General features: G+C 58.6%; 67 protein-coding genes (2 of these 67 running past the window's edge). 32 read left to right on the top strand and 35 right to left on the bottom strand.

The window, feature by feature from the left end:
- The 3 genes from GOV53_RS19415 to GOV53_RS19405 all read left to right on the top strand — a co-directional run.
- Positions 1-553: the 3' portion of a M48 family metallopeptidase gene (locus tag GOV53_RS19415; RefSeq protein WP_170469622.1), read on the top strand. The gene continues 143 nt to the left of window position 1, outside the view; the window shows 553 of its 696 coding nt (coding positions 144-696); the start codon falls outside the window, past its left edge; its stop codon occupies positions 551-553.
- 30 nt (positions 554-583) lie between these two features.
- Positions 584-1231: a GntR family transcriptional regulator gene (locus GOV53_RS19410; RefSeq protein WP_170429057.1), complete on the top strand. Its 648-nt coding sequence runs from the start codon at positions 584-586 to the stop codon at positions 1229-1231.
- 111 nt (positions 1232-1342) lie between these two features.
- Entirely contained in the window at positions 1343-2470 is a 1128-nt protein-coding gene (locus GOV53_RS19405) for a lytic murein transglycosylase (protein WP_170469619.1), read from the top strand.
- 4 nt (positions 2471-2474) lie between these two features.
- Here the strand turns inward: GOV53_RS19405 and GOV53_RS19400 are convergent, their stop codons facing one another.
- Together GOV53_RS19400 and GOV53_RS19395 are read right to left on the bottom strand one after the other, a co-directional pair.
- Positions 2475-3437: an acetyl-CoA carboxylase carboxyltransferase subunit alpha gene (locus GOV53_RS19400; protein ID WP_170469616.1), complete on the bottom strand. Its 963-nt coding sequence runs from the start codon at positions 3435-3437 to the stop codon at positions 2475-2477.
- 124 nt (positions 3438-3561) lie between these two features.
- Entirely contained in the window at positions 3562-4158 is a 597-nt protein-coding gene (locus GOV53_RS19395) for a LysE family translocator (protein ID WP_170469613.1), read from the bottom strand.
- A 73-nt stretch (positions 4159-4231) separates the two neighbouring features.
- Between GOV53_RS19395 and GOV53_RS19390 the strand changes: the two genes are divergently transcribed.
- Complete coding sequence (locus GOV53_RS19390; protein ID WP_170469611.1) at positions 4232-4684, top strand: Lrp/AsnC family transcriptional regulator; 453 nt, start codon at positions 4232-4234, stop codon at positions 4682-4684.
- A 111-nt stretch (positions 4685-4795) separates the two neighbouring features.
- Positions 4796-5374 (top strand): PA14 domain-containing protein, encoded by a 579-nt coding sequence (locus tag GOV53_RS19385; RefSeq protein WP_170469609.1) that lies wholly within the window; start codon positions 4796-4798, stop codon positions 5372-5374.
- A 37-nt stretch (positions 5375-5411) separates the two neighbouring features.
- Here GOV53_RS19385 and GOV53_RS19380 read toward each other — a convergent pair whose 3' ends face one another.
- Positions 5412-6371, bottom strand: a complete 960-nt coding sequence (locus GOV53_RS19380) for an L-malyl-CoA/beta-methylmalyl-CoA lyase (RefSeq protein WP_170469606.1) — start codon at positions 6369-6371, stop codon at positions 5412-5414.
- A gap of 295 nt (positions 6372-6666) precedes the next feature.
- Between GOV53_RS19380 and dgcN the strand changes: the two genes are divergently transcribed.
- The 3 genes from dgcN to GOV53_RS19365 all read left to right on the top strand — a co-directional run bounded on the left by dgcN (position 6667) and on the right by GOV53_RS19365 (position 9570).
- The gene (gene dgcN / locus GOV53_RS19375; protein WP_170469603.1) at positions 6667-7668 is read left to right on the top strand and encodes an N-acetyltransferase DgcN; all 1002 of its coding nucleotides are present in this window, start codon (positions 6667-6669) and stop codon (positions 7666-7668) included.
- A gap of 64 nt (positions 7669-7732) precedes the next feature.
- A complete protein-coding gene (gene dgcA / locus GOV53_RS19370; protein WP_170469601.1) occupies positions 7733-8698 on the top strand; it encodes an N-acetyl-D-Glu racemase DgcA in 966 nt (321 codons plus the stop codon).
- Between the two features lie 11 nt (positions 8699-8709).
- Positions 8710-9570 carry a D-amino-acid transaminase gene (locus tag GOV53_RS19365; protein WP_170469598.1) on the top strand — a complete coding sequence of 287 codons (861 nt, stop codon included), beginning with the start codon at positions 8710-8712 and terminating at the stop codon, positions 9568-9570.
- 42 nt (positions 9571-9612) lie between these two features.
- On the opposite strand, the gene GOV53_RS19360 is transcribed toward GOV53_RS19365, so the two are convergent.
- From GOV53_RS19360 to GOV53_RS19350, 3 genes are all read right to left on the bottom strand, one after another.
- Positions 9613-9927 (bottom strand): DUF1244 domain-containing protein, encoded by a 315-nt coding sequence (locus GOV53_RS19360; protein ID WP_170469595.1) that lies wholly within the window; start codon positions 9925-9927, stop codon positions 9613-9615.
- A 77-nt stretch (positions 9928-10004) separates the two neighbouring features.
- Positions 10005-10244, bottom strand: coding sequence for a DUF6868 family protein (locus tag GOV53_RS19355; RefSeq protein ID WP_170469592.1), 240 nt, complete (start codon positions 10242-10244; stop codon positions 10005-10007).
- Between the two features lie 66 nt (positions 10245-10310).
- Positions 10311-11048, bottom strand: coding sequence for an N-formylglutamate amidohydrolase (locus tag GOV53_RS19350; protein WP_170469589.1), 738 nt, complete (start codon positions 11046-11048; stop codon positions 10311-10313).
- A 132-nt stretch (positions 11049-11180) separates the two neighbouring features.
- Here GOV53_RS19350 and pyk point away from each other — a divergent pair, with 132 nt between their 5' ends.
- From pyk to rplT, 5 genes are all read left to right on the top strand, one after another.
- On the top strand, positions 11181-12626 hold the full coding sequence (pyk, locus tag GOV53_RS19345) for a pyruvate kinase (RefSeq protein WP_170469587.1): 1446 nt from the start codon (positions 11181-11183) through the stop codon (positions 12624-12626).
- Positions 12627-12871: 245 nt separating this feature from the next.
- Positions 12872-13309: a universal stress protein gene (locus GOV53_RS19340; protein ID WP_170469584.1), complete on the top strand. Its 438-nt coding sequence runs from the start codon at positions 12872-12874 to the stop codon at positions 13307-13309.
- Between the two features lie 14 nt (positions 13310-13323).
- On the top strand, positions 13324-14874 hold the full coding sequence (locus tag GOV53_RS19335) for an alanine/glycine:cation symporter family protein (RefSeq protein WP_170429014.1): 1551 nt from the start codon (positions 13324-13326) through the stop codon (positions 14872-14874).
- A gap of 182 nt (positions 14875-15056) precedes the next feature.
- Positions 15057-15257, top strand: a complete 201-nt coding sequence (gene rpmI, locus GOV53_RS19330; protein ID WP_010443552.1) for a 50S ribosomal protein L35 — start codon at positions 15057-15059, stop codon at positions 15255-15257.
- A 14-nt stretch (positions 15258-15271) separates the two neighbouring features.
- Positions 15272-15637, top strand: coding sequence for a 50S ribosomal protein L20 (rplT, locus tag GOV53_RS19325; protein WP_008756009.1), 366 nt, complete (start codon positions 15272-15274; stop codon positions 15635-15637).
- A gap of 69 nt (positions 15638-15706) precedes the next feature.
- On the opposite strand, the gene GOV53_RS19320 is transcribed toward rplT, so the two are convergent.
- Complete coding sequence (locus GOV53_RS19320) at positions 15707-16474, bottom strand: hypothetical protein (RefSeq protein WP_170469581.1); 768 nt, start codon at positions 16472-16474, stop codon at positions 15707-15709.
- A gap of 248 nt (positions 16475-16722) precedes the next feature.
- Here GOV53_RS19320 and GOV53_RS19315 point away from each other — a divergent pair, with 248 nt between their 5' ends.
- A complete protein-coding gene (locus tag GOV53_RS19315) occupies positions 16723-17406 on the top strand; it encodes a sulfotransferase family 2 domain-containing protein (RefSeq protein ID WP_170469578.1) in 684 nt (227 codons plus the stop codon).
- A gap of 58 nt (positions 17407-17464) precedes the next feature.
- Here GOV53_RS19315 and GOV53_RS19310 read toward each other — a convergent pair whose 3' ends face one another.
- Positions 17465-18862, bottom strand: coding sequence for an aminotransferase family protein (locus GOV53_RS19310; protein ID WP_170469575.1), 1398 nt, complete (start codon positions 18860-18862; stop codon positions 17465-17467).
- Between the two features lie 220 nt (positions 18863-19082).
- Between GOV53_RS19310 and GOV53_RS19305 the strand changes: the two genes are divergently transcribed.
- Entirely contained in the window at positions 19083-20711 is a 1629-nt protein-coding gene (locus tag GOV53_RS19305) for an acyl-CoA synthetase (protein WP_170469571.1), read from the top strand.
- 2 nt (positions 20712-20713) lie between these two features.
- On the opposite strand, the gene GOV53_RS19300 is transcribed toward GOV53_RS19305, so the two are convergent.
- The 8 genes from GOV53_RS19300 to hmgA all read right to left on the bottom strand — a co-directional run bounded on the left by GOV53_RS19300 (position 20714) and on the right by hmgA (position 27646).
- A complete protein-coding gene (locus GOV53_RS19300) occupies positions 20714-21043 on the bottom strand; it encodes a DOPA 4,5-dioxygenase family protein (protein WP_170469568.1) in 330 nt (109 codons plus the stop codon).
- 87 nt (positions 21044-21130) lie between these two features.
- Positions 21131-21769, bottom strand: a complete 639-nt coding sequence (gene maiA / locus GOV53_RS19295; RefSeq protein WP_170469565.1) for a maleylacetoacetate isomerase — start codon at positions 21767-21769, stop codon at positions 21131-21133.
- Positions 21770-21787: 18 nt separating this feature from the next.
- Positions 21788-21985, bottom strand: a complete 198-nt coding sequence (locus GOV53_RS19290; protein WP_170469562.1) for a DUF2783 domain-containing protein — start codon at positions 21983-21985, stop codon at positions 21788-21790.
- Positions 21986-21990: 5 nt separating this feature from the next.
- Complete coding sequence (locus GOV53_RS19285) at positions 21991-23601, bottom strand: FAD-dependent oxidoreductase (RefSeq protein WP_170469559.1); 1611 nt, start codon at positions 23599-23601, stop codon at positions 21991-21993.
- A gap of 237 nt (positions 23602-23838) precedes the next feature.
- The gene (locus GOV53_RS19280) at positions 23839-24384 is read right to left on the bottom strand and encodes a dihydrofolate reductase family protein (RefSeq protein WP_170469555.1); all 546 of its coding nucleotides are present in this window, start codon (positions 24382-24384) and stop codon (positions 23839-23841) included.
- Positions 24381-25637: a fumarylacetoacetase gene (fahA, locus tag GOV53_RS19275; RefSeq protein WP_170469552.1), complete on the bottom strand. Its 1257-nt coding sequence runs from the start codon at positions 25635-25637 to the stop codon at positions 24381-24383. Before fahA ends, GOV53_RS19280 begins: the two co-directional genes overlap by 4 nt.
- A 22-nt stretch (positions 25638-25659) precedes the next feature.
- Complete coding sequence (locus tag GOV53_RS19270) at positions 25660-26283, bottom strand: LysE family translocator (RefSeq protein WP_170469549.1); 624 nt, start codon at positions 26281-26283, stop codon at positions 25660-25662.
- A 7-nt stretch (positions 26284-26290) separates the two neighbouring features.
- Positions 26291-27646, bottom strand: coding sequence for a homogentisate 1,2-dioxygenase (hmgA, locus tag GOV53_RS19265; RefSeq protein WP_170469546.1), 1356 nt, complete (start codon positions 27644-27646; stop codon positions 26291-26293).
- A 57-nt stretch (positions 27647-27703) separates the two neighbouring features.
- Between hmgA and GOV53_RS19260 the strand changes: the two genes are divergently transcribed.
- Both GOV53_RS19260 and GOV53_RS19255 read left to right on the top strand, forming a co-directional pair.
- On the top strand, positions 27704-28156 hold the full coding sequence (locus GOV53_RS19260; protein WP_170469544.1) for a MarR family winged helix-turn-helix transcriptional regulator: 453 nt from the start codon (positions 27704-27706) through the stop codon (positions 28154-28156).
- A gap of 60 nt (positions 28157-28216) precedes the next feature.
- Positions 28217-29455: an adenylate/guanylate cyclase domain-containing protein gene (locus GOV53_RS19255; RefSeq protein ID WP_170469541.1), complete on the top strand. Its 1239-nt coding sequence runs from the start codon at positions 28217-28219 to the stop codon at positions 29453-29455.
- A 21-nt stretch (positions 29456-29476) separates the two neighbouring features.
- On the opposite strand, the gene GOV53_RS19250 is transcribed toward GOV53_RS19255, so the two are convergent.
- The gene (locus tag GOV53_RS19250) at positions 29477-30286 is read right to left on the bottom strand and encodes a division plane positioning ATPase MipZ (RefSeq protein ID WP_170469538.1); all 810 of its coding nucleotides are present in this window, start codon (positions 30284-30286) and stop codon (positions 29477-29479) included.
- A gap of 217 nt (positions 30287-30503) precedes the next feature.
- Here GOV53_RS19250 and GOV53_RS19245 point away from each other — a divergent pair, with 217 nt between their 5' ends.
- Both GOV53_RS19245 and GOV53_RS19240 read left to right on the top strand, forming a co-directional pair.
- A complete protein-coding gene (locus GOV53_RS19245) occupies positions 30504-31391 on the top strand; it encodes an AEC family transporter (RefSeq protein WP_170469536.1) in 888 nt (295 codons plus the stop codon).
- Between the two features lie 80 nt (positions 31392-31471).
- A complete protein-coding gene (locus GOV53_RS19240) occupies positions 31472-33070 on the top strand; it encodes an MFS transporter (RefSeq protein ID WP_170469533.1) in 1599 nt (532 codons plus the stop codon).
- Positions 33071-33076: 6 nt separating this feature from the next.
- On the opposite strand, the gene GOV53_RS19235 is transcribed toward GOV53_RS19240, so the two are convergent.
- The 3 genes from GOV53_RS19235 to rplS form a co-directional block, all read right to left on the bottom strand.
- A complete protein-coding gene (locus tag GOV53_RS19235; RefSeq protein WP_170469530.1) occupies positions 33077-33304 on the bottom strand; it encodes a hypothetical protein in 228 nt (75 codons plus the stop codon).
- A gap of 179 nt (positions 33305-33483) precedes the next feature.
- Positions 33484-33705, bottom strand: a complete 222-nt coding sequence (gene rpmE, locus GOV53_RS19230; RefSeq protein WP_170428949.1) for a 50S ribosomal protein L31 — start codon at positions 33703-33705, stop codon at positions 33484-33486.
- Between the two features lie 11 nt (positions 33706-33716).
- Positions 33717-34100, bottom strand: coding sequence for a 50S ribosomal protein L19 (gene rplS / locus GOV53_RS19225; protein ID WP_170328369.1), 384 nt, complete (start codon positions 34098-34100; stop codon positions 33717-33719).
- 380 nt (positions 34101-34480) lie between these two features.
- On the opposite strand from rplS, the gene GOV53_RS19220 reads away from it, so the two are divergent.
- Positions 34481-35281 carry a glycoside hydrolase family 25 protein gene (locus GOV53_RS19220; protein ID WP_170469528.1) on the top strand — a complete coding sequence of 267 codons (801 nt, stop codon included), beginning with the start codon at positions 34481-34483 and terminating at the stop codon, positions 35279-35281.
- Here the strand turns inward: GOV53_RS19220 and trmD are convergent.
- The 11 genes from trmD to GOV53_RS19165 all read right to left on the bottom strand — a co-directional run bounded on the left by trmD (position 35278) and on the right by GOV53_RS19165 (position 42300).
- Positions 35278-36081, bottom strand: a complete 804-nt coding sequence (trmD, locus tag GOV53_RS19215) for a tRNA (guanosine(37)-N1)-methyltransferase TrmD (protein ID WP_170469526.1) — start codon at positions 36079-36081, stop codon at positions 35278-35280. The two genes, GOV53_RS19220 and trmD, sit on opposite strands and share 4 nt — an antisense overlap.
- Positions 36078-36893 carry a hypothetical protein gene (locus tag GOV53_RS19210; protein WP_170469523.1) on the bottom strand — a complete coding sequence of 272 codons (816 nt, stop codon included), beginning with the start codon at positions 36891-36893 and terminating at the stop codon, positions 36078-36080. The genes trmD and GOV53_RS19210 overlap by 4 nt, the downstream gene beginning before the upstream one ends.
- Positions 36893-37396: a ribosome maturation factor RimM gene (rimM, locus tag GOV53_RS19205; RefSeq protein ID WP_170469521.1), complete on the bottom strand. Its 504-nt coding sequence runs from the start codon at positions 37394-37396 to the stop codon at positions 36893-36895. The genes GOV53_RS19210 and rimM overlap by 1 nt, the downstream gene beginning before the upstream one ends.
- Positions 37389-37538 (bottom strand): hypothetical protein, encoded by a 150-nt coding sequence (locus GOV53_RS19200; RefSeq protein WP_170428934.1) that lies wholly within the window; start codon positions 37536-37538, stop codon positions 37389-37391. The genes rimM and GOV53_RS19200 overlap by 8 nt, the downstream gene beginning before the upstream one ends.
- 6 nt (positions 37539-37544) lie before the next feature.
- Positions 37545-38180: a 5,6-dimethylbenzimidazole synthase gene (bluB, locus tag GOV53_RS19195; RefSeq protein ID WP_170428931.1), complete on the bottom strand. Its 636-nt coding sequence runs from the start codon at positions 38178-38180 to the stop codon at positions 37545-37547.
- Positions 38181-38192: 12 nt separating this feature from the next.
- Complete coding sequence (rpsP, locus tag GOV53_RS19190) at positions 38193-38582, bottom strand: 30S ribosomal protein S16 (RefSeq protein WP_170469518.1); 390 nt, start codon at positions 38580-38582, stop codon at positions 38193-38195.
- Between the two features lie 42 nt (positions 38583-38624).
- Complete coding sequence (locus tag GOV53_RS19185; RefSeq protein ID WP_170428925.1) at positions 38625-38921, bottom strand: chorismate mutase; 297 nt, start codon at positions 38919-38921, stop codon at positions 38625-38627.
- Positions 38918-39469, bottom strand: coding sequence for a GNAT family N-acetyltransferase (locus GOV53_RS19180; RefSeq protein ID WP_170469515.1), 552 nt, complete (start codon positions 39467-39469; stop codon positions 38918-38920). The genes GOV53_RS19185 and GOV53_RS19180 overlap by 4 nt, the downstream gene beginning before the upstream one ends.
- A complete protein-coding gene (locus GOV53_RS19175) occupies positions 39466-40056 on the bottom strand; it encodes a GNAT family N-acetyltransferase (protein WP_170469512.1) in 591 nt (196 codons plus the stop codon). The genes GOV53_RS19180 and GOV53_RS19175 overlap by 4 nt, the downstream gene beginning before the upstream one ends.
- A 57-nt stretch (positions 40057-40113) precedes the next feature.
- The gene (ffh, locus tag GOV53_RS19170) at positions 40114-41619 is read right to left on the bottom strand and encodes a signal recognition particle protein (protein ID WP_170428916.1); all 1506 of its coding nucleotides are present in this window, start codon (positions 41617-41619) and stop codon (positions 40114-40116) included.
- A 162-nt stretch (positions 41620-41781) separates the two neighbouring features.
- On the bottom strand, positions 41782-42300 hold the full coding sequence (locus tag GOV53_RS19165) for a hypothetical protein (protein ID WP_170469509.1): 519 nt from the start codon (positions 42298-42300) through the stop codon (positions 41782-41784).
- A gap of 88 nt (positions 42301-42388) precedes the next feature.
- Here GOV53_RS19165 and GOV53_RS19160 point away from each other — a divergent pair, with 88 nt between their 5' ends.
- Entirely contained in the window at positions 42389-42919 is a 531-nt protein-coding gene (locus GOV53_RS19160; RefSeq protein WP_170469505.1) for a prolyl-tRNA synthetase associated domain-containing protein, read from the top strand.
- Here GOV53_RS19160 and GOV53_RS19155 read toward each other — a convergent pair whose 3' ends face one another.
- On the bottom strand, positions 42920-43660 hold the full coding sequence (locus tag GOV53_RS19155) for an aspartate/glutamate racemase family protein (RefSeq protein WP_170469502.1): 741 nt from the start codon (positions 43658-43660) through the stop codon (positions 42920-42922).
- Positions 43661-43733: 73 nt separating this feature from the next.
- Positions 43734-44315 (bottom strand): FMN-dependent NADH-azoreductase, encoded by a 582-nt coding sequence (locus tag GOV53_RS19150; RefSeq protein ID WP_170428903.1) that lies wholly within the window; start codon positions 44313-44315, stop codon positions 43734-43736.
- A 120-nt stretch (positions 44316-44435) separates the two neighbouring features.
- Between GOV53_RS19150 and GOV53_RS19145 the strand changes: the two genes are divergently transcribed.
- The 4 genes from GOV53_RS19145 to GOV53_RS19130 all read left to right on the top strand — a co-directional run bounded on the left by GOV53_RS19145 (position 44436) and on the right by GOV53_RS19130 (position 47046).
- Positions 44436-45314, top strand: a complete 879-nt coding sequence (locus GOV53_RS19145) for a LysR family transcriptional regulator (RefSeq protein WP_170469664.1) — start codon at positions 44436-44438, stop codon at positions 45312-45314.
- Positions 45311-46225: a DMT family transporter gene (locus tag GOV53_RS19140; RefSeq protein ID WP_170469498.1), complete on the top strand. Its 915-nt coding sequence runs from the start codon at positions 45311-45313 to the stop codon at positions 46223-46225. The genes GOV53_RS19145 and GOV53_RS19140 overlap by 4 nt, the downstream gene beginning before the upstream one ends.
- Positions 46226-46283: 58 nt before the next feature.
- Positions 46284-46550: a hypothetical protein gene (locus GOV53_RS19135; RefSeq protein WP_170469496.1), complete on the top strand. Its 267-nt coding sequence runs from the start codon at positions 46284-46286 to the stop codon at positions 46548-46550.
- Positions 46551-46632: 82 nt separating this feature from the next.
- Complete coding sequence (locus GOV53_RS19130; protein ID WP_170469493.1) at positions 46633-47046, top strand: universal stress protein; 414 nt, start codon at positions 46633-46635, stop codon at positions 47044-47046.
- Between the two features lie 2 nt (positions 47047-47048).
- Here GOV53_RS19130 and GOV53_RS19125 read toward each other — a convergent pair whose 3' ends face one another.
- Positions 47049-47384 carry an ArsR/SmtB family transcription factor gene (locus GOV53_RS19125; protein WP_170469490.1) on the bottom strand — a complete coding sequence of 112 codons (336 nt, stop codon included), beginning with the start codon at positions 47382-47384 and terminating at the stop codon, positions 47049-47051.
- A gap of 231 nt (positions 47385-47615) precedes the next feature.
- Between GOV53_RS19125 and GOV53_RS19120 the strand changes: the two genes are divergently transcribed.
- The 7 genes from GOV53_RS19120 to GOV53_RS19090 all read left to right on the top strand — a co-directional run bounded on the left by GOV53_RS19120 (position 47616) and on the right by GOV53_RS19090 (position 52615).
- Positions 47616-47948, top strand: coding sequence for an AtpZ/AtpI family protein (locus GOV53_RS19120; RefSeq protein ID WP_170469487.1), 333 nt, complete (start codon positions 47616-47618; stop codon positions 47946-47948).
- A 2-nt stretch (positions 47949-47950) separates the two neighbouring features.
- Positions 47951-48709: a F0F1 ATP synthase subunit A gene (locus GOV53_RS19115; RefSeq protein ID WP_170428883.1), complete on the top strand. Its 759-nt coding sequence runs from the start codon at positions 47951-47953 to the stop codon at positions 48707-48709.
- A 70-nt stretch (positions 48710-48779) separates the two neighbouring features.
- A complete protein-coding gene (locus GOV53_RS19110) occupies positions 48780-49004 on the top strand; it encodes a F0F1 ATP synthase subunit C (RefSeq protein WP_005981269.1) in 225 nt (74 codons plus the stop codon).
- An 86-nt stretch (positions 49005-49090) separates the two neighbouring features.
- Positions 49091-49642 carry a F0F1 ATP synthase subunit B' gene (locus GOV53_RS19105; protein WP_170428880.1) on the top strand — a complete coding sequence of 184 codons (552 nt, stop codon included), beginning with the start codon at positions 49091-49093 and terminating at the stop codon, positions 49640-49642.
- 5 nt (positions 49643-49647) lie between these two features.
- Complete coding sequence (locus GOV53_RS19100) at positions 49648-50208, top strand: F0F1 ATP synthase subunit B (protein ID WP_170428877.1); 561 nt, start codon at positions 49648-49650, stop codon at positions 50206-50208.
- A gap of 124 nt (positions 50209-50332) precedes the next feature.
- On the top strand, positions 50333-51301 hold the full coding sequence (locus tag GOV53_RS19095) for a sugar transferase (RefSeq protein ID WP_170469484.1): 969 nt from the start codon (positions 50333-50335) through the stop codon (positions 51299-51301).
- Between the two features lie 60 nt (positions 51302-51361).
- Positions 51362-52615 carry a glycosyltransferase gene (locus GOV53_RS19090; RefSeq protein ID WP_170469481.1) on the top strand — a complete coding sequence of 418 codons (1254 nt, stop codon included), beginning with the start codon at positions 51362-51364 and terminating at the stop codon, positions 52613-52615.
- A gap of 3 nt (positions 52616-52618) precedes the next feature.
- Here GOV53_RS19090 and GOV53_RS19085 read toward each other — a convergent pair whose 3' ends face one another.
- Positions 52619-52947, bottom strand: partial view of an FCD domain-containing protein gene (locus tag GOV53_RS19085; RefSeq protein ID WP_170469478.1) — the final stretch only. It continues 442 nt past the right edge of the window; only the last 329 of its 771 coding nucleotides appear in the window; its start codon lies beyond the right edge, outside the window — the gene reads right to left on this strand; the stop codon is at positions 52619-52621.

Here is a 52947-nt window from a genome sequence, read left to right as displayed (position 1 = left end):
GGCGCTTGATTTCGCCAGACTTAAAGAGGACTGGATCCGTCAGCATCTTCAGGACCGGCCGGCTCCGGCGGCTGTTGCATTCGGCCACACGATCCCCGTTGAGGGCAATAACAGGCGAATCGTCGCCGCCGAGGGTCGGCGCGTTCTGCTGCGCGATACCGAGATTGCAGTGCCGCAAGGGGCCGAGGCTCGCCGGTTGGCCCGTTTCCTGAAGGAATTGGCGCGGGATCGACTGACCGAGGCCTGTGACGACTACGCGGCGATGTTGGGTCTGCCCTATTCCAGCCTGACCTTGCGCGATACGCGGTCTCGCTGGGGGTCCTGCAGTTCGACCGGCGGGTTGATGTTCTCTTGGCGCCTGATTTTGGCGCCCTCGGACATCCTGCACTATGTCGCGGCTCATGAAGTCGCACATCTTGCCGAGATGAACCATTCGCCCGCCTTCTGGGCGCAGGTCGAACGTTTGTTTGGCCCCTGTAAAGACCAAAGGCGGTGGTTGCGCGACAACGGGGCGCAGCTGCACCAGTACAGATTTGATGCGCCGGTGAGTTGACCCAACGGCGGTTTGTGATCACATGGGGGTATGTTAAGCGCCCGTCCATCTGACTCTCAGCCCGCAGCCCATGATCTTGTCTATCGGGCGCTCCGCTCTCGTATCATGCATGGCGAGATAGCGCCGGGGCAGGCCCTGACTCTGCGCGGGATTGGCAAAGAGTTCGATGTATCGATGACCCCCGCCCGCGAGGCGGTGCGGCGCTTGGTTGCCGAGGGTGCCCTGTTCCTGTCTTCGTCCGGCCGTGTGTCGACGCCCGAACTGACCAATGACCGGATCGAAGAGCTGGCGGCCCTGCGCGCGCTGCTTGAGGTCGAGCTGTCCAGCCGGGCATTGCCCCGTGCACATATGGCTCTGATCGACCGGCTGCAGAGCATCAATATGACCGTTGCGGAAATGGTCACCAAGCGGGACGCCGTCGGCTACATCCGCTCGAACCTTGAATTCCACCGCACACTTTACCTGCGTGCTCAGGCGCCAGCGATGTTGGCGATTGTTGAAACCGTGTGGCTACAGTTGGGGCCCACGATGCGCGCGCTGTATGGGCGGCTGCGGCGGACAGAACCGCCCCATTACCACAAGTTGATCATCGCCGCCCTGAAGGCCGGGGATGAGCCCGGTTTGCGGTTGGCGGTGCGCTCAGACGTGACCCAGGGGTTGCGGATGCTGGTCAGTTAAGCGGCTTGTTGCCGAGGCGGCCAGGTTGCCGGTAAGCAACATCACCATGCTGGCTTGAGCGCCCGCTCTGCGGTACTCTGAGGCAAATCACAACAAGAGCAGATTTCAGCCATGATCAATCGACGCCTTTTTTCTATTGGACTTGGGGCAACTATGCTGGCCGCCTGTTCCGGCGGTACGCCATCCAGCGCCCCGGCAACGCGAATGCGCGCGGTGCCCAACGCGGGCTGGGACGCCTGGGTTGCCGGTTTCAAGTCACGGGCCGCTGCGCAGGGTATTTCGCAGACCACTGTCAATCGCGCGTTTCAAGGGGCCGGGTATCTGCCCGACGTGATCGAGCGCGATCGCAATCAAGTCGAATTCAAACGCTCGCTCGAGGACTATCTGGCGATTGCCGCCTCGGACGAACGGATCGCGACGGGCAAGCAGATGCTGGTGCGCCATGCCGGAACGCTTTCCGCGATCGAGGCGCAGTATGGCGTCGACAAAGAGGTGATCGTGGCCGTCTGGGGCTTGGAAAGCCGCTACGGCGCGCGCCGGGGGGATGTGCCGGTTATCTCAGCGACCTCAACGCTGGCCTATGACGGACGGCGCGGGGCGTTTTTCGAGAAGCAATTGGTTGCCGCGCTGAAGATCATTCAGGAAGGTGACACAACACCCGCGAATATGACCGGCAGTTGGGCCGGGGCGATGGGGCATACTCAGTTCATCCCGACCTCTTACCTGGCCTACGCGGTAGATTTCACGGGCGATGGACGTCGGGACATCTGGTCCGAAGACCCCACAGACTCGCTGGCCTCGACCGCGGCCTATCTGGCGCGTGCCGGTTGGGTGCGTGGGCAGCCTTGGGGTGGTGAAGTCGGCACGGTTTCCGGAACGCCGGTCGCTGTACTGCAGCCGCAGACACCCGGGCCGCGCATCGCGGTGTTCCGCAATTTCCAAGTGATCAAGCGTTACAACAACTCGGACAGCTATGCGATCGGCGTCGGGCATTTGTCCGACCGGATTGCGGGCGGCGCGCCGTTCCAGGCCTCGTTCGGCCCGGATGCCACCGGTTTGACGCTGGAGGATCGTAAAGAACTGCAGCGCCGCCTGACCTCGGCAGGGTATGATACGCAAGGCGCGGACGGGGTGGTCGGAAACAACACCAAATCCGCCATCAGCGCCTATCAGCGCGCCAATGGCCTTACTGTGACCGGTGAGCCTTCGGCAGCGTTGTTGCGCCAGCTTGGGGGCTGACGGCTTAGGCCGCCAACCCTTTTGAGCCGATATCCAGGAATTTCTGACGGCGGTCTTTGATCAGGGCCGCCGCATCCTTGTCATCCAACTCTTTCAGCATGGCGGCAATGGCTGCACGCACCGACTCGACCGTAGCAGTACGGTCGCGATGGGCGCCGCCCTTGGGTTCGGTAATGATGCGGTCACAGACACCCAGCTTGTAGAGGTCTTGCGCGGTCAGGCGCAGGGCTTCGGCGGCCTCGCGCATCTTTTCTGAGTCTTTCCACAAGATCGACGCGCAGCCCTCGGGTGAGATCACCGAATAGACCGAATGTTCCAGCATCGCGACGCGGTTTGCCGTGGCAAAGGCCACAGCTCCGCCGGAACCGCCTTCGCCGATGATGACGGACACCAGCGGCACACCAATCTTCAGGCACATCTCGGTCGAGCGCGCGATCGCCTCCGATTGGCCGCGTTCTTCGGCCCCTTTGCCCGGATAAGCACCAGCCGTGTCGATCAGGGTGATCACCGGCAGGCCAAAGCGGCCCGCCATTTCCATCAGGCGCACGGCTTTGCGGTAACCTTCGGGGCGCGCCATGCCAAAATTCCGTTCGATCCGGGATTTGGTGTCCGAACCCTTTTCATGGCCAATCACCATGACTGGCTGGTCGTTGAACCGCGCCAGGCCGCCGATCACCGCCAGATCGTCGGCAAAGTTACGATCCCCGGCCAAAGGCGTGAATTCGGTGAACAACTCTTTGACATAGTCCTGGCAATGCGGCCGCTCGGGGTGGCGGGCCACCTGGCATTTCCGCCATGGGGTCAAATCACCGTATAGCTCGTCCAGCAGCTTGGCGGCCTTGGCGTCCAGCGCAGCGGCCTCTTCGGCCACATCCATCTCTTCGTTGGCGCGGGCCAGAGCGCGCAATTCCTCGGCCTTGCCTTCAATCTCGGCCAGGGGTTTTTCGAAATCCAGATACTGGGTCATGACGCCTCTCAACGCGGAAGTTCATTGCTATATGACCTGACGTCGCTTGGGATGCAACTCGGCAAGGCTTGCCAGAGCGGATTATGCGGCTGAGCAGGCGGTGCGGATGCGCTGCGGGGCGATCTCAGTTCGGCCAAAGAACCGGGTAGAGCGATGCGACAAGCAAAGTGGCCATCGTCCAGTTGAACACGACCAACCTGCGTGGGTTTGTCAAAAAGCGGGCCATCTGCTGGCCCAAAACGGTCCAGGTGCTGACCGAGGGCAGGTTGACCGCGCCGAACACCAAGGCCACGACCGCAATGGCCTGAAGGGTTTGGTCCGGCGTGTAGGCCGTGGTTGCGGTCAGGGCCATGGCCCATGCTTTGGGGTTAACCCACTGAAATGCCGCCGCCTGCAGAAATGTCATGGGCGTGCCTGTCTCACTGTGCTCTTTGGCCGGTGCGGCATTGGCGATCTTCCACGCCAAAAACAGCAGATATGCGACTGAGGCGATTTTCAGCACCGTATAGCTGACGGGGTAGGTGTCGAACAGCTGCACCAGCCCGGTACCAACCAGCAGCACCATGAAGGTGAAGCCCAGCCCAATACCAAGCATATGCGGAATGCTTCTGCGGAACCCGAAATTCGCACCAGACGCCATCAGCATCAGGTTGTTCGGTCCCGGCGTTATGGACGAGACAAAAGCAAAGGCGATCAGGGCCAGAAGGATATCATAGGTCATGTTGCGGATAATTGCTGCAAACTCGGCAAATGAAATTGCGTTTTAATGCGACACTGGTCTAGTGTCGCAATCAATGGCGAAAATTGATCACATTAACCAACAAATATTGCGAGAGCTGTCACAGGACGGCCGCATCAGCAATCTGGATCTGGCCGACCGGGTGGGCCTGTCACCTTCGGCTTGTCTGCGCCGTGTTCAGGAGTTGGAGCGGTCGGGCGTGATCTCGGGCTATCGGGCGGTTCTGAACCCGTCTGCGCTGGGCGTGGGGTTTGTGGCCTATATCGGTGTTGGGTTGGGTGAGCATACCAAAGCTGCACAAGAAGGATTCGAACGCGCCCTGCAACTCGCCCCGGAAGTGGTCGAGTGCCACAATATCACGGGCACCATCGAATACCTGTTGCGCGTCGAATGCGCAGACTTGCCGTCGTACAAGACATTCCACACCGAGGTACTTGGGACTTTGCCGCATGTCACCTCTATTACGTCTTATGTGGTGATGGATTCGCCCAAGGACATGCGCGCCTGACGCTGGAAATGTGATCTCTTACCGACTTGCAGGGTGAATTTTCACGGCCTACTGTCTTTTCAAAGGTCAAATTGGGGGAAACACCCAAGGGCCGCACACAGGGAGAAGACAATGAAACTCTTTCGGATCGGAGCGCTGGCCACTGCTGTGGCGTTGTTTGCTAGCGCGGCATTTTCTGCACCGCTCAAGCTGCAACCGGCCAATCCTCAACCCAGTCCGCAGGCGGGTTTAAATGTGAAATATGCGTGGGAGGGAAACCCACCGCGCAAAATTCAAAACTTGAACAAAGTGGGCTTTCTTCTGAAGAAAGCAAAGCCCGGTGCGCCGCTGCGGGGGTTGGACTATCGGGACACGAACGAAGGCGATCCTGTTCTGACCTTCAATCAAGCGTATAACGTTGCCGCCGAGGTCACGGGCTATATTCGGTTTGATTCACCGGGGGTTTATGAGCTTGAAACCTGGTCGAATGACGGCATCGACGCTTGGGTCGGGGGGCAGCAGATCGGCTATTTCAATGGCAGACAAGGCTGCGAAGCCAATCAACGCACCGCCGTAGAGGTGCCGCAAGCGGGGTGGTATCCGCTTAAGATCACCTATTTTCAGAAATACGGAACGTCATGCCTAATGATGAAATGGGGCAAGCAGGGTGAGCGGTTCACCTGGACACCAAACAACGTGTTCGGTCGTTAAAGCTAAGGCGCCCGGCGGGGCGCCTTTTTCGTTTGGATCAGTTGGCCGCGATCAGTTCCGCCTGAGCAACGATCACCTCGGCCTGTTTAATCGAGGCGATGTCGACCAAGCGGCCTTTGTAGACAGTGGCACCTTCGCCATTGGCTTTGGCCTGCTCCATCGCGGCAAGGATTTCACGGGCTTCGGAAACAGCTTCGTCCGACGGGGTAAATACTTGATTGGCCAGTGCGATCTGTTTCGGATGGATCGCCCATTTGCCGACCATACCCAGCGTGGCCGAACGTTTCGCCTGCGCGATATAGCCCTCGTCATCCGAGAAATCGCCAAACGGGCCGTCTACGGGCAGAACGCCATGCGTGCGGCAGGCGGCCACGATTGCGGCTTGTGCCCAGTGCCACGGATCGGACCAGTGCTTTTCGCCTTCGCGCAGCATGTAATAGTTTTCTTGCGTTCCGCCTATGCCGGTGGTCTGCATCCCCATCGAGGCCGCAAAATCCGCAGCACCCAGGCTCATCGCCTGCATGCGTGGGGAAGAGGCCGCGATCTCTTCGACATGGGCGATACCGGCGGCAGATTCGATGATAACCTCAAAGCTGACGGGTTTGGTACGTCCCTTGGCGCGCTCGATCGCGGTGACAAGTGCGTCGACAGCATAAACGTCCCCAGCACAGCCGACCTTTGGGATCATGATCTGATCCAGCCGATCACCTGCCTGTTCCAACAGATCAACGACATCGCGGTACCAGTAGGGTGTGTCCAGACCGTTGATGCGGACAGACATGTATTTGTTGCCCCAGTCGATGGTGTTTAGCGCTTCGATCACGTTCGCACGCGCAACGTCTTTGTCCGAAGGCGCAACCGAGTCTTCAAGGTCCAGGTTGATCACGTCCGCCGCCGATGCAGCCATTTTGGGGAAGAGTTTGGTGTTTGAGCCCGGCCCGAACAATTGGCAACGGTTGGGGCGCGCAGGGGCGGCGGGTTGAATGCGAAAGCTCATCTGGACCTCGTTCGAGAAAGGAAATTACGATTTTCTTGCTTCATGGGGTATTAAATTGCGCAAGCCATAGCAAGCGTCTTTGTGCAGATGCGGCAATGCAATCGCAGCAATTGCCGGTTTTCGGTGACTGGACAGTGATTAAAGTTTAGTCGCTTTAAAAACTTGGAAGAATAGTGCGCCAATAGAATTAAATGCGCAAAAATTTCCCGCGCGACGGGGCGTTGCCAGACGAAAACGCGAAACACTCGTTGAAATCGTCCCCTAGGCTGCGTCGGAATCAAAGGAGTGAACCGCAATGATCGAGACACCGTACCTGCTGTTTTTGGGCGATGCGCCCGACCAATTGGCGGCCAAAGTTGCAATCGGCATCAGAGATTGGCGCCCCGAAAACGCCGTAGGCCAGTACCGTATGGATGGCTGCAAGGCTGATCTGGGACTGACCGATATGACACTGGCCGAGGCCAAAGAGGCCGGCGCAAAGACGCTGGTAATCGGCGTGGCCAATCGCGGCGGTGTTATCAGTGAAGCCTGGAAAGAGGTACTGATTGCGGCTCTGGATATGGGATATGATCTGGCCTCGGGCCTGCACAACCTGCTGCGCGACGAAGGTGATCTGGTGGCTGCGGCGCAGACACATGGTGGCACTCTGCATGACGTGCGCGTGCCTACAGTTGGCTATCCAATTGCCAATGGCAAAAAGCGCAGCGGTAAGCGCTGTCTCGCGGTTGGTACAGATTGCTCGGCTGGCAAGATGTACACGGCCATGTCCATGGATGCCGAGATGCGCAAGCGTGGTATGAAATCGACGTTCCGCGCCACTGGTCAAACCGGCATCCTGATAACTGGTCAGGGTGTGCCTCTTGATGCGGTGGTTGCGGATTTCATGGCAGGCTCGGTGGAGTACCTGACGCCGGAAAACGATGCGGATCACTGGGATCACATCGAAGGACAGGGCTCGTTGTTCCACGTCTCGTATTCCGGCGTTACCATGGCCTTGATCCACGGCGGTCAACCCGACGCGCTGATCCTGTGTCACGAACCGACCCGCACTCACATGCGCGGTTTGCCCGAATACTCGCTGCCGACGCTGGCGCAACTGCGCGACACGGCATTGCCACTTGCGCGTGTTGCCAATCCCGATTGTCAGGTCGCGGGTGTATCAATCAACACCCAGCATCTGAGCGAAGACGACGCGCGGGCCTATATCGAGCAGGTCGAGGCCGAGATGGGCTTGCCCGCAACCGACCCTTATCGCTTTGGGGCCGGTAAACTGGTCGACGCGCTGGACGCGATGTGATCAAGAGAATCCGCCGGGGGCACCTCCGGCGGATGTATTTTGAGTAAGATAAAGGAGCTGGCGCGTGCAGGTAGAAGTTTCTCGTGATGTGTTTCGACTGGCGCAGGTTTTTACAATCTCGCGCGGGTCCCGGACCGAAGCAAAAGTGCTAACGGTTCGAATTTCGGACGGAACGCATCAAGGCTGGGGCGAATGTGTGCCCTATGCCCGTTATGACGAAACGCTGGAATCAGTCGAGGCCGAGATTGCAGCACTGCCTGCCGAGTTCACCCGCGACAGCCTGATGGACCTGCTGCCTGCAGGCGCCGCGCGGAATGCGGTGGACTGTGCCCTTTGGGATATTGAGGCTAAGCGCGCCGGGAAACGGGCTTGGGACCTGGCGGGGCTGCCGGTGCCTGGACCCGAGATTACCGCATATACGCTGTCGCTGGACACGCCCGAGAAAATGCAAGCGCAGGCGGCCGCGAATGCGCATCGCCCTCTGTTGAAGATCAAGCTGGGCACACCGGACGACATGCCCCGGCTTGAGGCGGTTCGCGCGGGCGCGCCGGATGCCAAGATCATCGTGGATGCCAACGAAGGCTGGTCCGCCGCTGTGTACGCAGACCTGGCACCGCATCTGGTCCGTCTGGGCGTGGCGCTGGTCGAGCAGCCCCTGCCTGCCGGTGAGGATGATGCCCTGATTGGAATGGACCGCCCTGTACCGGTGTGCGCCGATGAATCCTGCCACGACCGCAGCAGTCTGCCAAAGCTGAAAGGCAAGTATGATGTGGTCAACATCAAGCTGGACAAAACAGGTGGCCTGACCGAGGCGCTGGCCCTGCGCGAAGCGGCGCTGGCCGAGGGCTATAAGATCATGGTTGGATGCATGGTTGGCAGCTCGCTTGCCATGGCACCTGCGACACTTGTGGCACAGGGTGCGGTGATAACAGACCTTGACGGTCCGCTGCTGCTGGCCGAAGACCGTGACAACCCGCTGATTTTTGATAACGCCGGAGTGCACCCGCCCGTGGCTGCGCTTTGGGGTTGAGGAGACAAGACATGACCCGCACCGTTTACGTAAATGGCGAATACCTGCCCGAGACCGAGGCAAAGGTGTCCATCTTTGACCGTGGTTTTCTGTTTGCAGACGCGGTTTACGAGGTCACCAGTGTCTTGGACGGCAAGCTGATCGATTTCGAAGGTCACGCCGTGCGCCTCAAGCGATCGCTGGACGAGCTGGAGATGGCCGAGCCCTGCACCAAGGATGAGCTGCTGGAAATTCACCGCAAGCTGGTTGAGCTAAACGGCATCGAAGAGGGGCTAGTTTATCTTCAGGTGAGCCGCGGATCAGATGGCGACCGGGATTTCGTATTCCCGCCCGCAGACACCAAGCCCAGCCTCGTTCTTTTCACGCAGAACAAACCCGGTCTGGCGAACAGCCCGGCTGCTCAGAAGGGCGCGAAGATCATCTCGATCGAGGACATCCGCTGGGGCCGCCGCGACATCAAGACCGTTCAGTTGCTCTACCCCTCGATGGGTAAGATGATGGCCAAGAAAGCGGGCTGCGATGACGCGTGGATGATCGAAGACGGTTACGTGACCGAAGGCACCAGCAACAACGCCTACTTCGTCAAAGACGGTAAGATCGTTACGCGCCCGCTGTCGAACGACATTCTTCACGGTATCACCCGTAAGGCCGTGCTGCGGATGGCGGCGGAAGCTCAGATGGAAGTCGTAGAGCGCCTGTTCACAATTGATGAGGCGAAAGCTGCAGACGAGGCGTTTACCACCTCGGCCAGTGCTTTTGTCATGCCTGTGGTTGAAATCGACGGCGTCGCGCTGGGCGACGGTACACCGGGGCCAATCGCCAAACGCCTGCGCGAAATATACTTGGACGAAAGCCGTAAGGCAGCAATCTAAAGAAAAGGCCCGCCGATCTGGCGGGCCTTCTACGTTTCGGGGCTAGCCCTTTTTTGTGACGTTTTCTTCGAACGCGACCTTGAAGGCGGCCTGCTTTTCCGGGCTCGCGTCGGTCTGATAGTTGGCTTTCCACTCATCCATGGTCATGCCATAGAACACCTCGCGGGCTTCGTCCTTGCCCATTTCGATGCCCTTTTCATTGGCGGCTTCCTGATACCAGCGCGACAGGCAGTTGCGGCAGAACCCGGCCAGATTCATCATGTCGATGTTTTGAACATCAGTGCGATCTTCCATCAGGTGCTTTTGCAGCCGACGGAAGGCGGCGGCCTGAAGTTCGATTTCGGTTTGCTTGTCCATGGTCTGGCTCCGAGTGACTGTATTGCGTGCTAAACCTGACCTAGCGGCCCGGGGGCGATGTTTCAATAAACACCGCGTCAGGCCAGTTTCAAAGCCAGCCAAGGGGTAATGCAAAAGATCAGAGTCAGTATCTTGTAGTTGGCCAGATACCGGAAATACGCCCGTTTTACTGCAGGGCGCTCCATCTGGAACATTTTGCCGTGGATGCCAGCGATCCAGTCCTGCAGCAGCAAGATCATCAGCGTTGTGAACAAGAGTACCGCGATGTTCAATACGGCCATCCAACCAAAGACGGCCGTCAGGAGTTCCTGGGTCATGGTCGCCTCCTTTCCCCTATAATATGGGGATTTAGGCAAGCTCTCACAATGCCATGAGGGGTTTTGTCACAAGCCGCTTTCGGCCAGCGCATCCTGCAGGATCGGGGCGAGGCGCTCGGCCCAGGCCCGCTGTCCGACGTGATCGGCGATCAGGTCATTGCGCAGTTCGATCAGGACGTTTGGGCGGCTAAAGCTGGTGCAGTGCTTGTCGATCGCGTCCCCGGGTAAAACACCTGTGTAAGGCTCGTTGACCCCAATGCACAGATCCTCTTCGGCCTCCAGCCGGTCGATCAATGGGCGCGAGAACCGATCGTCCGGGGTGTGCAGAACGCCAACATGCCACGGGCGCGGGTCACGACCTCGCAGTTGCCGGGTAAACGAGTGCATGGAGACGATAACGGCATGGGGCAGGGCAACCATTTGTGCCAGAGCATCATGATACGGGCGATAACACATGTTCAGGCGGCGCTCGCGCTCGGCCGCGTCGGCGTGGCGGTTGCCGGGAATGATGGACCCGTCATAAAGCTTCATCAACAAGGTCGGATCATCCTCGCCCCGGTTCGGGTCAATCACCAGGCGTGAGAAATTGGCTGCAATGACTGGTGCATTCAGCAGTTCGCCCAGATGCTTGGACACCTCATACGCGCCGACGTCATAGGCGATGTGGCGTTCCATATCTTCGCGCGGCAGACCCAGATCGCCCCCATTAATGTCCGGGGGCACCATGTTGGTCGCGTGGTCACATGTGATCAGCCATCGCGAAGGGCGATCGGCACCGTGGATAAAAAACGGGGAATACGTCATAAGCCTGTCATCTAGTTTGTCGCAGGTGTACGGGAGTTGCTTTGAAAAGGGAATTGCGCAATAAGCAGCCTGAGCAATGTTTGCGGTAACATTTTCGCGGAAACAAGAGAAGACGTTAAGGGGGCAAGACCAATGCGACGCCTGAGAAATGTGAAAATCGTGGCGACGCTGGGACCGGCGTCGAATGACTATGACACCATCCGTGCCCTGCACGAAGCAGGCGCGGATGTCTTTCGCCTGAACATGAGCCACGGTAGCCACGATGAAATCCGCGAACGTCACCGGATCATCCGGCAGGTGGAGAAGGATCTGGACAGCCCCATTGCCATTCTGGCCGACCTGCAGGGCCCCAAACTGCGGGTGGGCGTCTTTGCCAATGATGCTGAAGAACTAGAAGAAGGTGCTGCGTTCCGTCTGGACCTTGATCCAGAACCCGGCGACGTCAATCGCGTTTGCCTGCCGCATCCCGAGATTTTTGCCGCGCTGGAACCAGGCGCGCGTCTGTTGGTCAACGACGGGAAAATCCGTCTGATCGTGAAAGACTGCGGCCAGGACTTCGCCAATTGCACGGTCGAGGTCGGCGGTGCGATTTCCAACCGCAAAGGCGTGAACGTTCCTGACGTGGTGCTGCCTCTGGCCGCCCTGTCCGCCAAGGACCGCGATGATCTGGAGTTCGTCTGCCAGTTGGGCGTCGACTGGCTGGCGCTGAGCTTTGTGCAGCGCGCCAAGGACGTGTTTGAGGCACGTTCGCTGGCCGATGGTCGCGCCTCGATCTTGTCCAAAATCGAAAAGCCTGCAGCGGTTGAGGCGTTTGACGACATTCTGGATGCCTCGGACGGGATCATGGTCGCACGCGGCGATCTGGGGGTCGAGCTGCCTGTCTCGGCAGTTCCACCGATTCAGAAACGACTGGTGCGCAAATGCCGGGGCGCGGCAAAGCCGGTGATCGTGGCGACGCAGATGCTGGAAAGCATGATTGAAAGCCCAATGCCGACAAGGGCCGAGGTCTCGGACGTGGCGACGGCAATTTATGAAGGCACCGATGCCATCATGCTCAGCGCTGAATCGGCCGCCGGTTCCTATCCGATCGAAGCCGTTCAAACCATGAACAAGGTCGCCATCGAAGTCGAAGCTGATCCGACCTATACGCAGATCATCGCGGCCTCCCGCACCGCCAAGGGAACGTCCGTTGCTGACGGCATCGTAGCCGCCGCGCGCGAGATCGCAGAAAAGACTGACATCAAAGCGATTTGCTGCTTCACCCAGAGCGGAACGACAGCGCTGCTAACCGCGCGCGAACGTCCCGGTGTTCCGATTATTGCGATGACCCCTGCCACCGGGACCGCGCGGCGTTTGTGCCTGAGCTGGGGATGTCATTGCGTGATGACGCCCGAGCTTGAGCGGTTCAAGGGCGCGGTCGTAAACGCCGCCCGCGCGGCCCGTGCCGGAGGGTTCGCCTCGGAGAAGGATCAGATCGTCGTGACCGCCGGCGTGCCCTTTAACGTGCCGGGAACAACCAATATTCTGCGCATCGCACCCTGTGACGAACGTCTGATTTATAACACCGACCCGGGTTGATCCGGGTCGCGCCGGGTGCCCGAAAGTCATGGATTTTCGGGATTCTGCCTATTTTTTAGACGAAAAATATACAGTCTTTTCAATGCTTAATCGCGTAATTGGTTGAGTGGAAAAGATATCCCTCTCTTTTTGGGGGATTTTCCGGGATACTGACCCCTAAGGGCAGTCTACTCAGAAAGTTCCAGGTTCCGGCTGCCCTGCCGGGGGCACGGGCCCGGCATAACCAAAAATATTGGAGGAACATCATGACAACGAAAATTGTCATTGGGCTGGACGGGACAGAAACCGGAGAACGGGCCATCGCCTTTGCCAAAGATCTGGCCAAGCTGATCGGCGCGTGTGAATTGCTGGTGGTTTATGTCATCGAATGGTCCCCATTCACTTTTCAAACCCCCGAGGAAAATGCGTTGCGGCACAAACGTCGCGAGGAAGAGGTCACTTTGGCGACCAACCGCATTGTCACTCCTGCCGTTGATGCACTGACGGCCGAAGGCTTCACGGCGCAGGGTATCGTGCGCCACGGAGATGTGGCCGAAACGCTGAACGCAATCACGGTTGAAAACGGCGGAACGCAGATCATTGTCGGGCGCGCCTCGGCCGATGGGTTCAAGAAACGCCTGTTCGGCAGCTCGACCCAGAATCTGGTCATGCACGCCGACGTGCCGGTCACCGTCGTGAACTGAGGGGAGCAAGAGGAATGAACACGCTGAAACGTTTTGCTTTGGCCGCATTGGCCACCTTGTTCACCGGCCCGGCTTTTGCGCAAGACGCACCGGGTCTGGACGATCGGATCAACCAGGCCTTTGCCGACTTTACGGGGCCTTTCGTCAGTTTCATCTTTGCGCCGTTTCCCGGCACCGGGTTTCCATGGATCGTCGGTTGGCTCGTGATCGCGGCGACTGTTTTCACGCTTTATTTTGCTTTCGTGCAGCTAAGGTTCTTTGGCCACGCGATCAGTCTTGTAAAGGGTGACTATTCCGATCCCAACGATGCGGGTGAGGTCAGCCACTTTCAGGCCTTGGCTACGGCGCTTTCGGGTACGGTCGGCCTGGGCAACATCGCTGGTGTAGCTGTGGCCGTGGGCATCGGTGGGCCCGGCGCGACCTTCTGGATGATCGTCGCGGGCCTGCTGGGTATGGCGTCGAAATTCACCGAATGTACGCTGGGTGTGAAATACCGGAATGAGTACGAAGACGGCACCGTTTCGGGCGGTCCGATGTACTATATGTCCAAGGGCTTTGATGAGCTTGGCCTGCCGGGTGGTAAAATTCTGGCCGTTCTGTTCTCGATCTTCTGTATCCTCGGTGCGCTGGGCGGGGGCAATATGTTCCAGGCCAATCAGGCGCACCAACAGATCGCGGGCATCACGGGTGACTATCCGGGCTGGATCACTGGTCTGGTCTTTGCGGGTATCGTATTTGCAGTGATCGTAGGTGGCCTGAAATCCATCGCGCGCGTAACCGAGAAGGTCGTGCCGTTCATGGGTGTCATGTATGTTCTGGCCGCATTGGTCATCATCATCATGCATGCCGATCAAATCGGCTGGGCTTTTGGTCAAATCTTTGCGGGTGCCTTCACGGGGCTGGGTGTCGCTGGCGGCATGGTCGGTGCGCTGATCCAGGGCTTCCGCCGTGCGGCATTCTCCAACGAAGCGGGCGTGGGTTCTGCGGCGATTGCACACTCGGCGGTGCGGACCAAGGAACCGATCACCGAGGGCTTTGTGTCCCTGCTTGAGCCGTTCATCGATACGGTCGTGATCTGTACCATGACCGCGCTGGTGATCATCATCACCCAGCAGCTGATCGTTGATCCGGCAACCGGCAACTACATGCTGAACGAAGCGGGCAATGCGATTGCCACGGTTGATGGCAACACCGGTGTCAGCCTGACCTCGGCGGCCTTTGCAAGCGCCTTTGGCTGGTTCCCCTATGTGCTGGCCATCGCGGTGGTTCTGTTCGCTTTCTCGACCATGATCAGCTGGTCGTACTATGGCCTCAAGGCCTGGACCTACCTGTTCGGTGAAGGCCAAACCAAAGAACTGGTGTTCAAGGTCATCTTCTGCATCTTCGTCGTTATCGGCGCTGCGGCCAACCTTGGCCCGGTCATCGATTTCTCGGATGCGGCGATCTTTGCGATGGCGGTGGTCAATGTCTTTGCGCTCTACTTCCTGATGAAGGTCGTGCGCCAGGAACTGGCCAGCTATGCCGAGCGGCTGAGAACTGGCGAAATCCGCAAGTTCGAACACTAAGACCTTTCACCGGGGCGGCTCAGGTTGCCCCGGTGCCTGACCACCCTGCGAAAAGCGCAGATTCTGGTCGAAACCCCCTTGCCACTATGACGGAACTTGCGTAAACGGCGCTTCTGATCGCGTGACCGGCCGAGATGGCATGCCGAGTCGCGTTTAGTACCGAACCCTGAAAGGAGACGGAAATGCCTAAGATGAAGACCAAGTCGAGCGCCAAGAAGCGCTTTAAGGTGACTGCGACCGGTAAGGTCCTTGCTGGCCAGGCCGGCAAACGGCACGGCATGATCAAGCGGACCAAAAAGTTCATCCGCGACGCCCGTGGCAACACCACCCTGTCCGCCCCCGACGCCAAGATCGTCAAGGGCTACATGCCCTACGACCGCTAAGAGGAGATTAAGAGATGTCCCGCGTTAAAGGTGGAACCGTAACTCACGCCCGTCACAAGAAGGTCATCAAGGCCGCCAAAGGTTACTATGGCCGCCGCAAGAGCACCTTCAAGGTTGCCCGTCAGGCCGTCGACAAGGCCAACCAGTACGCAACCCGCGACCGTAAGAACCGCAAGCGCAATTTCCGCGCGCTGTGGATCCAGCGCATCAACGCTGCTGTCCGTTCGCATGACGAAGCACTGACATATTCCCGCTTCATCAACGGCCTGAACCTGGCCGGTATTGAAGTGGACCGCAAAGTTCTGGCCGACCTGGCCGTGCACGAACCGGAAGCGTTCGGCGCGATCGTCGCCAAAGCTCAGGCTGCTCTGGCTGCCTGATCCTCTTTCGAGAGACAGTGAATGAAAGGCCGTCCCAATCGGGGCGGCCTTTTTTTCTGAGTGGCTGGCTTAGGCGGCGGGGGTAAGAGCCGTCTGCGCGGTTGCAGCCACCGCGTTTGAGAACTGCTTTTCTACCTCGGGCGACATACGCAGATGCACATCGCCGCCACCAACGCAGTATTCGGGTTTCGACAATCCCGGTTTGTCGCCCCGTCCGGTCGTATCACGCAGATCGAAATAGGCCAGCCCCTGCGCCATTGTTTTTTGCTGCAATCCCGAAGAAAGCGCGGCGTTGATTTGCCAATGGCGGTCGACTGAGATGCTCAGCTCTTCCATCCTTTGCGAAAACTGCCCGCGCGGTATGTCCAGACGCGGGCGAATCCGGCGGTGCAGCAGTTTCCGCAGGGCTTTCGGTTCATCAATCGTTGCGGTGTTCAGGCCCTTGATTGCGACCCCCCGGCTGCCCGCGAGGCCGCGGCAGGCCTCAAGATACCGATCTTGCAGATGCAGCCGGGTGTCGATGGCCTCTTCGAGGCTGATATTGTCCCGGAAGGCAACGTAATAGCAGCTCAGCTCGGCATCGACCTGGCCAAACCCGAAACAGATGACATCCGGGTCAAGGCGGCGGATCGCCCGGGACGCGCGAAAGAAGGATGAGCCTTTGTCATCTTTTGGATAAAACCCCGCCGCCGTCGCGCCCTTGATGCTGACGACATGGGCAGCGTCAAAGCCGTCGATTGTCGTGGCACTGATCCGCCCATACCGAAAGCCAGACCCGTCCGGTTTTGTGCCAATCAGTCGGGAATGCGAATCCCCGATACACAGAAGTGTTTTCATTTGCTGTCCCGTTGCGTTTGTGGTGCCAAGCTCGACCTTCCTCGCTGCGGCGTCAAGACGGCTCGTGCCGGCCTTTGTTTGAAAGCAACAGCGGCTGGACCAGTTCACCAACAGGGCTGGAATGCCGGGGGTTTCTTGCTAATAGTCGCCCCGTAACGGATGTAGCTGGCACGCGCGTCTGATCAATTGGATGCTCTGGTCAATCAGGCTGATACAAGACATCCGGAACAGTTTGAGCAGGTGAGACCATGGTTGCCATCAGCAACAAGTACAAGTTCATTTTCCTGAAGTCTCGCAAGACGGCCGGAACCAGTATCGAGCGGGCCTTGTTCCCGTTTTGCACCACGCTTGAAGACGATTTGCCGCTGGAGTTGTCGGATGCCCGGTATGCCGAGGGCGTCGCGCGTGGCCCCGCGCCCGAAGGATGGCGGCCGCATATCCCGGCGGCGCGCGTGCGTCGGCGTTTGGGGCGCGAAAAATGGGACGCGTATTTCCGCTTTACCGCGGTGCGCAACCCTTTTGATCGGGTTGTGTCCCACTTCTTCTGGCTGCGCCGCGAGGACGCAATCATACAATCCGACAATTTTGACGAGGTGCGCGCCGCATTCCGTCAGTTCTGTGTCCGCCCTCGGTATGCCACGGACCGCGACATTGTCACTATTGACGATAAGTTTGTTGCTCAGGACGCGATCCGTTTTGAATGTCTGGGTGATGACCTGTCGCGCATGGCCAAGAAACTGGGTTTTGAAAAGCCGTTGGATCCGCTGCCTGAATTCAACAAGGGTATTCGCAAATGGGGCGATGTGCCGGTTGCTGATTTCTATGACGCGGCCTCGACCGACGCGGTCAAGCGCACGATGGGCTGGGTCTTTGACAATTTCGACTATTCCGAAGACCCGCGCGATGCGCGCATTCCTGAAATCGCGTCCTAAGCCATAACAAAAAAACCGGCGCGTTTGGCGCCGGTTTTCTGTTTCGATAGAACGCGTCTTAGCCGAATACACGCCCCAGCGCGCCGTCGACCGCATCCGTGATCTGGTCGATATCGTCGGCTGTCGCGATCAAGGCCGGTGAGAAGCACAACGTGTTGTTGCGGCTGGGGATCGAACGGTTGGTCGCCCCGATGATCACGCCCTGCGCCATACAGTCCGCGACAACGGCCTGAACCTTTTTCTCGTCCATCGGTTCTTTGGTCGCGCGGTCTGCAACCAGTTCGGCACCAAGGAAAAGACCCTTGCCGCGGACGTCGCCGATCACCTTGTGCTTTTCCATCAGCGCCTGCAGGTTATCCTTCATGCGGAAGCCCATGTCGGTACAGTTCTGCAGCAGGTTCTCGTCCTCGATGATGCGCATGTTTTCGATCGCGGCCGCCGGGCCAGCGGTACAGCCGCCAAAGGTCGAGATGTCACGGAAGTAGTTCAGCGGATCCGAGGCATCGTCCTTAAACATGTCAAAGACTTCTTCGGTGGTAACCATTACGGCAATTGCCGCGTAACCCGAGGCAACACCTTTGGCCATGGTCACGAAGTCCGGCTTGATGCCGTATTGCTGATAGCCGAACCAAGTGCCCGTACGGCCCACGCCGCAGACAACCTCGTCGATGTGCAGCAGAATGTCGTACTTTTTGCAGATTTCCTGCACACGTTCCCAATAACCCTCGGGGGCTTCGATCACGCCGCCACCTGCGGTCACAGGCTCGAGGCACAGCGCGCCAACGGTTTCAGGACCTTCGCGCAGGATAACCTCTTCGATGGCATCAGCTGAGGCTTTGCCGAAGGCTTCGCCAGACAGGTTTTCCATGTCCAGCTCGTGCTTGCGGTATTCCATGCAGTGCGGAACGCGGATGAAGTCAGGGGCGAACGGGCCGTACTGGGCCGTACGCTCGTCTTGACCGCCTGCCGACATGGTTGCCAGGGTCGAGCCGTGGTAGTCGCGGTCGCGATACAGGATCTTGGTCTTCTTGCCGCCATAACGCTTGTGCGCAATCTGACGAACCATTTTGAACACCTTCTCGTTCGCTTCCGAACCAGAGTTGGTGTAATAAACACGGCTCATGCCAGGCATTTTGTCGATCAGCTTTTCAGCAAATATCGAACCGGGGATCGAGCCAGCAGTGTTCGCGAAGTAGCATAGCTTCATCAGCTGGTCATACACGGCCTTGCAGATCGATTCGCGGCCATAGCCTACGTTGACGGTCCATACGCCGCCGGACACAGCGTCCAGATGCTCTTTGCCATTCTGGTCCCAGACACGCATGCCTTTGCCTTCGACAATGATACGCGGATCATTGGTTTCAAAGGGTTTATGCTGCAGCAGGTGGTGCCAGATATGGGCGCGGTCGGCTTCGACCACGTGGGAAAGATCGTTTTCGTTGAACGTGCCGTCCATGACATGTCCTTTCAGAATGGCTGGTGCGCGGGTTGCCTAAATTGGACTATCCCGGCCTTGTGTTTTCGATGGCTCAGATCACCGCGAAAGCTGTTTCGGAGATAGGGCCAGATTGCATCATCCCGTAATTCCAGTCCATGGCCGCGCCGTATTTTTACGGATTTGTCAGATGAACAAGTTTGTGCTCAATTCGCCCGAAGTGAAGAGGGAGGATCAGCAAATGACAAATGCCAATATCTATGAGCGTCATTTGGACAAAAGCCGCGCGAATTATACGCCGCTGTCACCGCTGAGTTTTATCGAGCGGACAGCGCTGATTTACCCAGATTATCCGTCGGTGGTCTACGGCGCGCGCCGCTATACTTGGGCCGAAACCTATTCAAGCTGTCGGCAATTGGCCGGAGCTTTGTCCGCGCGCGGCCTTGGGGTAGGGGATACGGTATCAATCATCGCCGCCAATATCCCCGAGATGTACGAGGCACATTTCGGCGTTCCAATGGCGGGTGCTGTGCTGAACGCCATCAACACCCGGCTGGATGCTCCGATCATTGCCTTCATCCTGAACCATGCTGAGTCAAAGGCTCTGCTGGTCGATCCTGAATTCTCGGGCGTCGTGAAAGAGGCGCTAAAACAGGTCGATCACGACATTCTGGTCATTGATATCGAAGATCCCAGCTTTGAGGGTGGCGAAAAGCTGGGCAGCCTGACCTATGACGCCCTGCTGGCCGAAGGTGACCCTGAATATGACTGGTCCTTGCCCAATGATGAGTGGGACGCGATTACGCTGAACTATACTTCTGGGACGACCGGTAACCCGAAAGGGGTTGTGTATCATCACAGAGGCGCCGCGTTGAACGCGCAGTCGGACCTGCTGGATTGGAACATGCCCAAGCACTCGGTCTATCTGTGGACCCTGCCGATGTTCCATTGCAACGGGTGGTGCTTTCCGTGGGCGATGGCGGCGAATGCCGGAGTGTCGGTCTGTTTGCGCGCCGTGCGGGACGAGCCGATCTATGCAGCATTCCGGGATGAGAAGGTCACCCATTTCTGTGGCGCGCCGATCGTCCTGAACATGCTGGCCAACGCCCCCGATCACCTCAAGGATTTTGACCATGAGATTAAGGTGATGACTGCAGGAGCCCCGCCGCCTGCCGCTGTGATTGAGAGCATGGAGAACATGGGCATAGAGGTGACTCATGTTTATGGCCTGACCGAGACCTACGGTCCCTCTGTCGTGTGCGCATGGAAAGACGAGTGGAACGACAAGCCAGCCGAAGAGCGCGCGGCGCTCAAGGTGCGTCAGGGCGTGCGATATACGGCATTGTCGGGCTTGATGGTGGCCGACCCGGATACACTGGAACCAGTGCCCGCCGATGGCGAGACGATGGGTGAGATTTTTATGCAGGGCAATGTCGTCATGAAAGGCTACCTGAAGAATGCCGAGGCTACGGACAATGCGTTTCGAGGCGGCTGGTTTGCCTCGGGTGACCTCGGCGTAATGCACCCGGACGGTTATATTGCGCTTAAAGACCGGTCCAAGGACATCATCATTTCGGGTGGCGAGAATATCTCGTCGGTTGAGGTCGAGGATATCCTCTATAAACATCCTGCCGTGATGGAGGCTGCTGTGGTGGCGCGCCCCGATGACAAATGGGGCGAAACACCCTGTGCCTTCATCGAGCTGAAGCCGGATGCGCAAGCGACCGAAGCCGAGGTCATCGGGTTCTGCCGCGATAATATGGCCCATTTCAAGGCACCGAAGACAGTGGTGTTCGGGCCTTTGCCCAAGACTTCGACCGGTAAGATCCAGAAGTTCAAGCTGCGGGATCAGGCGCGGGCGTTGGATTAACCCTAGTCGAAAATCGACAGGTCAAGCTCCAGGAGTTCGCCCATCCAAACCGCCCGGTCCCGGTGGTCCGCCAGATGGTCGCCGGTTTCCGGGTGGGTGAAGATGGTCAGACCTTGTCGGTTCAGCATCAGCCATGGGATCACCTGATCAAACGCGTCAGGCGCAAAGCCCAGCTGACAGCTCCACCTTGGGTGCGGGCCGACATTTTTCGCATGCATCCGCCCCATTTGTACGGGAAACAGACGGGTAGCTTCTTCGCAGACCTGTCGGGCCGTATCCTGTGTGTCGGCGTCGAAATAGACATGGGCGTGATAGCCGGTGATTTCAGGCATTTGGACCTCCTGCAACGAATACAAAAAAGGTAAGCGCAGCTGGGCCGTATAACCACTTGCGCCTGCACACAGCCTGTGTGCGCGGGGTCATGCAGGCGCGTTGGCGTCAGGGTGGGCCTCAGCAAAGCTTGGGTGGGCGGCACAGGCAGCTTCGACGCTCAGGATACGGGGCAAACCTGACAGATCCACATCCCACCGACGCGCGTTGTAGAGTTGCGGAACAAGGCACAGGTCGGCCAATCCGGGTTTGGCACCTGTACAATAAGGCGCTTGATCGAAGCTTGCCAAAAGTGTCTCAAATGCCAGCAGACCCGGACGTATGAAATGGCGCATCCACTCACCCGGCATATCATCGGCATTTTCGCTGAGCGCAGCTGCATATTGGGCGACTGACAGATTGCAGACCGGATGCACATCGACCGCGATGGACTGTGCAAGGGCCAGAGATTTTGCGCGCTCTGCCGGTTCTGTTGGCAGCAGCACAAGACCCCGGGTTTGGTCAAGGTAGTCGATTATTGCCAAAGACTGAGTCAGCCGCAGCCCATCGATTTCCAGGACTGGAACCAAACCTTGCGGATTTCGGACCAAATGGCTGGTCGACTTCTGTTCGCCCTCCTTCAGGTCAACAGAGACGGTACTGTAATTGATCCCGGCAAGGTTCAGCGCAATCCGCACGCGGTAGCTGGCTGAAGACCACCTGTAGTCATAAAGCACTACACCGCTCATCCTGGCCTCCTTAGGATGTCAGGTTTCCTTCAACGCCGCAGCCTTCAGCGCGTCTGACAATACGGCCGTATCTCCGATGTGGTTGGCCAGTATCAGCAGAAGCCGCGCGTTCAGAGCATCGCTGTCATGCCGGTTCAGCCCGTCATGAGCGGCTACCAAGTCGGCATAAAAACCGTCGGCATTGTCCAGATTGGGGGTGAGGATCAGATCGGTCATATCGCTTACTCCTTACCGGTGGCCCGACGGATTGCTTGCCGGAATGCGTTCTCTTCAAATGTATCGCGGCGGGCAGCTACGTGTTGATCGGGGCGGATCAGATACGCTGCGCTGGGCGCATCCCCCAGATACCTGCGCTTGAGCTCTAAGGTCAGGTCGTCCTTGACGGACAGGGCCAACCGCGTGGCTGTAACTCCGCCTTCCTCGAGACTGTCGGGCGCATCCGCATCAATTGTCAGCAAGGTGAACTGACCCGCGAGTTTAGGCAGCAGAAACTCATCACCCAGTGGCGCATCGGGGCAAGCCGCACCTGGCCGCGTCACCTCAGGTCCGTTCAGTGCATCGGCTGAACTGAGGGGCGAACCAGAATAGGCGCAGGGCGTGCTAAGACGACCGGAATTCACCAGCGGGCGGGCGAATTCGAAATGTTCGCTCAGGTCCAGAACGGCGTCCCGCAACAAGCGCGACATATCGGATTTCGGCGTAATGAACTCGGTCGAGAGTGTGGACATTCGGATATTTTCATCCGCGGCTTCGACCCTCTCGCGGCTATAGCTGTCCAGAAACAGCTCGGGTGCTTTGCCGTCGATGACCAGTTTCAGCTTCCAGCACAGATTGTCTGCATCCTGCAGACCGGAATTGGCCCCGCGCGCACCGAATGGACTGACCTGATGCGCACTGTCGCCCGCAAACAGCACGCGGCCATGCCGGAACCGATCCATGCGGCGGCACTGGAACGTGTAGATCGAGACCCATTCGAGTTCAAAGTCGACATCGTCACCCAACATCGCCCTGAGCCGCGGGGTCACGTTTTCTGGCTTTCTTTCCTGCTCTGGATCGATGTCTTTGCCCAGTTGCAGATCAATTCGCCAGACATTGTCCGGTTGTTTGTGCAGCAGGGCAGACTGGCCGCGATTGAAGGGCGGGTCGAACCAGAACCAGCGCTCGGTCGGGTAGTCGGCCTGCATCACCACGTCGGCGATCAGAAAGTTATCCTCGAACACACGCCCGTCGAAATCCAGACCCAGCATCCGGCGGGTCGGTGAATAAGCCCCGTCGCAGGCAATCAGCCAATCGGCTTCGACGTTGTAAGGCCCTTCTGGCGTTTCGACCTCAAGCGTGACGTGATCGTCATGGGTGCCGATCGCCTCGACCTTGTTCTGCCCACGGATTTCGATAGGTGCGCCGTCGGCCTGCAGTTCCCGCACCCGTTCGACAAGGGCTTTCTCCATGTAGTACTGCTGGAGATTGATGAAGGCCGGGTTTCCGTAGCCCTTGTCTGGTTGAAGGTGGAATTCATAAACTTGGCGGTTGTCGAAATAGACTTTACCCGCGTCCCACAGCACTCCTTTTTCAACCAGTTTGTGTCCTGCGCCCAACCGGTCAGCGATTTCGAGTGAGCGTTGCGAGAAACAGATCGCGCGACTGCCAAAGCTGACCTTGTCATTGTCGTCCAGCACCACGGTTTCGACCCCTTGCTGGGCCAGATCAATCGCGACCGCCAGCCCGACAGGCCCGGCCCCGACCACAATAACCTTGTGACGCACCGAGGTTGCAGAGTCCTGATCAGGGCTGCGTTCGTAGGGATAAAGTGGAACTTCGAAGATCTTGTTCATGGGTTCTCCCCCAATACTCTGGCGCCCATGGCGCAAGGTCTGGGCCTTCGACCAGTCGTGCCAAAGGCTATGTGTTCATGATTCCACCTAATCCGCTGGCAAAAAACGATCTGGATCAAGTTGACCAGACTTCCTCGCCCCCGATGGGTCCAACACCTTTCCAGGGTGCCTCGTGCTGCTGCCTGCGCCGAGACATCCATGCCAAGCCCTGCGAGACCTAAGCTTTGGCGATCTGGGTCAGTCTTTGATGCTGTAGTCGATCTGCAAGATGCCGCCGGGTTGTCGTGCGATGTCCGTCAGTTCCAGATAATGCTGCTGCCCCGGTGCAAAGCAGGGCAATCCTCGTCCCAAAAGCGTAGGCATAATGAACACACGCAGGGTGTCGAACATGCCCGCATCCAGTGCCGCGCGCTGCGTTTCGCCCCCGCCCATAACCCAGACGCGCCGGTGCCCCGCGTCTTCGATCGCACCGCGCAGCGTATTGATGTCACCCGCAGAGGCCACATGCTCGCCCGAGTAACCCGTTTTCCGCGTCAGCACGTATCCGACGCGGCCCTCGTAGGGCCAGCCCCAGCCAAGCACTTGCTCGTAGGTGGTTCTTCCCATGATCAGGGCGTCGATCTCGCTGATAAACTCACCATAGCCGCCGTCGCCCCCGTCGGAGGCGAGGCTGTCGTTAAAGGTGTTGAGCCAATCGACGCTGCCCGCTTTATCGGCAATGAACCCGTCCAGGCTCATTGCGATGTAGCCAACATATGTTGTGCGCTGGCTCAGTTTCTTCACCGCTTGAACGGGTCTTTGAGTGCGGCCAGAACGGTGCCGGTGCAATCACCAAAGCCGATCGTGTACCCATCGCCGCGGGCGCGGCCCTTCAGGGTCAGGGTGTCGCCGTCCTCGATAAAGTTTCGGGTCTCGCCCGTATCCAGTGTGAGCGGTTCCTTCCCACCCCAGCTGAGCTCCAGCAGCGAACCGCGCTCGGGTTTGGTTGGGCCCGAGATGGTGCCAGACCCCAGCAAATCGCCGGTATTCATCGGGCATCCCGAAGTCGCATGATGGGCCAGCTGTTGCGCCGCGGAATAGTACATCTCTTTGTAGTTGGTCCGAGCGATCGTCGTGGCGTCCTCGCCGTCCGGGGCCATCGTGACTTCCAGATCGATGTCATACAGCATCGGTCCGCAATCCTTTAGGTGATCCAGCAGCTCGAATTCACGTGCGGGAGTGTCACAGCGGAATGGCTCCAGCGCGGCCTTGGTCACGATCCACGGGCTGATCGAGGTGGCGGTGGCCTTGGCCTGAAACGGTCCCAGAGGCTGGTATTCCCAGGCTTGAATGTCGCGTGCGGACCAGTCGTTTAGCAGCACATAACCAAAGATGTGGTCATCGGCCTCTTGCACGGTGATCGGACCATCCGACGGTGTGCCGACGATTGCGCCCATTTCCAGCTCGATGTCGAAACGACGGCTGGGCAGGAAGGCGGGAAGGTCCTGATCGGGGGATTTGAGCTGGCCCCACGGGCGGCGAATATCCGTGCCCGAGACGACAACGGACGAGGCACGCCCGTTGTACCCGATGGGGATGTGCAGCCAGTTCGGAGGCAGAGCGTTTTCCGGCCCGCGGAACATGGTGCCCACGTTCTGGGCGTGATGTCGGCCTGCATAGAAATCGGTGTATTCGCTGACAGCAAATGGCATGTGCATTTCCGCATCGCTCTGCGCGACCAGCAAAGGCGCGACCTGAGCTTGCTCTTCTGACCCTTCGGCCAGCAGAGCGGTCAGCCGGTTGCGCAAAGCGGCCCAAACGGCAGGGCCTTCTTCCATCAGCGGGTTCCAGAAGGGCAGGTCGAACAGCGGTTCATCCGCCAGCGTGATCAGGCCCTCGGCTTCGGCTGCTGTGACGTCCAGGATCATGTCGCCGATCGCGACACCGCATCGTGGGTCTTCGCCTTCGGTCGAAAAGACGCCGTAGGGAAGGTTGTTCAGGGGGAACGGGTGGTCGGCATCATTGGCCGAGGCCACCCAGGATTTCATCAGAGACATCTGTGATCCTTATACTTTTGAGTTATTGGGCATCCCGCAGGGACTTCAGCCCCAGCAAGACTGCGGCCAGAATCATGAACCCGCCGCCAGCGCGGTCCAGCCACAAACGGGCAGCGCCTTTCAGCCGCTTGGCCAGCCAACTGGCGCTGCCGCCATAGGCTGTCAGGAACAACCCGTCGAGCGTCAGGTAGGTGACCGAGAGGATAGCGAATTGCGGCCAGAACGGCAGCGCGCCATCAATGAACAACGGGAACAGGGCGGCAAAGAATACCACCGCCTTGGGATTGGCGGCAGAGGTGATGAAACCCTGCATCCAAAGCGACTTGCGGCTGGCGAGTGGGGCGGTGTGCGCCTCTTTCCGGTCGGCTTTGACGATCATCTTCACCCCAAGATACACCAGATAGGCTACGCCCAGCCACTTGATCACGGCCAGCGCCGTACCCGATGCTGCGATGATCGCGGCCAACCCAAGCCCTGCCGCCAGCATTTGCAGCAGGTTCGCCGTAAGGTCTCCGGCAGCCGTGAATATCCCGCGCTGCAGCCCGTTGGTCGCCGAGTTGGACAGCATCAGCAACTGGCTCGGCCCGGGTGTGCTCATCAGCAGCAGGACCGTGGCCACATAGGTTAACCAGATATCAAAGCTCATCTAGTCCTCACTTTTTGCCGGGCGTTCCGTCGAACTTTTTCTCAAGAGACGTCCAGCAGTCAATGTAATCGTCCTGCAAAGGCGCTTCGTTGGCTGCAAACGCGGTCAGATGCTGCGGAAACCGGGTTTCGAACATGAAGGACATGGTGTTGTCCAGCTTGTCCGGTCCGAGGTTCGCATTCGAGGCCTTGTCGAACGCCTCGCGATCGGGTCCATGAGGCAGCATCATGTTGTGCAAGCTCATCCCACCGGGAACAAAGCCCTGCGGTTTGGCATCATACTGGCCGTAGATGTTGCCCATCAGCTCGGACATGATGTTCTTGTGATACCAGGGGGGGCGGAATGTATCCTCGGCCACCATCCAACGCTCGCGGAACAGGACAAAGTCAATATTGGCGGTGCCCGGTTGGCCTGAGGGGGCCGTCAGCACGGTAAAGATCGACGGGTCCGGGTGGTCGAACAGGATCGCACCGACCGGGCAGTAGGTGCGCAGGTCGTATTTGTAGGGCGCGTAGTTGCCGTGCCACGCCACCACGTCCAGCGGGCTTTGGTCGATCTTCGTCGTGTGGAACTGCCCGCACCATTTGACGGTAACGTTCGAGGGCACCTCACGGTCCTCGAACGCTGCCACCGGCGCTTTGAAATCGCGCGGATTGGCCATGCAATTGGCTCCGATCGGGCCACGGCCCGGCAGTTCAAATTTCTGACCGTAGTTTTCGCAGACGAAACCGCGGGCGGGACCTTCAAGAACTTCGACCCGGTAGACCAGACCACGCGGGATAATGGCGATTTCCTTGGGTTCGAGATCAATGATGCCCAACTCGGTCGCAAACCGCAGACGGCCTTCCTGCGGCACCACCAGCATCTCGGAGTCGGCCGAGAAGAAATAATCATCCACCATCGACTCGGTGACCAGATAGATATGGCTTGCCATTCCCACCTGTGTATTTACGTCGCCAGCCGTTGTCATCGTGTGCATACCGGTCAACCAGGTCAGTCCCTCATCAGAATGAGGCACGGCGTCCCAGCGGTATTGGCCCAAACTGATTACGTCGGGATCAACGCAGGGGGCGGATTTCCAATAGGGCAGGTCAATTTTTTCGTAACGATGCGAATGCTTTACCGAAGGGCGGATGCGATAGCACCAAGTGCGTTCGGGCGGGTTGGCGGTAAAGGCCGTGCCGCTAAGCTGTTCACCATATAGGCCATAGTTGCAGCGCTGCGGGCTGTTCATGCCCTGAGGCAACGCGCCGGGCAGGGCCTCGGTCTCAAAATCATTTCCAAATCCGGGCATATAGCCCGCGTGAGTGCCGACAGGCGTGCTGGCCTGGGTCAATTTATGCGGATCGGTCTGACGATTCATTCCGTATTCCTCCGTTTGCTGCTTGTCGGATAATAGTTGATTTTGTAACTAACAAGGATGACACAAGACGTTTCCGACAAAAAAGATGAGTTTGATCCGCAAGATTTTCTGCCCTACTTGCTGAACCGTGCTGCCGAAGAAAGCTCGTTGGAGTTTCAGCAGGTCTATAAGGATCGTTATGGGATGCTGCGGACCGAGTGGCGGGTGCTGTTCCACTTGGGCAACTACGGCGAGATGACCGCAAAAGAGATTGGTCTGCGCGCCCGGATCCACAAAACCAAGATAAGCCGTTCGGTCTCAAAACTGGAAGAGCGCAGATTTCTGGTTCGTTCGCGCGACGACGCAGACCGCCGGGTCGAGCGGCTGGCATTGACATCAGCCGGTCAGGCGGCATATCGCGATCTACGCAAGGTCGCACAGGCTTATGACGCAAAGCTTGCGGGCTTGTTTTCTGAAGAGGAAACGGACCTGTTGCGCAAAATGCTTCGGCGGCTGGCGCATATGGATTAGGCACTGGTAATTCTCTGCCCGCGTTCCCAGATGAACAGCAGAACAAAAACGGGACACCTTATGACGACCTCGGACAACGTGGCGGAAAAATCAAGCGACCTTATCAACTGGCTGGTCGCGCGCGGGCTTGAAGGATTACAAAAAGAAGAACTGCTGGACGGGTATTGCAACCGGCTGGTGGATTTGGGCGTTCCGCTCATGCGGTTTCACGCGGCGCAGTCGACGCTGCATCCGGTGTATGGCGGAACTGGCTACAGCTGGTACCACGGCAAGGGCGGTGAGCATCAGAAGTTCGAATACTCCGAAGTGCCCAGCGACCACTGGCGCGCAAGCCCCTTGTATGCTGTCCTAAACGAAGGGCTCAGCGTTGTGCACGAACGGTTGGTCGATCAGAACGAACCCAGCAAGTATCCCCTGCTGAATGAACTGCGGGAACACGGTGCGACCGAGTATTATGCGACCGGTGTTTCGTTCAACAGCCCGACCCATATCGGTGCTGCCTCGACGGACAAAGTGGTGAACGGAGTGCTGTTGTCCTGGGCGTCAAATGCGCCCGAAGGGTTTCACGAAGACGATCTGGCATTGATCAACGCGGCGATGCCCCATCTTGGGCTGGCACTCAAGGCGGCCTCGGACGCGCGTATTTCGAAAGACCTGATGCGGGTCTATCTGGGCCGTGATGCGGGCCGCAGGGTTCTGTCCGGTGAAATCCGGCGCGGTTCTTTGCAGCAGATTGATGCGGTCATCCTGAATTTTGACCTTGAGGACTTCACCAGCCTGTCCGAGGAATTGCCGGGCAATGCGCTGATCGACATGCTGAACGATTACCTAGCTGTGGCGGTTCATTCTGTTCACCAAAACGATGGTAACATCCTCAAGTTCATGGGGGACGGGTTGATCGCCATGTTCGATGTTGGAGAGATCGACGCAGATGCGCGTGCGGCTTTGGCCGCAGTTGCCGACCTGCAAGACGGCATGGCCAAGCTGAATGCCAAGCGCGAGGCCGAGGGCCTGCCAGTGTCGAATTTCACATTGGCGCTGCATGCGGGCGAGATTTTGTATGGCAATATCGGGTCTGAAAGCCGCTTGGACTTTACGGTTATTGGACCGACTGTGAACCAGACCGCTCGGATAGCCGGAATGCATAGGTCGCTGGGGCAGCGTATCCTGATCTCGGATGATGTTGCGAAGGCTGCGCAGCCCTGCGCGTCTGCCAGTCTGATCTCGGTCGGGCGCTATATGCTGCGCGGAGTAGCTGAGCCAAAAGAGCTGTTCACGGTGTACCAACCGGCTGAGTGACAGTTATCCGGCGCTGGTGCCTCAGAAGTCGATTTCGACGCCGGGCAGGTTCAGCTCTTTCATCATGTCGCGCAGCTCTTGCCGGGCAGCGATGTTCGAGATGTTGAGCTGTTTGACACCGATGTCCTTGAGGTCCAGCAGGGTCAGTCCGCGGGGGAACAGTTCGCGAAAGATAACACGTTCGGAAAAGCCCGAAGCGATGCGGAAACCGATCCGTTGCGACAGCATTTCGATTGCGCGCTGCATCTTTTCCTTGTTGACCATGCGCTGAGTACCGACGCGGTTGCGGACCACGACCCAGTCGATGGGTTTTAACCCGGCCTGCGCGCGCAACTGCCGCGCGTTCCAGACCATTTCGGAATAGACCGACGGCCCCAGGATTTTTTCTCCTTTGGAGTCGATGCGCGCCAACAGGTCAAAATCGATGAAGCTGTCGTTCAGTGGCGTGATCAGCGTATCGGCCAGGGAATGCGCCACCTGGCTGAGGCGGGTGTGCGAGCCGGGACAGTCGATCAGGATAAAGTCGCTGTCACTTTCCAGTTCGGACACGGCGGCGGACAGGCGGTGGTCATAAATGTTCTCGCCCGGCTTCAGCTTGGTCGCGTCAATCTCGGGCAGGTCATGGTGGCGCGGACTGGGCAGGGTAAGGTCCGAGTTCTTCAGGAAGTTCATACGGTTTTCGAAGTACCGACCAAGGCTGCGCTGCCGCAAGTCCAGGTCCAGTGTGCTGACTTTGTGACCCAAACGCGCCAGTGCCGTGGCTACATGCATCGACACGGTCGATTTGCCTGCGCCGCCCTTCTCGTTCCCCACTACGATGATATGTGCCATGCCTGTATTCCCGTGTCCCGCCGTGCTTAACCACACGTTGTTACGCACCACTATATGTTGTGGAGGCCGGGAAGGGAAGAACCCCAAGCGCCATGACAGGGCAATATCAGGCTCTAAACTGGAAAACTCAATCGGGTGCGTTGGTTAGGCCGTGTGCTTGCCAAAGCTGCCGGCCTGTTTCACTGTCCAAATCAGGGTTTTGCTACAGGGGAACCGGTTGGACCATTTGTTTCTGAACGTTTTGAACGTGGTTCTGCCGGTGCTGATTTGTGCCGGGATCGGCTATGCCCTGGCCGTTATCAAAGCGCCGTTTGACAACAAGGTTATAGGGGGCATTGTCTCGCGCGTCGGGTACCCCACGCTGATCATCTCGCACCTGTCCACCACCAAAATTGCGGTAAGCACCTTTTTGGACGTTATGGCGGCTGCGGCATTGGCCATTACGGGGTTCGGCGTATTGGGTTTTGTTGTGCTGAAGGCAATGCGCCTGCCTATTCGTGCTTTTCTGACACCGCTGATGCACGGGAATGTCGGCAATATCGGCTTACCGATCACGTTGCTTGCGCTGGGCGACGCGGGCATGGCCTACACGATGGGTTTTGTCGTTGTGGTGCTGATTAGCATCTTTACGGTGGGTATGTGGATTCCAGCGGGTGAGTTCTCGCCCCGGAAACTGGCCACGTCTCCGATCATTTATGCAGTGGTCATCTCGCTGGTCTTGATGGCAACGGGGTATAGCTTGCCGAAACCAGTGGCAAAATCCTTCGACATCCTGGGCGGTTTGTCAATCCCGCTGATGCTGCTGACGCTGGGCCATACGCTGGCGACTTTGCAGATCAAAAGCCTTGGTCGGGCGGTGCTGCTGACAGTTCTTCATCTGGTCATGGCAGTTACCATCGCCAGTGCGCTGGTGTGGTCGTTCGGGTTCACTGGGGCGGAACGTGGCGCGGTGATACTGTGTTGCCTGATGCCGTCTTCGGTGGCGACGTATTTGTTCATCGACCAGCATGTGCCTGAATACGGACCGGATGTTGCGGGCTTTATCCTTGTATCGACGTTGGCCACGATCCTCGTTCTGCCATTCGCGTTGTCCTATTGGATCTGAGCCGCACCCTATGCGCAGCGAAAAAAATCGCTAAACTGCTGAATAATTGCATTAAAGATCAACAGTTTTAGGGTGGTGTTATGACCGAAAAGCCGTCTGCTGATCCGGTTCACCAAGGCGGTGCCCGCGTCGTATTGGCGATGACGGCCATCTGCATGATGGTGGTCGGCTTCAATACCACCGCCGTGGCGACCATTCTGCCCAATCTGAAATCCGAGTTCGATTTGACCCCATCCGGCCTGCAATGGGTGATGGCGTCTTATACCGTGGCCAGCGCTTCGTTGGTGACCATTGTTAGCCGGCTGGGCGACATCACCGGCAAGATGGGTGTGTTTTTCTTCGGCATGATCGTCTTTGCCATCGGCTCCACTTCGGTCCTGTTTGCGCAAGACGGCGCGATGCTGTTGTTCGGTCGCGGTGCGCAGGGGGCAGGGGCCGCTGCCCTGTTCGGGACGTCGCTATCTTTGTTGACCGCAGCCACGCCCGAGGAACAACGCGCAAGCGTCACAGGGGCATGGGGTGCAATCGTCGGGCTTGCCATCGGGGTCGGACCCATCGTCGGAGGTGCCTTTGCGCATTACATCAGCTGGCGGGCCGTCTTTGCGACAGACCTTGTTCTGCTCGTTGCTGCTTTTGTTATCGGTCTGACCGTCAGCAAACGGGGCTATGTGCCGGACACACGCCTGGCCGGAGCAAAGTTCGACTATCCGGGGGCCTTTGCCGTGCTGTTTTTTCTGGGGCCGTTGTCCTTTGCCCTTAGCAACGGTGAAAGTAGCGGATGGGCGACTCCTCTGACCCTGGTGCCGCTGGCCGTTGCTGCGATGGCAACGATCATCCTTGTCATCGTCTCCCGGCGCAGCGACGATCCATTGATCGAGCTGCGCTACTTCAAGCACCCGCGCTATTTCATGGCGGGCGCTGGCATGTTCTTCACCGGCTTCACGCTGTTTTGCTTCTTTGTCTATTTCAATACTTTCGTCCAATCACCGGATGCCTTTGGGTATTCGCCAATCGGCGCAGGGCTCGCGATCATGCCGCTTAGCCTCAGCATGTTCGTCGTGTCGGTCACTGCGCCACGTTTCCTGGCACCCTACAGCTTTCAGTGGCCCATCGCGATTGGGCTGGGGGCAATGGCCTGTGGGTTCCTGTTGCTGATGACAACAACGAATACGACGCAATATGCCGAAATCTGGTGGAAACTGGTGATCGTCGGCATCGGGTTGGGGATCTGCTTCTCGCTGCTGCCCCGTCTGGGCCTGCGCCTGCTGCCGGAAGAGCATGTAGGGCAGGGGTCCGGTGTGATCAACGCTTGTCTCTATTTTGGCGCTACGTTGGGTGCCGTGGTGGGTGGGCTGGCCGAGTCGATTACCACCCGCCGGGGGCTGTCCGAGGTGATCGCGGCTCTGCCCGCAGGCTCAACCCAGCGTGAGGATTTGGCCCACGCACTGACCCACGGAACGCCCAGCCAGATTCAGCAATTGATCGCCGCTATGGACCCTGAGACCAGCAACACCCTGGCCAAGGCTCTGCGTGACGTGCAGGACAATGCCTTTGACAGCGCAATGCTGATGGCCGCTATTGCGGCACTGGCTGGTATGGGGCTGGCTCTGATGTTGCTACGGGGGCCAGTGCCACCCGTTCACAGCGCGGTCGACCTGACACGCGGGCCGCAAAGCTGAAGGCCGTTAGCCTCCCAGGTACACCTTGTCTTTGGGGCGATAGAAGACCTTTTGATCGTGAAGCTTGCCCAAAAGATCGTGAATTCGCCGCAGTGTGTCCTCGCGTTCGGCCTTGCCGGCATCGCCTTCTTGCAGCGCGGCTTGCGACAGGTTTGCAACCGACCCCCGCAGCGCTGTTTCGATCAGGTCCATATCCTCGACCGACAGCTCGATCATGTCATTGTACTGGGGCATGTTCCGGGGCCTCCGACGGCTGAGTTGGACATTCGCTGCTCAGTTTAGCATCTTTCGCCGTCACTCGAAATCATCCCTGACGCCGGGCCAAATTTCGCAGGTTCGCTGTTGGTGTCGACGGTCCAAAAACGTAAAAGGCCGCCCCAAGGGCGGCCTTTCGCAATTCAACCCGGTTAGGCTTAGAAGCCCAGACCTTCGTATTTCTTCTTGAACTTCGACACGCGGCCGCCGGCGTCCATCAGGCGCGACGAACCACCGGTCCACGCGGGGTGCGAGGAGGGGTCGATTTCCAGAGCCAGCTGGTCGCCCTCGGCGCCCCAGGTGGATTTCATCTGAACTACGGTGCCATCGGTCATTTTGACGTTGATGACGTGATAATCGGGATGGATGTCTTTTTTCATCTTTCCGCTCCTTACGCCTCGGCGCCGGCCTTGGGCTTGTAGTTGGTAACCTCTGCGATACGCGCGGATTTACCACGACGCGAGCGCAGGTAGTACAGTTTGGCGCGACGAACGCGGCCACGGCGGACAACAGTGATGCTGTCGATGTTGGTCGAATGCAGCGGGAACACACGCTCCACGCCTTCGCCAAACGAAATCTTGCGGACGGTGAACGAACCGGCGATGCCGCTGCCACCTTTGCGCGCGATGCAGACGCCTTCGTAGTTCTGCACACGGGTACGCGACCCTTCGGTCACTTTAAAGCCGACACGGATGGTGTCACCGGCTTTGAAATCGGGGATGTCTTTCCCCAGGGCGGCAATCTGTTCCGCCTCAAGCTGTGCGATCAGGTCCATCGCAGTTACTCCTATCTGCTCGTGGTTGGTCCACGAAGTTAAGCACGGGCTGAGAGCTCTTGGTCTTCACCGGGTCCTGCGTACAGCCCGCCAGAGGTCAGATCGAATGTTCCTTATGTCTGGTCTGCACTGCCGCGCCGGGGCCGAAGAAAGCCGGGCGTCACGACATATTTCAAACCAAAACACCGGAGTCGCATGTCGCGGCACCGGATTGCGCTGCTTTACGGGCTTTGTGCGCAGGGATCAAGCCTGAATCGCCATAAAATTCAGGGTTTCGACGGTGGGATTTCGCCACCCAAGGACAACACCGTTGCCTTGTGGCGCGGATCAGGCATTCTGGAGGGAATTACAAGAGCAGAGATTTAGAACAGGACCTTACCATGCGTACAGCTTTGATGCTGGCTGTTATGGCCTTTGCGACCCTGTCTTGCGGTCGAAGCAGCCCTCCACCACAGCAGGTTGAGGCGAAGGCATTCCTCAGCACTACGTCGCCCTCAGTTATCTTCCCCAAGTTCGGCGATGCGGACCCGCATCCGTGGGAGGGGAGGCATCCCGGTCACTACCCGGTGCATGGGCTGGACGTTTCACGCTGGCAGGGGCCGATCGACTGGCGCAGGGCCAAGGCGTCTGGGGTCAGCTTCGTCTTTATCAAAGCAACCGAAGGCGGGGATGTCGCCGACCCGATGTTCGATGACCACCGCACCGGCGCGCAGGCAGCGGGAGTGCCCTGGGGTGCTTATCACTACTACTATTTCTGTCGCCCAGCACATGAACAGGCCAAATGGTTCATCGAGAACGTGCCGAAAGGCGCGGACCTGCCGCACGTGCTGGACATGGAGTGGACGCCGCATTCCAAGACATGCACCATACGACCTGATGGCGCGACGGTTCGCGCCGAGGCTCAGCGTTTCCTGAACATTCTTGAGCGTCATTATGGCCGCCGTCCAATAGTCTACACGACCGTGGATTTCTACGGTGACACTGATATCGGCCGCCTACCCAAGACAGAGTTCTGGCTGCGCTCGGTCGCCGGGCACCCTCGCAATGTCTACCCGAAGGCTGTTTGGCGATTCTGGCAATACACGGGCACCGGCCTGGTACCGGGCGTTCAGGGCAAAGTGGACATCAACACGTTTAACGGCCCGCCCGAGATTTGGGCACGTTGGAAGGCGGGGGGTTAGTCGCTGTCGGTTTTTTTCCGGTAGCTGTCCCAAAGGTCCGGACGCCGTTCACGGGTGATCTGCTCGGACATTTGATGGCGCCAGTCGGCTATACGGCCATGGTGGCCGGACATCAGGATATCTGGGATCGGGCGGCCTTTCCATTCCGCTGGTCGAGTGTACTGCGGGTGTTCCAACAGGCCCGACGAAAAGCTCTCTTCTTCCGCCGAGGTCTGGTTGCCCAGGACGCCGGGGATCAACCTTACGGTCGCGTCGATCAGGGCCTGCGCCGCGATTTCGCCGCCGGTCATTACAAAGTCGCCCAAGCTGACTTCCTGAACGCCATAATGCTCCAGCACACGCTCGTCGACACCTTCGAAGCGGCCGCAGAGCAGCGTCATCCCATCGCAGCGCGCGAGGTTCTGCATCATGCGTTGGTCCATCCGTCGACCGCGCGGGCTTAGGTAGATCAGCGGCCAATTACCCTGAATGCCGGCCATTGTGTGTTCGATGGCTTCGCCCAACACATCGGCGCGCAGCACCATGCCTGCGCCGCCGCCTGCAGGCGTATCGTCGACATTGCGATGCTTGCCCACGCCGAACTGGCGCAGGTCCACGGTTTCCAGCTGCCACAGGCCCTCTTGCAAGGCTTTACCGGTCAGGCTTTCGCCCAGAACCCCGGGAAAGGCCGAGGGAAACAGGGTGATGATCTTGGCCTTCCAGACCCCGTGCAAATCTGGGGTCGGGGTCAGCAATTCGCGCGGCTTGAGCGTGGGCCGGATTGCTTTGCGTCCGTGGGATTTACCTGGCTTGTCTGTCATGTCGTGCTGACCATCGCGTTTTTTGCCTGTTCAATTATGCCGGCCTTTTGCCGGGTCAGAGCGGCCTCGTCCAGTCGGGATCGGTTCAGATTCAGCAACTCGGCCAGCACTTCTTCGGGCAGGCGCGTGTTGATCTTGGCGGGCGGCACCAGCTGCCCGGCTTTTTCCCGTGGCAAATTCAGGAAGTCGGCAAAGGGCGTGCCAGAGCCAAAGCGGCGCAACTGCATCTCTTCCAGCCAGTCTTCGGTGACACTGACCGAGGGCAGCTTTTTGCGGATGTCTTCAACGGTGTCCTCAAGCGAAGGCAGGTGATCCATGTTCGCGCGGAACGCCTCAAAATCCTGGACCTCGCGCGTTCTTTCAAGGTCATGCGCCCAAAGGCTGCGCAGCCAGGAACCGCGCTGGCGCAGGGACAGGTAGATCGTGATGTCGACCTCCTGACCTGCGAACCGGTCCCGAATGGCGTCAACGACACAGGCGGCCAGATCCGGCGCTGCTGCATAGCCCTGGTCGATGTTTCGGCTGGGACGCAGGCCACTGAAATTCTCTTCGCTCAGGATCAGACCGCGCCGCGTGCCAAAATTTCGCGTGGCCAGATAATCCCGCAGTTGCGTGCTGAAATCGGACAGCGTGCCAAGCGTGCCGTAGATGGAGTGCCGTGTAGCGGCATTCGACAAGCCAAGCTTGCGCGTCTTGTAGGGCAACATCAGGGCAAAATGCGGCCAGATCAGCTCGCGGTTTTCATATAGAAACGACTGTGCCGCAGTGGTCCCGGTCTTGTGAAATCCCAAATGCAGCAGAACGCGCCGCATCAGATGAGCCCTTCGGGCGGGTCCGCGATAATGCGGCCTTTGTCCAGGTCGACCGTTGGAACAGCCTCCAGCGTAAAGGGCAGCAATACGGTGGCTTTCAAACCCGGTCCATGCAGTTCCAGCAGGTCCGTGGCGCCGTGGTTCTGCACCGACTTAACCCGGCCCAGCAATGCGCCGCCTGTGTCGTAAACCTCAAGTCCGATCAGATCGGTGTGGTAGAATTCATCATCCGGCAAAGATGGCAGCTGGTCACGCCGGGCAAACAGGCGCAGGCCCTTCAACTCGTCGGCCTGTTCCTTGGTCTCAACACCGCCCAGACGGGCGGCAAAACCGTTCTTGATCGCCTTGGTCAGGACCAGCGGATAGCGCTCCTTGCCGTGCTCATCAGTCAGCGGCGAATAGGCTTCGATGTCTTCGGGGATGGCGCAATAGCTTTTTAACCGCACTTCCCCACGCACGCCGTATGACCCGGCAAGGGTGCCCACGCAGATCAGATCAGTCATTTGGCCCTTCCGTCGTCACACATAGCCCGTCCTGCCAATCGCCGCGCGCGGCGCACGCCTCGCGCTGGTTCGAGCGTTCGAAAAATACTCCGACAATAAATGCGATCAGCAAAAGGATGGGAAGCCGTATCAGTCCAAACATCTGATTTTATCGTGTTTCCAGATGCAAACGCGCGTTGCGCTTTTCCCAGCCTGCGCGCTCAAGCTCGGGTCGTTCCGACATCTCTTCGGGCCAGCCCACGCAGTAGTAACCGACTAGAGACCAATCGTCCGGTACATCCAAGTCGCGTTTCATCTGTTCGGGATCCAGGATCGAAACCCAACCCAGGCCAAGCCCTTCGGCCCTCAGGGCCAGCCAGAACAAGGTGATCGCGGCGACGACCGAATAGCGACGCATTTCAGGCATCGTGCCCGCACCCAGGCCAAGGCCTTTGTTTGTGCTCTCGTCCGAGAACACAGCCAGTTGGACGGGCGCTTCCTGCATGCCGGACAGTTTCAGGCGGCTGTATTTCAGCGCCTTGTCGCCGGAATAGCCTGCCAGGGCCTGTTCATTGGCGTTTTGGAAATTCTTCAGCGCCGCAGCGCGTGCCGCTTCGCTTTCGACGCGAACAACGCGCCAGGGTTCGCTGAGCCCCACAGAGGGGGCCAGTCGAAACGTGTCGAGGCAGCGCATCAGCACCGCCTCGTCCACTGGGTCTGTTCGGAACCGGCGCACATCGCGCCGGAGCCGCATCAGCAGTTCGAACTGCGTGCGAAAATCGTCGGTGAAAGTCTGATCCTGCACGCGACCGCCTGCTTATTCTTCTGCCGCAGCTTCTTCAGCCGGTGCAGCTGCAGCTTCGGCCGCTTCAGCAACTTTTGCAGCTTTCTCTTCAGCGCGTTCCTGAGCTTTCTTGCCCGGGGTACCCTTGTTGGGGTTGTTGCGCTCGGCTTTTTCGCGGGTGCCTGCTGCTTCCAGCATGCGTGCGATACGGTCGGTGGGCTGAGCGCCCTGGTCCAGCCAGTACTGAACGCGTTCCATGTTCATTTTCACGCGCTCTTCGCTGTCTTTCGGCAGCAGCGGGTTGTAGGTGCCCAGTTTCTCGATGAAACGGCCGTCGCGCGGCATGCGGCTGTCAGCAGCCACGATGCGGTAGAAGGGACGCTTTTTCGAGCCGCCGCGGGCGAGACGAATTTTCATTGCCATGGTGGTATCTCCTTTGAATGGCGTATCCGGTAGTTCACCGGTTTAGTTCTGGTGTTTCTTGTGGTGTCGGATGACTTCCTGAATGATGAAATTCAGGAAAGCCTTGGCGAAATCGGGGTCCAGATCGGCCTTTTCCGCCAGGTCTTCAAGCCGTGCGATCTGCGCTGCCTCGCGCGAGGGATCGGACGGGGGAAGGTCGTGTTCGGCCTTGAGCTTGCCAACGGCCTGTGTGTGCTTGAACCGTTCGCCCAGGGTATAGACGAGGATCGCGTCCAGCCGGTCGATGCTTTCACGATGCTCTTTCAGCAACGTCGCAGCCCGTGTGACGGGGTTGTTCATTGGCCGGTCCTTTCGGTGGTCAAAGCAGGATCAGTGAGTTCAAGTTTCGGATGCCGCCAGACCTGACAGCTTGTGCCCACGACTTCGCCTTCGCGCTCATAGGTTGCACCAAGCCGTTCGGCCAGCGCGCGCGAGCGGTCGTTGTTGTGGGCGATGTATGAGATCGGGGCATTGATACCCTGATGCCGGGCGGCATAGGCGCGGGCGGCGGTTGCCGCTTCGAAGGCGATGCCTTTGCCTTCAAACCCTTCGAACACAACCCATCCCAATTCGGGTTCGTCCCAGCCCGGCGCGTTAATGATCCCCGTCCAGCCTGCGAAAGCTCCGCTGGCCTTTTCGACGACGTGCCACCCGCCATAGCCCATGATGGCCCAATGCCCGAACCGGCCCAGCAGAGACCGCCAAGCTTCGAGCGGGGTTTTTGGGCCGCCGACCATTTGGCTGCGCTCGGACGCAAAGAAAGCCGTCATCGCAGGCAGGTCGTCTTCATGCGGAGCGCGCAGGATCAGGTTTTCGGTTTCAACGGTAGGAATGGTGTACGAGGTCATGCGTATGCCTCCATCCCGCCGTCGCCGTCGGCTGAGAGGTGGCGATAGACCAGAGTAACGCCGTCCTCTTCTACAATTTCACGTTCAACAAAAGCGCCAAGCCGTTCCGCCAACCGCGCAGAGCGTTCGTTGCCTTTGACAACAAAACTGGCCAGCGTATCCCAACCGAGTTGGTCGAATGCAAAATCCCGCGCGGCAGAGGCGGCTTCAAACGCGTAGCCATGTCCTTCACCGGCTTCGGTGAAAATGAAGCCGAGTTCTGGCTCAGGGTCTTCGGGCTCGAACCCGAGAACGACAAAACCCAGCAACTGTGCATTGCCCTTGGCGCAGACCGACCACATGCCGTGGCCGCGCAGCGACCAGATGGCGACCATCTGTGCGAAATCATACCACGCATCCTCGCGCGTCATAACCGTCAGATACCGCGCGCGCGGGCTGGCAACGATCCGGGCATAGGTGTCGAAATCCGACAATTGCGGCGCGCGCAGAACGAGACGCTCGGTTTCCAGCGTCGGGACGGCACTTGCCACCCGAGCGGCCAGTTCCGCCCCCTGAGCATTCGGCGCAGCTTCGAACCGGAAGGTCATTGCAGAACCTCCGGTTTGGCGCATGCGCGCAGGGATATGCAGGGGACGAAAGCCACGTTACTTCTTCTTGCCAAACCCGCTGAGGCCCGGAGGCAAAGCCATGCCGCCGCCCATACCGGGCATGCCGGGCATCTTGCCGCCCATCGCCTTTGCCGCCTGTTCCAGCGCCTTGGGGTCCATGCCTGCCGCCATTTCCTCGGGCGAGGGGCCGCCTTTGCCAAACATGCCTTTCATGGCCTGTTTCAGCATCTTGCCTTTGCCCATCTTGCCCATCTTCTTCATCATGTCCGACATCTGCCGGTGCATCTTGAGCAGCTTGTTGAGGTCGCTGACCTCCATCCCCGAACCTGCCGCAATCCGTTTCTTACGGCTGGCCTGCAGCAGCTGCGGGTTGGCGCGTTCGCGTTTGGTCATCGACTGGATCATAGCGATCTGCTGGCGCAGGATCTTGTCGTCCAGACCGGCCTGATCCATCTGCTTGGCCATCTTGCCCATGCCCGGCATCATGCCCATCATGCCCTGCATGCCGCCCATCTGGATCATCTGCTCCAGCTGCATTTTCAGGTCGTTCATGTTGAACTGACCTTTGACCATGCGCTTCATCATGCGCTCGGTCTGTTCCATCTCCATCGTTTCCTGGGCTTTTTCAACCAGGGCAACGATGTCGCCCATGCCCAGAATACGTCCCGCAATCCGGTCCGGCTCGAAGGTCTCAAGCGCGTCCATCTTCTCGCCCAGACCGACAAAGCGGATCGGCTTGCCGGTGACCGCGCGCATCGACAGCGCCGCACCGCCGCGGCCGTCGCCGTCCATCCGGGTCAGGACCACGCCCGAGATGCCGACTTTGGCGTCGAACTCTTCGGCCACTTCAACGGCGACCTGACCGGTCAGGCCGTCGACAACCAGAAGGGTCTCGCGCGGATCGACCGCGTTGCGGACCTGCTCAACCTCGTCCATCAGGACTTCGTCGATGTGCAGACGGCCCGCGGTGTCGAGCATGTAGACGTCATATCCGCCCAGCGTCGCTTGTTGCTTGGCACGCTTGGCGATATCGACGGGTTTCTGACCGGGCACGATCGGCAGGGTGTCGACGCCGACCTGAGTACCCAGAACGGCCAGCTGATCCATCGCCGCCGGGCGATAGACGTCGAGCGAGGCCATCAGGACCTTTTTGCCCTCTTTCTCTTTCAGACGTTTGGCGAGCTTACCGGTGGTCGTCGTCTTGCCCGAGCCCTGTAGACCAACCATCAGGATCGGGGCAGGTGGGTTGTCGATCTTCAGTGCACCGGGGTCTTCTTCACCGCGTAGCACGTCGACCAGTGCGTCATGCACGATCTTGACGACCTGCTGACCGGGCGTGACCGATTTGGTCACGGCCTGACCGGTGGCCTGATCCTGCACCTTCTTAACGAATTCGCGGGCAACCGGCAGCGAGACGTCAGCCTCAAGCAGCGCAACCCGAACCTCTCGCAGGGCGGTTTTGACGTCTTCTTCGGACAGAGCACCCTGTTTGGTCAGCCGATCAAAGACGCCAGAGAGGCGTTCGGATAGATTTTCAAACATGCCTTCGGCCTCCTTAGCCGGTTATCTGGTGGCGTCTCCTAGATAGGATGCGCCGGTCAAATGCACAAACGCCCCCACGGGCGAAACTCGCTGGTGGGGGGCGATCCCTGAACGACTCAAGGGACCGGAAGATCATACGCTTCCGGATGTTTGAACGGGGCTTTAGGCCGATTGGCTGTCAGAGTCAACCGCTCGGGCCGGAAGCCACTCATTGACAGCATCCACCAGCCGTTGCGCCCCGCGTCCGCTGACATAGGCTTCGACAATCGGGTGGCGGCCTGTACTCATGCCCTTTTCCAGGATCAGAACGGGACGGTGCATCTTGGAGGTGGTCCTGTCGCGGCGCGAGGTGGTGGTCTCAACCTCGGCATGGGACAGGTTTGAAAGCAGATGTTCTACTGTGTCATAGCCAAAGACGGATTGGCGGCGGATCAGAATGCTGTTGCCGGGTCGATCCAATATGACCTGAACGCGCCGCACAAAGGCGCAAAAAGCGCCGATCCCCATACCGCCGCCGAACACGGCAAAGAAAAGGCCGAACAGAATGCCTTCGCCGCCTTCGCTGGCCATGAAAAGACCAGCGCCAACAAAACACAGGATGAAGAAGACCAGGGAGATGCCGATAAACCAGGGCGTGTTGGACAGGATCAACTGGTCCGGGGTGTTGCGCGTGACTTTCATGGCGGCACGCTAGCACTGAATTCCGGGTCTGTCCGGCTTGAAATTGCCCGAACATTGCGCGATGAGCGCGGCAATACAGGAGGTTCCCATGGACGCATCATCCGCCTTTCAGGACACGCTGCCGCTCAGCTCTGACGCGCTGTTGGCGCAGCTGGACGATTGGGGGCTGTCCTATCGGCTGCATACTCACATTCCATTGCGTACGGTGGAGGAGTCAAAGGCGGTTGAAGATCAGTTCATGGTGCCCGGCGAAAATGCCCTGCGGCTGAAGAACCTGTATCTGCGCGACAAGAAAAAGCGAAACTATCTTGTGACGCTGGAACAAAGCCGCGAGATCGACCTCAAGGCGTTAGGGGCCGAGCTGGGCGTAGGCAATCTGTCCTTCGGGTCCGCAGACCGGTTGTTGCAGAACCTGGGCATTCGTCCCGGTGCGGTCAGCCCTTTGGCGATGATCAACGGCGTGCAGAACAACGTGCGGTTCTTCATGGACGCTTCTGCTCAGACGACGGACGTCATCTATATGCACCCGCTGGTCAACGACCGAACCGTCGCTGTCGCTCGCGACGATCTGATGGCCTTCTTTGACCGGATCGGGTGCGAGGTCACCTGGCTTCCGTGATTATTCCTGCAACGCTTCTTTCAGTGCGGCCGAAACATGGGCGGCGGAGGGATTGACGAACAGGTGGCCGTTCGCTTCGAACACGGGGTCGTCCAGATGATCGGGGAAGGCCAGCGGAAGTTCAGTGCAGGCCAACAGAATTGCTGTCCCGGGGCTGGCGTGCTTGTCACAAAAAGCCAGCAGCCTTTTTCGCGCATTGTCTGAGGCTCCACCATAGAAATCGCTATCGATCATGGCCTGCATTTCGGCGATTTCAGCTTCAGGAAGGCGGTCACTTGCGGCAATTCCATCAGTGGCCAAGCGATCAGCATAGTTGGTGGCCTGCATGGTCACGGTCGTTCCCAAAACCAGCGCTGTCGAGGCACCCGTGGATGCGGTCGCCTCAGCAGTGGCATCGAAAATGTTGAGAATGGGCATGGTGACGCCCTGCCGGATTGCGTGCAGGCGCGCGTGCGGGGTGTTGGAGGCGATGATGCCAAAGTCGCAACCGGCGTTTTCCAGCGTCAGCAGCGCCTGACGGAAGACCGCGTCAAACCCGGCCCAACTCGCCTCGTCCCCGGCGGTGCCACGCAAAGCCCGTGTCTTGGCCTGCGTCACGGATTCGATTGTCATGGGTGGGATAGGTAAGGGCGAGCTGTGACCGCGCTCGGCGAAGTGTCGGCTGGCTCCTTCCGCAATGGCCCGGTAGTAGTCCACGGTGGAGGCCCAGCCTACGCCGCCCAGAATACCGATTTTCTTCATAGTACACGCCCAGTCTGCCAAGTTCGGTTCGGATGCAGACTGGACGTTTCAAAAGGTAAAGGCCAGAGCCGGATCAGGCGGCCAGTTCCAATACCGCCTTTTGCGCGTTGGCCAGCGCGGCCTCTGCATCCAGCGCCATTCGGTCAGCAGCCACTACGTCTACATTGTGGATGCCGATGAAACCCAACACATGCTTGGCATAGTTGGTGGCAAAGTCGATTTCGGACCCGACTTCGGTGCCACCTGATGCGATGGCGAGGATTGCGCGTTTGCCTTCCAGCAAACCTTTGGGGCCGTTTTCCGAATAGGCAAAGGTCAGGCCGGCGCGGGCAACGAGGTCAATCCAGGCTTTGAAGGCGGCAGGCACCGAAAAGTTGTAGATCGGCAACCCGATCACCAGCGTATCCGCCTTTTGCAGTTCGCCCACCAGCTCATCGGACAGGGCCAGCAGGTCGCGCTGGACCTCATCCCGCTGATCTGCAGGGGTGAAGTTGGCGTTGATCCAGTCTTCGGTCAGCAGCGGCAGGGGGCTCGCCAGATCGCGACGGATGATGCGCTCTGCGCCCAAATGCCCGACAATCTGGTTGGACAGGTCACGAGTGGCCGATCCGGTGCGGCGGGCCGAAGCGTCGATATGCAGGATGGTCTTGGTCATGTCAGCGGTTCCTATTTTTGCAGGGATTCTGTTTCTGGAACCAATATGAGTGTTGTGTCTGCGAACGAAACGCAGATATACCAACAGGTATTGTTGGATTTTGCACAATGGGTTTGGGTGATGGACAATTGGGACGAAGTCAAAACGGCCTATCAAGTGGCCCGGATGGGCACTGTCAGCGGTGCGGCCGAGATTCTAGGTGTGCATCATGCCACTGTGATCCGCCATATCGACGCGATTGAAGCGCGGCTGGGTGTCAAACTGTTCCAACGCCATGCGCGCGGGTACACTCCAACTGACGCTGGCGAAGACTTGTTGCGTGTCGCTCAGGCTACCGAGGATCAGTTCAATCAGTTGGTCGGTCGCATGAAAGGGCGCGGCGATGATGTCTCGGGCGAGCTGGTGGTGACTTCGCTTGCTTCGCTGGCGCCTCTGGTCGTGCCTGCCCTGTCCGAATTCCAGACGATGCATCCCGGCCTGATCGTGCGCTACCTGACCGGCGACCGCCTGTTCCGCCTTGAATATGGCGAGGCGCATGTGGCCATTCGCGCCGGTGCCGCCCCGGATCAGCCCGACAATGTTGTGCAGCCATTTATCCCTCAGGAAGTCGGGTTGTTCGCCAGCAGGTCCTACATCGCGCGCCGCGGCAAGCCGTCGAGCCTGGAAGAATTCCCCAATCATCTGTTCGTCAGCACGGACGATGAAAACAGCCGTGCCCCGTTTGCCAAATGGCTGCGCGAAACTGTACCCGCTGAGGCCATTGCCTTTCGTTGCACGAACAACTTCTGCATGCGAGAGGCGGTGCTGGCCGGGGCCGGGATCGGCTTTATGGCCCGGTGGGAAGCGTCGCGCGACCCTGAACTGGTCGAAGTTATGGAGCCACTGCCCGAATGGTCCGGCAAGCTGTGGCTGGTAACCCATGTGGACCTTCACCGAACGACAAAGGTTCAGGCCTTCCTGTCCTTCCTCAAGGAACAGTCCAAGGGCTGGCTTTCGTGACACCGCAGGCGCGTGGCCATCTGGCCATGATCACATTCTCGATTTTGGTGGCGGGCAGTTTCTCGCTCGGGTCCATCGTAGCCAACCAGATCGCGCCTTTGGCGATAACTGCCGGTCGGTTTTTGATCGCGGCGGTCATCATCGGTGTCGCGGCGCTGATGACCACCGGCTTGCCGCGCAGCGCGGTGCAGGCCCCATGGCGGTATGCAGTGTTAGGTGGATTGTTCGCCACCTATTTTGTCCTGATGTTCTACGGCCTGAAGACCGCTGATCCGGTTAGCACTTCTGCGGTGTTCACGCTGACGCCGGTCATGTCCGCCATTGCTGGCTGGGTTTTGCTGCGGCAAGTCACCACTCCGCGTATGGCGCTGGCCCTGACAGTCGGGGCGACCGGAGCCATGTGGGTAATCTTTCGGGCCGACTGGCAGGCCTTTCGCGCCTTTCAGATCGGGATCGGAGAGATCATCTTTTTCTGGGGCTGCATGGCCCATGCGATCTACACCCCAATGGTGCGCAAGCTGAACAGGGGTGAACCAGCCGTCGTATTCACTTTCGGCACCCTGGTTGCGGGCTGTGTGATCCTGACGATTATCGGTTGGTCAGACATTCGTGCCACCGATTGGGCGAACCTTCCGCTGATCGTCTGGGTCAGCCTGCTGTACCTGTCGTTCTTTGCCACGGCGGCCAGCTTTGTTTTGGTGCAGTTTGCAGCGCTGCGCCTGCCGTCTGCCAAGGTCATGGCATACACTTATATCATCCCGACTTGGGTGATCTTGTGGGAAATCGCATTGGGGCGGCCTGCGCCAACAAGTCTTGTGCTGGTGGGCGTGCTTTTGACCGTGATTGCACTGGTCCTGCTGCTCAAAAGCGAAGACCGGCCCGTTGTTGGCGCTGCGCATCAATCCGAATGATGCTTGCTATTTCGCTATAAACCTTCACCCTGCCGATCAGAACAACCGGGAGGATAGAATGAGGTCAGCCATTTTCTGTGTCGCCGCTGCGACCTTGTCAGCCTGCGCACAGGGCGCGTCTGAAACGCCGCTTCAGGCCTCTTGCGAAGCGTTGGTTTCAGCCGAGACGGGCGTCCAGGCGGCAGATGTCAAAGCCACTTCGACCGAGTCTGTTCCGACCGGGACCATCACAACGGTCGAGGTTGCAGGCGCTCAGGCCCCATGGCTGTGTCTGGCAGATGCCACCGGCGTGGTGATCGGCGTCGAGTACAGTCAGGAAGGGTAATCCTTACGGTCGAAATTGTGAGGCAGATCAAGGTACCTGCTCCTGAAAACGCTAGAATCGCGGCCAGGAGAAGGAGGAAACCATGTTCAGTCACATCATGATTCCGGTGGATATTCACCTGCCGCCGGAAATTCGCAAAGCGTTGGATGTCGCGGCCCAGATGGCGAAATGGCAAAAGGCCAAGATCACCCTCGTCAGCGTGACCGGGACACAGCCCGGCGACGTCACGCAGTCGGATGCAGCCATCAGCGCCGAATTGCAAACCATCGTAGATCAATTGGCAGAACAGAGCGGGGCCGAGGTTGAAGCCCGCAATATTCACTCGGTTGACGTGGCGGCTGAGGTGGATGGAGATCTGACCCGTGCGGCCGAAGAGGTTGGGGCTGACCTGATCGTCGTCGGAACGCATGCCCCGCGGATCACGGATCACATCTTTTCCAGCCATGCCGGTTATCTGGCCAAACACGCCAAAGTTTCGGTGTTCGTGGTCAGATAGGTTCAGGCGTCGTCCGCTGTAGGAAGTTCGGTCTCAAGAAATCTCTCGAACGCGTCAAGGTTGACCGGCTCGAATTGACCGAACCCTTGCATCCACACCGACGCCGCCCGCAGCGCGTCGGGTTCCAGTTTGCACCATTTCACCCGTCCACGCTTTTCTTGCGAGATCAGCCCGGCCTTGGTCAGGATGACCAGGTGTTTCGAGATAGCGGCCAGCGACATCTCGAACGGTTCGGCCACATCGGTGACGGCCATGTCATCCTCAAGCAGCATCGCAAGGATGGTGCGGCGGGTAGGGTCGGCGAGGGCGGCGAACACGGTGTCGAGATCGTTGGACATGCTCTCGCTCAATCATAGCGTCCGGGTTTGGTCAACCATTTGGTTGAATATGCGGATTCAGCGGTTTTGGCGGCTGATGCTATAAGCGAGCCGCAATCATGAGTCCCAATGACTCCATTAAAACATTAAAAAACAATAATTTAACCTGCGTCATTTCGGGCGTTCAACAGCGTTGACTCTGAACGCCTTCACCCTTAGCACCCTACCCAAGACTGTACGAGGGAAACGCCCGTGACCGATGATGACCAAAAGCAGCGTATGGCGCAGCTGGAGGCCAAGATCGAGGCGGCAAAAAAGGCCCAAAAGCCCGAGACCCGCGCAGACAGTGACATATCCGGAGGCGAACTTGCCTGGAGGATGGTCATCGAAATGGTATCCGGTCTGGGGATCGGATTTGGCATCGGATACGGGCTGGACAGCCTGCTCGGGACGATCCCGATCTTTCTGGTGCTGTTCACATTGCTGGGCCTTGTCGCGGGCGTGAAGGTTATGCTCCGCAGCGCGAAAGAGGTTCAAGAGAAACAAGCGGCGGCGACGGCTGCCGAGAAGGACGAGAGGGACTGAACGTGGCAACTGAGACCACCGCAGCAGAAGGCAGCAGCCTGGTTTTCCACCCGATGGATCAGTTCATCGTTAAACCGTTGTTCGGTGACGGTGCAGTTGGCATGTTCACGATCACAAACGTGACCCTGTGGCTGTTCCTGGCGATCGTCGCTGTCTTTGGTCTGCTGGTGCTTAGCACGTCCAAGCGTGCCATTGTCCCGACCCGTATGCAGTCGGTCGCTGAACTGACCTACGGCTTTATCTACAAGATGCTGGAAGACATCTGCGGCAAGGAAGGCGTCAAGTACTTCCCCTATGTCATGACCCTGTTCATGTTCATTGTCTGCGCGAACTTCCTGGGCATGATCCCCATGTCCTTCACCACGACATCGCATTTCGCGGTAACCATTCCGCTGGCGCTGGCTGTGTTCCTGACCGTGACGGTTCTGGGCTTTGTCAAGAACGGCGCTGGTTTCCTGAGCCTGTTCTGGGTCTCGAGCGCCCCGCTGGCGCTGCGCCCGATCCTGGCGATCATCGAGCTGATCTCGTATTTCGTGCGTCCGGTCAGCCACTCCATTCGTCTTGCCGGTAACGTCATGGCAGGCCACGCAGTTATCAAAGTTTTCGCAGGCTTTGCCGCGATCGCCGCGATCTCGCCCGTGTCCGTTCTGGCGATCACCGCAATGTACGGCCTTGAGGTCCTCGTGTCCTTCATTCAGGCCTACGTCTTCACCATTCTGACCTGTGTTTACCTGAAGGACGCTCTGCATCCGCATCACTGATCAGGGCGCTGCCCTGAGCACAGGAACGATAACCCAACATCGAAACTTCCAATTCGTAAGGAGATACATCATGGAAGGCGATCTCGCACACATCGGCGCAGGCCTGGCAGCAATCGGTTCCGGCGCAGCCGCAATCGGGGTGGGCAACGTTGCAGGCAACTTCCTGGCCGGCGCCCTGCGCAACCCTTCGGCGGCTGCTTCGCAGACCGCAACCCTGTTCATCGGTATCGCGTTCGCAGAAGCCCTGGGGATCTTCGCATTCCTGGTCTCGCTGCTGCTGATGTTCGCCGTATAATCTGCGGAACCTGATCCTTACGCGCAGGTGGGTCCAAGCCATAGCGGCCCACCTGTTGTAAAGACAAGTTTCCGACGGAGGATATCATGGCGACTGAACCCATTACAGAAGAAGTAGCCGGCTCGTGCGTCGACTCCTATGGCTCAGCCATCGGGATGCCGCAGCTCTGCTTCGATTGGTTCCCCAACCAGATTTTCTGGCTGGTCATCACGCTGGTCGTCATCTTTCTGGTCCTGTCTCGCGTGGCTCTGCCCCGTATCGCGGCAATACTGGCTGAACGTCAGGGGACCATTACAAATGACCTGGCTGCGGCCGAAGATCTGAAGGCCAAGGCGGTCGAGGCCGAAGAGGCCTATAACAAGGCGCTGGCCGATGCCCGTGCCGAAGCGCAGCGTATCGCTGCCGAAGCACGTGCGGAAATCCAGGCTGGTCTGGATGACGCGATTGCCAAGGCGGATGCAGAAATCGCTGCAAAGGCGGCTGAATCGGAAAAGGCAATTGCCGATATCCGTGCCGGTGCGCTGGAAAGCATTCAAGTGGTTGCCAAGGATACGGCGGCTGAACTGGTCACCGCACTGGGCGGCGAGGCAGATGCCAAAGCCATCGACGGTGCCGTTGACGCGCAGATGAAAGGATAAGTGACATGCGGAACACTCTTGCCCTTATCCTGACCTTCGGTGCAGCCAGCCCGGCATTTGCGGCCAAAGGTCCGTTCTTCTCGCTGGCCAACACCGACTTTGTGGTCTTCCTGGGCTTCATCGTTTTCATCGCGGTCCTGTTCTATTTCAAGGTTCCGGGCATGATCGGTGGCGCGCTGGACAACCGTGCCGAAGGCATCAAGTCCGAGCTGGACGAAGCCCGAGCCCTGCACGAAGAAGCGCGCAGCCTGCTGGCCTCGTACGAGCGCAAACAGCGCGAAGTACAGACCCAGGCAGATGCGATTGTAGCCGCTGCCAAGGACGATGCCGCTCTGGCGGCGGAGCAGGCAAAGGCTGATCTGGAGAAATCCATCGCCCGCCGTCTGGCAGCCGCGCAGGACCAGATCGCTTCGGCCGAGGCTTCGGCGGTCAAGGAAGTCCGTGATCAGGCCATCACCGTGGCGGTTTCAGCTGCCAACGCGGTTCTGGCCAAGCAGATGACTGCGACACAGGCCAACAAGCTGATCGACGCGGCCATCGCAGACGTTGGTGACAAGCTGCACTGATAGCGTCTGACGCCGTGTAGACAAAGAGTGACCCGAAAGCCGATCGCTTTCGGGTTACTTTTTTCTCGCACTTGGGGAAGTTTTAGCGTCAAATATCCTGCGCGAAACCTGAGGGAGAGTTGCTATGATTGACACAGCACCAGCGATTGCCGATCCAGCACCGGTCTGTCTGTTCGCCTTCAACCGACCCGATCACACCACGCGGACCTTACAGGCGCTTGCGGCGTCGCCCCTGGCGGCGCAAACCTATTTGATAGCTTATCTCGATGGGCCGCGTTGCAAAGAAGAAGGACCCCTGGTCGCAGAAACGCGAAAGGTGATCGAAGCGCAGACAGGCTTTGCTTCGGTCACATTGCACGCGCGTGACGCAAATGCTGGGTTGGCGCGGTCGATTCAAGACGGCGTCACCGCGACGATGCAGGCTTATGGAAAGGCGATTGTGGTCGAAGACGACATCGTGACTTCGCCCGCCTTCTTGACCTACATGAACCGCGCGCTGGACCGTTACCAAGATGACCCTCGCGTCTGGCACATCGCCGGTTTCAACGAAGACCTTCCGGCGTTGTTGGATCGGCGTGGCGCAATCTTCTGGCGCTTCATGAACTGTTGGGGATGGGCTAGTTGGGCTGACCGCTGGCAGCATTTTGAACGCGATCCAGATAAGCTAGTACAGCAGTTTTCCGACAATGACATTCTTCGTTTAAATCTGAACGGTGCGGAGGATTTGTGGGGTCAGGTGCTGGGAAATTTGCGGGGTGACATTCGTACCTGGGCGATTTTCTGGTACGCGACAATTTTCAAGCAGGATGGCCTTTGCCTTTCCCCCTGCCGGTCTTTTGTGGAGAATATCGGTCTGGACGGGTCAGGAACCCATTGTGGTCCAATAGACGAGCAAAGGCCAAAAGAACTCTGCCAAGATTTTGACCTGCCATTGCCCAATGATGTCGCTGAGGATATCGGCGCGCTCGAGGCGTTGCGTGCGCATTTCAGCTATAGACCGGACCGTTTGACCCGTTTAAGACGCAAGTTTAGAAGGCTGAAAAAAAGGTTCTGGGGTGATAGGGGCCATTTGAAACCGGGAGATGTCGCTTAGAGGCGACAATCCAAAGACTCCGGCATTCGAACCTCTGACATTCTTACGAAATCCGTTCCTATGCTTGTAAACCACATTAGCCATAGCTACTCCGGTGGAGGAGCCGCAATTGCGGCCCGTCGGCTGCATCAGGCCTTGCTGACCACAGGGGCGGACTCGCGCATGACCATCGTCAAGGGCCCCGACGATGACCGGATCACTAAATTTGCGCCACAAAAAACGCTGACGCGGTTTTGTCAACGTGAATGCGCCCGGTATCTGCGAAAGAAATATGCACGCAAACAGGTCAAAGGGTTGGCTTCGCTGGGTCTGGCAAGGTCTGGCCTGAGCGCGTATTTGAACAGCCAGCCCACGCAAATCATAAATTTGCACTGGGTGAATTCCGACATGATTTCGATTGCCGAGATCGGAGCGCTGAAACACCCTGTGGTTTGGACGTTTCATGATATGTGGCCGTTCTCCGGGGCCGAGCATGTGAGTGAGTTAGACAGGTGGCGCGACGGTTATGCGTCGTCCGACCATAATGGCTTCGACGTGAACCGCTGGGTCTGGAAGAGAAAAGCCTCCAATTGGAAGAAGCCGTTTCAGATCGTCTGCCCCAGCAACTGGTTGGCTGACTGTGTACGGCACAGTGCGCTGATGCGAGACTGGCCAGTAACCGTGATCCCCAACGCTATTGACACCGAATTCTGGGCACCTGTCGCTAAGGCCGAGGCGCGTGCCTATCTGTCACTGCCTCAGGACGCTCCATTGGTATTGTTTGGCGCGGTTCAAGCGACTGCGGATTCCAACAAAGGGTTCACCCACCTCGTCGAGGCAATGCGACGAGTGCATGTCGACATTCCTGATGTTCAGGCGGTTGTATTTGGCAGTGACAAGATCGACGTTGAGTTTCCCTATCCCGTGCATTTCATGGGACGGATCAGGGACAATCGCTTGCTGAAACGTATATATTCGGCCGCAGATGTCTTTGTGTTGCCGTCCCGTCGCGAGGTGCTGGGTTACACCGGTGTTGAAGCCATGTGTTGTGGCGTTCCGGTCGTGGGGTTCAGGACCAGCGGGCTTTCGGATCTGGTTCCCAACCAAAGCCTGGGATATCTTGCGCAGCCCTTCGAGGCAGAAGACCTTGCGCAAGGCATCGCCTCGATCTTGCGGAACCGCGAGACAGGTGCCGGGAGAAACATGTCGTACACCGCACGGCAACATGCGGCGAACAGGTTTGCTGAAGTGGCGGTCGCAGACCAATATCAAATACTCTATGAAAAGATCGCTGTAGAGGCTGACGCGGATTCCAGCACAAAACCTGCCCAATAGTCATCAAGATTGACTGGTCTCGTGATCCAGGCGCTGCTGAGCAATGGCTTCGTTGCGCCGCGCCTTCTGGTGGTCTTCCATGCACTGTTGCACATAGCTCAGATGTTTGTGCACGGCCTCGCGTGCGCCTTCGGGGTCGCGGGCCTGAAGGGCAGTGTTTATGGCACGGTGCTGATCCAGGATGGCGTCCCGCGTGGTTCGTTGCTGAAACATCATCTGCCGATTGTAAAACACGCCCTGCCGAAGCAGATCGTACATCGACCGCATCATGTGCAGCATCACCACGTTATGGCTGGCCTCGATGATCGCCATGTGGAACTGGGCGTCTAGTT

The organism is Ruegeria arenilitoris (assembly GCF_013035315.1).
Classification (GTDB): Bacteria; Pseudomonadota; Alphaproteobacteria; order Rhodobacterales; family Rhodobacteraceae; genus Ruegeria; species Ruegeria arenilitoris_D.
This window is presented reverse-complemented; position numbering and strand designations above follow the sequence as displayed.

Excerpts from the sequence above, each read along its gene's own strand:
- GOV53_RS19400 (WP_170469616.1), bottom strand. The coding sequence starts at position 3,437 with ATGACCCAGTATCTGGATTTCGAAAAACCCCTGGCCGAGATTGAAGGC.
- GOV53_RS19285 (WP_170469559.1), bottom strand. The coding sequence starts at position 23,601 with ATGAACAAGATCTTCGAAGTTCCACTTTATCCCTACGAACGCAGCCCT.
- GOV53_RS19185 (WP_170428925.1), bottom strand. The coding sequence starts at position 38,921 with ATGAACAACCCCGTCACACGGGCTGCGACGTTGCTGAAAGAGCATCGT.
- GOV53_RS19100 (WP_170428877.1), top strand. The coding sequence starts at position 49,648 with ATGCGGAACACTCTTGCCCTTATCCTGACCTTCGGTGCAGCCAGCCCG.
- GOV53_RS19305 (WP_170469571.1), top strand. The coding sequence starts at position 19,083 with ATGACAAATGCCAATATCTATGAGCGTCATTTGGACAAAAGCCGCGCG.
- GOV53_RS19090 (WP_170469481.1), top strand. The coding sequence starts at position 51,362 with ATGCTTGTAAACCACATTAGCCATAGCTACTCCGGTGGAGGAGCCGCA.
- rplT (WP_008756009.1), top strand. The coding sequence starts at position 15,272 with ATGTCCCGCGTTAAAGGTGGAACCGTAACTCACGCCCGTCACAAGAAG.
- GOV53_RS19315 (WP_170469578.1), top strand. The coding sequence starts at position 16,723 with ATGGTTGCCATCAGCAACAAGTACAAGTTCATTTTCCTGAAGTCTCGC.
- GOV53_RS19095 (WP_170469484.1), top strand. The coding sequence starts at position 50,333 with ATGATTGACACAGCACCAGCGATTGCCGATCCAGCACCGGTCTGTCTG.
- GOV53_RS19395 (WP_170469613.1), bottom strand. The coding sequence starts at position 4,158 with ATGACCTATGATATCCTTCTGGCCCTGATCGCCTTTGCTTTTGTCTCG.
- GOV53_RS19385 (WP_170469609.1), top strand. The coding sequence starts at position 4,796 with ATGAAACTCTTTCGGATCGGAGCGCTGGCCACTGCTGTGGCGTTGTTT.
- dgcN (WP_170469603.1), top strand. The coding sequence starts at position 6,667 with ATGATCGAGACACCGTACCTGCTGTTTTTGGGCGATGCGCCCGACCAA.
- GOV53_RS19125 (WP_170469490.1), bottom strand. The coding sequence starts at position 47,384 with ATGTCCAACGATCTCGACACCGTGTTCGCCGCCCTCGCCGACCCTACC.
- GOV53_RS19365 (WP_170469598.1), top strand. The coding sequence starts at position 8,710 with ATGACCCGCACCGTTTACGTAAATGGCGAATACCTGCCCGAGACCGAG.
- GOV53_RS19340 (WP_170469584.1), top strand. The coding sequence starts at position 12,872 with ATGACAACGAAAATTGTCATTGGGCTGGACGGGACAGAAACCGGAGAA.
- GOV53_RS19200 (WP_170428934.1), bottom strand. The coding sequence starts at position 37,538 with ATGTTTGGACTGATACGGCTTCCCATCCTTTTGCTGATCGCATTTATT.
- GOV53_RS19160 (WP_170469505.1), top strand. The coding sequence starts at position 42,389 with ATGGACGCATCATCCGCCTTTCAGGACACGCTGCCGCTCAGCTCTGAC.
- GOV53_RS19260 (WP_170469544.1), top strand. The coding sequence starts at position 27,704 with ATGACACAAGACGTTTCCGACAAAAAAGATGAGTTTGATCCGCAAGAT.
- GOV53_RS19300 (WP_170469568.1), bottom strand. The coding sequence starts at position 21,043 with ATGCCTGAAATCACCGGCTATCACGCCCATGTCTATTTCGACGCCGAC.
- GOV53_RS19335 (WP_170429014.1), top strand. The coding sequence starts at position 13,324 with ATGAACACGCTGAAACGTTTTGCTTTGGCCGCATTGGCCACCTTGTTC.
- GOV53_RS19130 (WP_170469493.1), top strand. The coding sequence starts at position 46,633 with ATGTTCAGTCACATCATGATTCCGGTGGATATTCACCTGCCGCCGGAA.
- GOV53_RS19145 (WP_170469664.1), top strand. The coding sequence starts at position 44,436 with ATGGACAATTGGGACGAAGTCAAAACGGCCTATCAAGTGGCCCGGATG.
- GOV53_RS19355 (WP_170469592.1), bottom strand. The coding sequence starts at position 10,244 with ATGACCCAGGAACTCCTGACGGCCGTCTTTGGTTGGATGGCCGTATTG.
- GOV53_RS19155 (WP_170469502.1), bottom strand. The coding sequence starts at position 43,660 with ATGAAGAAAATCGGTATTCTGGGCGGCGTAGGCTGGGCCTCCACCGTG.
- GOV53_RS19255 (WP_170469541.1), top strand. The coding sequence starts at position 28,217 with ATGACGACCTCGGACAACGTGGCGGAAAAATCAAGCGACCTTATCAAC.
- GOV53_RS19405 (WP_170469619.1), top strand. The coding sequence starts at position 1,343 with ATGATCAATCGACGCCTTTTTTCTATTGGACTTGGGGCAACTATGCTG.
- pyk (WP_170469587.1), top strand. The coding sequence starts at position 11,181 with ATGCGACGCCTGAGAAATGTGAAAATCGTGGCGACGCTGGGACCGGCG.
- rimM (WP_170469521.1), bottom strand. The coding sequence starts at position 37,396 with ATGACTGATCTGATCTGCGTGGGCACCCTTGCCGGGTCATACGGCGTG.
- GOV53_RS19165 (WP_170469509.1), bottom strand. The coding sequence starts at position 42,300 with ATGAAAGTCACGCGCAACACCCCGGACCAGTTGATCCTGTCCAACACG.
- trmD (WP_170469526.1), bottom strand. The coding sequence starts at position 36,081 with ATGACAGACAAGCCAGGTAAATCCCACGGACGCAAAGCAATCCGGCCC.
- GOV53_RS19220 (WP_170469528.1), top strand. The coding sequence starts at position 34,481 with ATGCGTACAGCTTTGATGCTGGCTGTTATGGCCTTTGCGACCCTGTCT.
- GOV53_RS19270 (WP_170469549.1), bottom strand. The coding sequence starts at position 26,283 with ATGAGCTTTGATATCTGGTTAACCTATGTGGCCACGGTCCTGCTGCTG.
- rpsP (WP_170469518.1), bottom strand. The coding sequence starts at position 38,582 with ATGGCAATGAAAATTCGTCTCGCCCGCGGCGGCTCGAAAAAGCGTCCC.
- rpmE (WP_170428949.1), bottom strand. The coding sequence starts at position 33,705 with ATGAAAAAAGACATCCATCCCGATTATCACGTCATCAACGTCAAAATG.
- GOV53_RS19210 (WP_170469523.1), bottom strand. The coding sequence starts at position 36,893 with ATGCGGCGCGTTCTGCTGCATTTGGGATTTCACAAGACCGGGACCACT.
- GOV53_RS19360 (WP_170469595.1), bottom strand. The coding sequence starts at position 9,927 with ATGGACAAGCAAACCGAAATCGAACTTCAGGCCGCCGCCTTCCGTCGG.
- GOV53_RS19135 (WP_170469496.1), top strand. The coding sequence starts at position 46,284 with ATGAGGTCAGCCATTTTCTGTGTCGCCGCTGCGACCTTGTCAGCCTGC.
- rplS (WP_170328369.1), bottom strand. The coding sequence starts at position 34,100 with ATGGACCTGATCGCACAGCTTGAGGCGGAACAGATTGCCGCCCTGGGG.
- GOV53_RS19250 (WP_170469538.1), bottom strand. The coding sequence starts at position 30,286 with ATGGCACATATCATCGTAGTGGGGAACGAGAAGGGCGGCGCAGGCAAA.
- GOV53_RS19290 (WP_170469562.1), bottom strand. The coding sequence starts at position 21,985 with ATGACCGATCTGATCCTCACCCCCAATCTGGACAATGCCGACGGTTTT.
- GOV53_RS19320 (WP_170469581.1), bottom strand. The coding sequence starts at position 16,474 with ATGAAAACACTTCTGTGTATCGGGGATTCGCATTCCCGACTGATTGGC.
- GOV53_RS19310 (WP_170469575.1), bottom strand. The coding sequence starts at position 18,862 with ATGGACGGCACGTTCAACGAAAACGATCTTTCCCACGTGGTCGAAGCC.
- maiA (WP_170469565.1), bottom strand. The coding sequence starts at position 21,769 with ATGAGCGGTGTAGTGCTTTATGACTACAGGTGGTCTTCAGCCAGCTAC.
- GOV53_RS19150 (WP_170428903.1), bottom strand. The coding sequence starts at position 44,315 with ATGACCAAGACCATCCTGCATATCGACGCTTCGGCCCGCCGCACCGGA.
- GOV53_RS19240 (WP_170469533.1), top strand. The coding sequence starts at position 31,472 with ATGACCGAAAAGCCGTCTGCTGATCCGGTTCACCAAGGCGGTGCCCGC.
- GOV53_RS19410 (WP_170429057.1), top strand. The coding sequence starts at position 584 with ATGTTAAGCGCCCGTCCATCTGACTCTCAGCCCGCAGCCCATGATCTT.
- GOV53_RS19235 (WP_170469530.1), bottom strand. The coding sequence starts at position 33,304 with ATGCCCCAGTACAATGACATGATCGAGCTGTCGGTCGAGGATATGGAC.
- GOV53_RS19390 (WP_170469611.1), top strand. The coding sequence starts at position 4,232 with ATGGCGAAAATTGATCACATTAACCAACAAATATTGCGAGAGCTGTCA.
- GOV53_RS19175 (WP_170469512.1), bottom strand. The coding sequence starts at position 40,056 with ATGACCTTCCGGTTCGAAGCTGCGCCGAATGCTCAGGGGGCGGAACTG.
- ffh (WP_170428916.1), bottom strand. The coding sequence starts at position 41,619 with ATGTTTGAAAATCTATCCGAACGCCTCTCTGGCGTCTTTGATCGGCTG.
- GOV53_RS19105 (WP_170428880.1), top strand. The coding sequence starts at position 49,091 with ATGGCGACTGAACCCATTACAGAAGAAGTAGCCGGCTCGTGCGTCGAC.
- fahA (WP_170469552.1), bottom strand. The coding sequence starts at position 25,637 with ATGTCTCTGATGAAATCCTGGGTGGCCTCGGCCAATGATGCCGACCAC.
- GOV53_RS19180 (WP_170469515.1), bottom strand. The coding sequence starts at position 39,469 with ATGACCTCGTACACCATTCCTACCGTTGAAACCGAAAACCTGATCCTG.
- rpmI (WP_010443552.1), top strand. The coding sequence starts at position 15,057 with ATGCCTAAGATGAAGACCAAGTCGAGCGCCAAGAAGCGCTTTAAGGTG.
- GOV53_RS19380 (WP_170469606.1), bottom strand. The coding sequence starts at position 6,371 with ATGAGCTTTCGCATTCAACCCGCCGCCCCTGCGCGCCCCAACCGTTGC.
- GOV53_RS19110 (WP_005981269.1), top strand. The coding sequence starts at position 48,780 with ATGGAAGGCGATCTCGCACACATCGGCGCAGGCCTGGCAGCAATCGGT.
- GOV53_RS19350 (WP_170469589.1), bottom strand. The coding sequence starts at position 11,048 with ATGACGTATTCCCCGTTTTTTATCCACGGTGCCGATCGCCCTTCGCGA.
- hmgA (WP_170469546.1), bottom strand. The coding sequence starts at position 27,646 with ATGAATCGTCAGACCGATCCGCATAAATTGACCCAGGCCAGCACGCCT.